Here is a 57,671-nt window from a genome sequence, read left to right as displayed (position 1 = left end):
GGTGCCGTGCGACGGCTCGGTGCGGAACCCGCCGCCGGACTTGCGCCCCAGCCGGCCGTCGGCGACCAGCCTGCTCAGCGTGGGTGCCGGGCGGAACAGCGGGTCGCCGGTCCGCTCGTACAGTGCGGCGAGTGTGTCACGGGCGGTGTCCAGGCCGATCAGGTCGAGTTGGGCGAACGGCCCGCGCGGCAGCCCGCAGCCGAGGGCCATGGCGAGGTCCACCGACTCGCATGACGCGTAGCCCTCCTCCACCATCCGCACGGCGGCGTTGAGGTACCCCAGCTGCAGCGCCCCGGACACCAGCCCCGGCCGGTCCTCCAGCGCGACCGCGGTGAAGCCGAGCGCGTCGGTCAGTTCCCGCACCACGCCCCGCACCTCGGGCGGCGCGTCACCCGGCACCACGATCTCCACCGTGGCCGACCCCGGTTCGGGCAGGTGCAGGCCGACCAGCCGGGACGGCCGGCCGCAGCCGGCGGCGAGGTCGGCGACCCGCAGCGCGGTCGTGGTCGTGACGAGCACCGCGCCGGGCCGGCTCACCTCGTGTGCCCGGCGCAGCACCGCCCGCTTGACGTCGAGCCGCTCCGGGACGGCCTCGACGACGACGTCGGCCTCCTCGGCCGCCACGACCGGCGCGCCGGCGCGGCGGGCGGCGTCCGTCATCGCCGTGCCGATCGTGCCGTCGCCGATCACCGCGATGCTCAGCATGTGCCGCCCTCCCATCGCACCAGCGCCGCGCCGAAGGTCATCCCGCCGCCGAACCCGGTCAGCAGCAGCAGGTCTCCGTCGGTGAACGTGCCGCCGCGGCGGGCGTCGTCGAGCGCGAGCGGGACCGACGCCGAACCGGTGTTGCCGTGCTCGCCGACGGTCAGATGGGTACGTGCGCGAGGCAGGTTCAGCTTCATCAGGACCTCCTGCAGCATGACCCCGTTGGCTTGGTGCGGGATGAAGTGCTCGACGTCCCGCGGCGCGACGCCGTGCGCGCCGAGCACGTCGCGCACGAACGCGGGCAGCTCGTCCAGGACGAAGTCCCGCACCGCCCGCCCCTGCATCCGGAAGAAGTGCCGGCCGTCGGCGACGGTGGACGGTGAGGCCGGCAACCGGCTGCCGCCGGCCTCGACCCGGATCAGGTCGCCGAGTTCGCCGCGGCTTGACATCCGGGCGCCGACGAGGCCGCGACCGGGCCGCACCGGACCCAGCACGACGGCACCCGCGCCGTCGCCGAACAGCGCGGCGGTCCGCCGGTCGGACGGGTCGACAACGCGGGAGTACGTGTCGGCGCCGATCACCATCCCGTACCGCGGCGCCCCGGGCGGCTCCAGCGCCAGCAGCCGGGCCACGCTCACGAGCGCGACGACAAAGCCGCTGCACGCCGCGTTCGTGTCGAACGCGCCGGCCCTGGTCGCGCCGATGCGGTGCTGCACCAGGCCGGCGGTCGCCGGTTGGGAGTGGTCCGGCGTCGAGGTGGCGACCACCACGTAGCCGAGGTCGTCCGGGGCGAGCCCGCAGCTGTCCAGCGCGGACCGGGCCGCGCGGATCGCCAGGTCGGACGTGGCCTCGTGCGGTGCGGCACGGCGCCGCTGCCGGATGCCCGTCTTGCGCACGATCCACTCCGGCGTCGTGCCGCAGCGTTCGGCGACCGCCTCGTTGGACACCACCTCGGCGGGCAGATAGCCGCCGGTGCCGACGATCCCGATGGCCGGTATGCCGTGGTCGCGCACGCTCGTCTCCCGGTCTCCTCGGTGATCGGCCCTCCGCCGGCCAGCGTCGACCGACCCCCTAAACGACTCCTAAAGGTGGCTCGAACCGGTTTAGGGGTGGTTTAGCCCGGCCCCGAACGATGTGGTCGACGCTGCGGCCGCTGGGCGCCGGAGCCCAATCCGCAGGAGCCGATCGTGGACGACCTCGTCGATGCCATCCATGTCGCAACGGCGACCCCCGAGGACATCGCCGGGCTGGCGGTCCCGGAGTCGTACGTGGGTGCCGTCGTCCTCGCCGACGAGGTCGGCATGTTCGACGGAGTCCCGATCGCCGACCGCGACCCGCGCCGGTCGCTGCACCTGCGCGAGGTCGCGACGCCGCAGCCGGGCCCGGGCGAGGCGCTTGTCGCCGTGATGGCCAGCTCGGTCAACTACAACACCGTGTGGAGCTCCATCTTCGCGCCCCTCGACACGTTCGGCTTCCTGCGCCGGTACGCGGCGCGCGGCGGCACCGCGGCCCGTCACGACCTGCCCTACCATGTGCTCGGTTCGGACCTCGCCGGTGTCGTACTGCGGGCCGGCCCGGGTGTCGGCCGCTGGCAGCCCGGCGACCGGGTGGTCGCGCACTGCCTGTCCGTGGAGCTGGAGTCGCCGGACGGCCACAGCGACACGATGCTCGATCCGGAACAGCGGATCTGGGGTTACGAGACGAACTTCGGCGGCCTGGCCCACCTCGCCCTGGTGAAGAGCAACCAGCTGATGCCCAAGCCGGCGCACCTCACGTGGGAGGAGGCGACCGCGTCCGGGCTGGTCAACTCGACGGCCTACCGGCAGCTGGTGAGCCGCAACGGGGCGCAGATCAAGCAGGGCGACAACGTGCTGATCTGGGGCGCGGCCGGCGGCCTCGGCTCGTACGCCGTGCAGCTGACCCGCAACGCCGGCGCAATACCCATCTGCGTGGTCTCCAGCCCGCGCAAGGCCGAGCTGGTCCGCGCCATGGGCGCCGAGCTGGTGATCGACCGCTCCGCCGAGGGCTACGCGTTCTGGCGCGGGGACACCCCCGACCCGAAGGAATGGCGCCGCTTCGGCGCCCACATCCGCGACCTGACCGGGGGTGAGGATCCGGACGTCGTCCTGGAGCATCCGGGCCAGGAGACGTTCGGCGCGAGCGTGTACGTGGCCCGCCGTGGCGGCACCGTGGTCACGTGCGCGTCCACGACCGGGTACGAGCACCGCTACGACAACCGCTATCTGTGGATGCACCTCAAGCGGATCATCGGCAGCCACTTCGCCAACTACCGGGAGGCGTGGGAGGCCAACCGCCTGATCACCAAGGCGATGGTCCACCCCACGCTGTCGGCGGTCTACCCGCTGGGCGAGGTCGGCACGGCCGTGCGCGCCGTGCACGCCAACCGGCACACCGGCAAGGTCGGCGTGCTGTGTCTGGCCCCGTCCGAAGGGCTCGGCGTCACCGATCCGGCGCTGCGGGCCCGGCACGAGGCGGCGATCAACCGCTTCCGGACCGCCGCCTGAGCGGCCCTCAGGACGCCGGGGCCAGCGTGGCGCAGATCGTGGCCGCCACCTCGGCGGCCTGGTCCGCCAGGTAGAAGTGGCCGCCCCGCAGGACGTGCAGGGCGAAGGCCCCGCTCGTTGAGGAGGCCCAGTCCCGCGCCTCGGACACGGACGTGCGCGGGTCGGTGTCGCCGACCAGCGCGGTGATCGGGCAGTCGACCAGGGCGCCCGGGCGGTGCCGGTACGTCTCGATCGCGATGTAGTCGTTGCGCAGCCCGGGCAGGATCATGTCGATGAACTCCGGGTCGCGCAGCAGCACCGAGGCGGTGCCGTCGAGGCGTTCGACCTCGGCCAGCAGGGACGCGTCGTCGGCCTTGTGGATCGCCTCCGGCCGGTAGCGGGTGGGTGCCCGGCGGCCCGATGCGAACAGGTGGGTGACCGCGCCCGGGCCGAGCCGCAGCGTCACCTCGAAGGCGAGCACCGCGCCCATGCTGTGCCCGAAGAATGCCAGCGGCCGGTCGGCCACCTCGCGCACCGCGGCTGCGATCCGGTCGGCGAGCACGTCGATGCGCGGCACGTTCGGCTCGGCCCGGCGGTCCTGCCGCCCCGGATACTGCACGACGAGGGCGTCCACAGTGGACTCCAGGCGCAGCGCCAGCGGCCGGTAGTACGCCGCCGACCCGCCGGCGTGCGGGAAGCAGACCAGCCGGGTTCCGGCGGCCGGCGGCCGGTACCGGCGGAACCACGTGTCGGCGGCCTGGGACAGGGCGGTCATCCGTCGAGATCTCCCTTCAGGGGGGAACGAGGCCGTCACTCGGCGATCTTCGTGCGGCCGGTCCACCGGTACACCACCGGGCCGGGCGGGTCCGCCGGGGCGTCCATGACCCGCTCGAAGTGTTCGTACCCGCCGTAGTTGGGGAGCTTGATCTTCAGCAGTTGATAAGGCGGGAACCCTGGCCGTTCACGGCCGGGAGGAACGCCGTTACGGACCAGGACGTTTCTGGTTCTCGATGTTCGATTGCTCGATGTACGATGCGGGCGGTGAAGCTGGTCGTGCAGGTCAAGCTCCTGCCGGCGCCCGAGCAGGCGGCGGCGCTGGACGCGACCCTTCGGGCCTGTAACGCCGCAGCGTCGACCGTGGCGGCAACGGCCCGGGAGATCGGCTGCTACCGCAACTACGACCTGCGGCGGCAGGCCTATCACAGGATCAAGACTGACTACGGGCTCGGCGCGCAGGCCGCCCAGCACGTCATCAAAAAGGTCACTGACGCCTACGCCGCGCTCGCGGCGAACCTGCGCGCGGGCAACTACGGCAAGCCCGGATCGAGGCGCCGGCACAAGGTTGAGGCCAACCCGATCATGTTCCGCTGGGATGCGGCGCAGCCGTACGACGCGAGGATGCTGTCGTGGCAGCACGACGTCGGCACCGTGTCCATCTGGACCGTGCACGGGCGACTCAAGCCGGTGGCGTTCACCGGGTCCGCCGACCAGTTGAAGGCCGTCGCGACGCATCCGATCGGGGAATCTGATCTGGTCCACCGCGACGGTATGTGGTTGCTGTACGCCACGGTCGAGGTCGACGAACCGCAGGTTTACGAACCGTCCGGGTTTCTCGGTGTCGACATGGGCATCGCGAACATCGCCTACGACTGCGACGGCACCCGGTATGCCGGAGCCGAACTCAATGGCTATCGGCGGCGCCAGCAGCGGCTGCGCAGCCGATTGCAGCACAAGGGCACCGCGTCGGCGAAGCGGCTGCTGGCCCGCCGCCGCAAGAAGGAAGCGCGGCACGCCGCGAACGTCAACCATGGCATCGCCAAGAGCATTGTGATCGAGGCTGCACGCACCGGTCGCGGGATTGCCGTCGAGAAGCTGACGGGGATCCGCGACCGGGTCCGGCTGCGCAAGCCCCAACGGGTCACGCTGCACTCGTGGTCGTTCCAGCAACTCGGCGCGTTCCTGGTCTACAAGGCGCGCCGGGCTGGTGTACCGCTGGTCGAGGTCGACCCTCGGTACACCTCCCAGACGTGCGCAGGTTGCGGATATCGGGACAAGCGGAACCGCCCTGACCAGGAAACCTTCCACTGCCGATCGTGCGGGGTCGTTGCCCACGCCGATCACAATGCGGCCCGCAACATCGCTGCACGCGGTGTCGTGGGCTGGGGCGCAGTCAACCGCCCACACGCGGCCTGACCTTACAGCCAGCGAGGGAAGTGACCCGCAAGCCCACCCATTCATGGGTAGGTAGTTGACTTGCCCGGGCGGGACCCGCTGGAGGCGGTTCTCCTGCGGGATGGTCGCCGGACCGCCGTCGAGCACCGCGTCGATCATCAGCTCGTCGTCCATCACTGACCTGCCAATCCCGGCAATGCCGTGGGAAGGTTCGCCGCATCTCGTCCGCGCGTTGGCGAAAGCCCGGCGCCGGACACCGCGAAACCCTAGGGCCGACGGCTGAAGACCTGCTAAAAGCCGGGGCACGGGGCGGACGCGGCACTCAGCCGGTGCGCTCGGCATTCAGCGACCGCGCCAGTTTGAGCCAGCGCTCGAGCGTCGTGGCGGCCGCTGCGCTGTCCACGGCGACGCGTGCCTGGTCGAGACCGGCCGCGAACGCGTCGCGGAAACCGGCGGCGGGGAGGTGGTGGATCGCCAGTGCCGCCGCGGCGTTGACGAGCACGGCGTCCCGGGCGGCGCCGGGCTCGCCCGCCAGCACGCGGTGCACGACCATGGCGTTGTGGGCGGCGTCGCCGCCGCGCAGCGCGCCGGGCGCACTGCGCGCGATGCCGAAGTCCGCCGGATCGACCGTCTCGCAGCGGACGCTGCCGCCGTCGGTGATCCACAGCGTGCTCGGCGCGGACGTGGTCACCTCGTCCAGGCCGTCGTGCCCGCGCGCGACGATGGCCAGGGTGCCACGCTCGGCCATCACCTGCGCCAGCACGCGGGCGATGCGCTCGTTCGCGCAGCCGATCAGGGCCGCGGCGGGATTGGCCGGATTGGTCAGCGGGGCGACGAAGTTGATCGCCGTCGGCACACCGAGCTTGCGGCGGACCGGGTTGGCGTGGCGCAGCCCCGGGTGGTAACGCGGGGCGAAGGTGAAGCTGATGTTCACCTCCCGCACGCAGCGGGCGACGTCCTCGACACCGAGATCCAGCGGCAGGCCGAGCGCCTCCAGCACGTCCGCCGCGCCGGCCTTGCTCGACACCGACCGGCCGCCGTGCTTGACCACCCGCGCTCCCGCACCGGCGACCACGATGGCCGCCATCGTGCTCACGTTCACGGTATGGGCGCCGTCGCCGCCGGTGCCGACGATGTCGGTGATGTCGTCGAGGTCGACCGGCACCCGCACCGCGCGCTCCATCAGCGCGTCGAGCAGCCCGCGCAGCTCGGCGGGCTCCTCGCCCTTGGCGCGCAGAGCGATCAGAAACCCGGCGAGCTCGGCCGGGTCGGCGGACTCGTCCATGACCTCGCGCATCACCCAGCGCGTATCGTCCGAGGTGAGATGCTGCCCGTGCAGGAGCATCGTGAGCAGCCGCGGCCAGGAGCGCTCAGCAGCGTCAGACACGGGTGTCCTCCCAGCGGCGCGATCGACGGCCGTGATGGTAGCACGCGCCCCCGCCACAGCCCGTCGCTCGTACCGGCCCGACGCCGGGGGCGCACTGCCGGTTTCAGCACAGGCATAGCGACGCTTTAGCGGCCGGGCCGACCGTGTCCCCGTACGACGCGGCACTGCGCCGCCGCCGTCATGGCCCGGATGGGGAGGACGCCCGTGTCCGACATCGACCCGAACGAGACCCGCGCAGGGCTGGACGAGGCGAAGGCGTTCGGCGCCATCGGCATCAGCGCCCAGGGGCTCGCGATCGCCACCGCCGTGCTGCGGGGGGCGATCGAACCCGCCGACGTGCCGGGCACCGACGTGCTCGGCCGGTGCATCGTGCTCGACGGCCTCCGCGAGGTCGTGGAGAAGATGCAGCTGCACGTGGACGGCGGGCTACCGCAGCAGGGCACCGTAGCCGAGTACGTCGATGCGCTGTTCGACCGGGACGACAACCGCGTCGGAACCATCACCGGCACCGCCGTCCTGCTCGCCGACCCCCCGATGACCCACCTGTGGCAGCTGCACCGCAACGTCGCCGAGTTCGACGACGGCACGATCGAGGCGGTCGGCATCCTCGGCCCGTCCCTCGCGCAGGGGGCGACCGGCGTCCTGAGCGTCACCGGGCTCAGCGGCCGCTACGCGGGCCGGCACGGGCACCGGACGCTCGCCTTGATCGACGGCGACGGCGACACGCCGCACTACGCGGTCACCTACGTCCTGTGCTGACCATCGCACCAGGGTCCGGGCCGCGCCGGAGGGTTGCCGCATGAACGAGCCCGCCGTCTACGTCGTCGCCGTCGGCACCGACCTGCCGGGGCCGCCGATCTCCAACGCCGACCTCGGCAAACGGTTCGGCGGCACCGGTGTGTGGGAGCAGTGGGCGCAGACCTACATCGGCACCCACCACCGGCACCTGGCCCGCGACCTGGACACCGGAGAGGTGCGGTACACCCTCGCCGACATGTGCTCGGCGGCGGCCGGGCGGGCCCTGGCCGCGGCCGGCGTCACGCCCGGCGAGGTGGACCTCGTGGTCCTCGGTACGTCGTCCCCGGACCTGCTGATGCCCGCGACGGTCAACGTCGTCGCCGATCGCGTCGGCATCGACGGCGTGCCGACCTATCAGCTGCAGTCGGGGTGTACCGGCGCCGTGCAGGCCCTCGACGTGGCGCACAAGATGCTGCTGTCCGGCCGGTACCGCACCGCGCTCGTGCTCGGGGCGGACAGCTGCGCCAAGCATCTGGACGTGCACACCGACCCGAGCAAGCTGCGCCCCGCCGAACAGGTCAACGGGATGCTGTTCGGCGACGGCGCCGGCGCCGCCGTGCTGCGCACCGAGCCGGCGCCGGGCGCCGCGCACCTGCGCCACGTCGAGCTGCGGCTGGTCGGCGCGGGCCGCGAGCCCGGCCAGGTGGTGGCCTGGTTCGGCGCGGGCGACGGGCCGCCGACCGCGCCCGTCGTCGAGGACTACAAGGCGATCGAGGACCAGGTGCCCGCGATGGCCGCCGGCACAGTACGCCGGATGGTCGACGCGCTGGACTGGGCCGACGGCGACGTCGACTACCTGCTTCCCCCGCAGCTGTCCGGCCGGATGACCGCCCGGATCGTCGAGGCCATGGCGGTCGCGGGCGCGCAGGAGATCAGCTGCGTGGCGGAGCTGGGCAACACCGGCAACGCCGTGCCGTTCTTCCAGCTGGAACGGCTGCTGCCGCGCATGGCTCCCGGCGACCGCGCAGTCGGGGTCGCCATCGAATCGAGCAAGTGGATCGAGGCGGGCTTCGCGCTGGAGGCGGTCTGAACCGGACGCCGCCGACCAGCTCGGATCATCCGTGTCGACGATGAGGACAGGTGCCGCATGAACAGCCTCGAGGACTTTCTCGCCCTGATCGAGCACGAACTGGGCGTATCCATCGACGCGGACCAGGCCCACCGCGGCCTGGACGAGGTCGACAACTGGGATTCGATGTACCTGCTGACCGTGCTCAGCATGCTGGAGCGGCGGACCGGCCGGCCGGTGTCGCTGCCGGCCATGATGAACGCACACACCCTCGCCGACATCTACCGGCTGGCAGTGGCGGCATGACGATCAGCCCCGTCACCCGGGCGCGCCGGCACACGCTGTTCTTCCTGCGGGAGATCCGGGCGTTCGCGCCAGTGTTCCTCGACACCGACATCGACATGACCGCGGTGCGGGCCCACCGGTCCGCCGCTCGCACGGCCGGCGAGCACTTCTCGGTCGTGGCCTACATCCTCCAGGTCGCCGGCCGGGTGCTGGCCGCGCACCCCGAGGCCAACGCCGCGGTGCACGGCCGGAAGATGGCGCGCTACCCCGAGGTCAGCGGCAAGCTGACGCTCGACAAGGAGCTCGACGGCAGGCGTGTGGTCCTCGCCTGCGTCCTGCGCGACCTCGACACCGCGACCCTGCCGCGCATCCAGCAGCAGATCGATCATCACCGCCGCGGCGACCCGCACGACATGCCGGAGTTCGCCGCGGTGCGCCGGCTGCACCGCGCGCCCTGGCCGCTGGCGGCCGCGGTGTTCCGCCTGGGGTTCCGGCCGCTGCGCCGCCGCGCCGCGCTGTTCGGCACCTTCGCGGTCACGTCCCTCGGCCACCGCCCGGTCGACGGTTTCTACTCCGTCGGCGGCACGGCCATCACGCTGGGCGTCGGGCAGATCGCCGACCGGCCGGTGGCCGTGGACGGCCGGGTCGCCGTGGCGCCGGTCATGCGACTGAGCCTCACGTTCGATCACCGGGTCATCGACGGAGCCGAGGCCGCGGACATCCTCGCCGAGATCAAGCACGGGCTGGAGACCTACGCCCCGGACCGGTCCCCGGCGCAGCGGTTGGAGACGCGATGAACAAACTCGCCGAACTCAAGCACCACATCGTCGTGCACGCGCGCGGCCAGCAGATCGCGGGCCTCGACACGCTGCTGGCCCGCATCGACGCGGAGTCCGGGGACGGGCCCGGATCGTGGCCGTACGAGTGGGGCCGGCGCGCCGAGGAACTCGCCGACCGGGGCCGGCTCGTGGACGCCGCGCGGCACTTCGCCATCGCGCGCTTCCCCTACGTCGACGGGCCGCAACGGCAGCATGCGCAGGACCGGTGCGTGGCCACCTTCGAGCGCTGGCGCGCCGAGCACGACATCGAACGGCTGGACCTGCCGCTGTCCGCCGGCCGGGTGCGCTGCTGGGCGACCGGGCTCTCCGCGGCCCGCCCCCGCCCGGTACTGCTGATGATGGGCGGCATCGTCACGATCAAGGAACAGTGGGGACCCACCCTGCCGTTCTTCGGCAAGGCCGGGTTCGCCACGGTGGTCACCGAGATGCCGGGAACCGGCGAGAACGAGCAGACCTACGGCCCGCGGAGCTGGCGGATGATCCCCGAGCTGCTCGACCGGATCGCCGACCGTGCCGACGTCGACCGTACCTACGTCACGGCACTGAGCTTCGCCGGGCACATGGCGCTGCGCGCCGCCGCGGACGACCCTCGCGTGGCGGGCGTCGTCACCGCGGGAGCCCCGGTCCGAGCGTTCTTCCACGACCGCACCTGGCTCGCGGGCCTGCCCGACATCACCACGGACACCCTCGCCCACCTCACCCGCACCACCTGGGACGACCTGGTCGACGGCTTCGCCGGGTGGGCGCTGAGCGACGAGCAGCTGACCGCCGTACGCGTCCCCGTCGCCTACGTCGTCAGCCGCCGCGACGAGATCATCCCGCCGGCCGAGATCGCCGACCTGCGCCGGCACCTGCGCGACCTGGATTCCATCGAGAACGACGACACCCACGGGTCGCCCAACCACGCCACCAGCTCGCGACTGTGGACCGTCGCCGCCGTACTGCGGATGCGCGGGGACCGCGACCTGCGCCGCGCGGTGGTGTCCGCGCTCGCCGGTACCGCCCGGATCGGCGCCCGGCTGCGCCGGCGGTCCGGTTGACCGCGGGCCCGGCACCCTCGACCACCACCAGCCCCACCGAGAGGCAGAGATGAACCCCGTCGGGCCCGCGATCGCCGTCATCGGCATTTCCTGCCGGTTGCCCGCAGCAGCCGACCCGGCGGCCTTCTGGCGCCTGCTCCACGACGGCACGAGCGCGATCACCCGCGTGCCCGCCGACCGGTGGGACGGGCGGGCCGCCTTCGACCAGGGCGGCTTCCTGCCCCGCGTCGACGAGTTCGATGCCGGCTTTTTCGGCATCTCGCCGCGCGAGGCCCGCGCCATGGACCCCCAGCAGCGCCTCATGCTGGAACTGGCCTGGGAAGCCGTCGAAGACGCCCGGATCGTCCCGGACACCCTGCGCGGCGGCCGGACCGGCGTCTTCGTCGCCGCCATCTGGGACGACTACGCGAAACTGCTCGCCCGCCGCGCCGCGCAGGACATCGGCCGGTACGACGTCACCGGCACCCACCGCAGCATCATCGCCAACCGGGTGTCCTACGCGCTCGGCCTGCACGGCCCGAGCCTCGCCGTCGACGCGGGCCAGTCCTCCGGCCTCGTCGCCGTTCACCTGGCCTGCGCCAGCCTGCGTAGCGGCGAGTCGACGACCGCCATCGTGGGCGGCGTCAACCTCATGATCGTCCCGGAGAGCACGATCGGCTCGGAGCGCTTCGGCGCGCTCTCGCCCACCGGCCGCTGCCACACCTTCGACGCCCGCGCCGATGGGTACGTGCGCGGCGAAGGCGGCGCGGCCGTCATGCTCAAGCCCCTCGCGGACGCCGTCCGCGACGGCGACCCCGTCCACTGCGTGATCCGGGGCAGCGCGGTCAACAACGACGGCGCCACCGACGGGCTCACCGTCCCGAGCGCTGACGCCCAGGAGCGCGTGCTGCGCGACGCCTACCGCGACGCCGGCGTGGACCCCGCCACCGTCCAGTACGTGGAGCTGCACGGCACCGGCACCCGGGTCGGCGACCCGATCGAGGCCGCCGCGCTCGCCGCCGCGCTGCGCACCGATCGGCGGGCCGAGCCGCTGCGCGTCGGGTCGGTGAAGACGAACATCGGCCACCTCGAGGCCGCGGCCGGCCTCGCCGGCCTGACCAAGGTCGCGCTGAGCATCCGCAACCGCATGCTCCCGCCGAGCCTGAACTTCACCACCCCCAACCCCGACATCCCGGTCGACGAGCTCGGCCTGCGCGTCCAGACCCGGCTCGAACCGTGGCCGGACACCGACGGGCCACTGGTCGCGGGCGTCAGCTCCTTCGGCATGGGCGGTACGAACTGCCACGTCGTCGTCACCGAGCCGCCCGCCCGGCCCGCCGGCGCCGCGACCGGCGCCGGCGCCGCGCCGACCGCCTGGCTGCTGTCCGCCCGGGACGACGAGGCGCTGCGCCGCCAGGCGGGCAAGCTGCTCGACCCCACGGCCGACGATCCGGACCCGGCAGCCGTCGCGCTGTCACTCGCCACCACCCGGACGGCCTTCGACCGGCGCGCCGTGGTCATCGCCGCCGACGGCTCACCGGCAGCGCTTCGGTCCGGGCTGGCGGCGCTGGCCCGAGGCGGCACCGCGGCGAACGTCGTGCGCGGCGCCGCCGCACCGGGGCGCCTCGGCTTCCTGTTCGGCGGTCAGGGCGGCCAGCGGGCGCGGATGGGCCGGCAGTTGCGCGCGGCCTACCCGGCGTTCGCCGAGCCCTTCGACGCCGTCGTCGCCGAGTTCGACCGGCTCCTGCCCAGACCACTCAGCGACGTGCTGAGCGCGCCGGAGACGTCACCGGACGCCGCGCTGCTCGACCGGACCGGCTTCACCCAGCCCGCGCTGCTGGCCGTCGAGATCGCGCTCTTCCGCCTGTACGAAAGCGTCGGCGTCACCCCCGACGTCCTGCTCGGCCATTCGATCGGCGAACTCGCCGCCGCCCATGTCGCCGGCGTGCTGTCCCTCCCCGACGTCTGCACGCTCGTGGCCGCGCGCGCGTCGCTGATGCAGTCACTGCCCGCCGGCGGCGCGATGGCCGCCATCGAGGCCGCCGAGGATGAGGTCAGGGCCCTCCTGCCCGGCACGGGCCGGCTCGACGTCGCCGCCGTCAACGCCCCGTCCTCGACCGTCGTCGCCGGCGACGAGGACGCCGTCACCGCCTTCGCCGAACTATGGTCCCGGCAGGGCCGACGCGTCAAGCGGCTCCGTGTCAGCCACGCCTTCCACTGCGCGCACATGGACCCGATCCTCGACGACTTCCGCGCCGTCGCCGCCGGGCTCCACTACGCGCCGCCCGCCATCCCGATCATCTCCAACGTCACCGGCGCCTTCGCCTCCGCCGCCGACATCACCACCCCCGACTACTGGGTGCGGCACGCCCGCGCGGCCGTCCGCTTCGCCGACGGTGTCCGGACCATGCACCACGCCGGGGTCGGCACGGTGATCGAACTCAGCCCGGACGGCGCCCTCACGGCGATGGCCCGCGACCAGCTGCCCGGATGCTTCCCCGCCATGCGCGCGCAGACCCCCGAGGTGTACTCGTGGCTGCTCGCCACCGCCTCCGCGCACACCCGCGGCGTCCCGGTCGACTGGCCCGCCGTCCTCGCCGTGCCCGACGGCACCCGGCCCCGGCAACTGCCGACCTACGCCTTCAACCGGCGCCGGTACTGGATCGACGACCCCGACCCGGTGCCCGCCGCAGTCGAGCAGACTGTTGATATCTCGGATATCTCGGACATCGTCGCCGAGGAGATCGCCGGCGTCCTCGGCCACGCCGACACCACCGCCGTCGTGCCCGACCGGACGTTCAAGGAACTCGGCTTCGACTCCCTCGCCTCGGTCGAACTGCGCGACCGGATCCGGCAACGGACCGGCCGGCCCGTGCCGCCCGGCCTGGTGTACGACTACCCGACACCCGCAGCGCTCGCAGCATTCCTGCGCGCCGGCGCCACTGGCGGGACCACCGCCCCCGTCCCGGACCGTAACGCCGACGAGCCGATCGCCATCGTCGCCATGGCCGGCCGCTACCCCGGCGGCGCACGCTCCTCCGCCGACCTGTGGCAACTCGTCGTCGACGAGGTCGACGCCATCACGCCGTTCCCCGACGACCGCGGCTGGCGGGTTGATCCGGCCGCCGGCTACGTCCGCCCGGGCGGCTTCCTCCACGACGCCGGCGACTTCGACGCCGGGTTCTTCGGCATCGGCCCCCGCGAGGCCACCGCCATGGACCCGCAGCAGCGCCTGGTACTCGAGACGTCGTGGGAAGCCCTGGAGGTGGCGGGCATCGATCCGTCCGCGCTCCGCGGCACCCCCACCGGCGTCTTCGTCGGCGCGACATCCCTCGACTACGGCCCGCGGCTGCACGAGGCGACCGGCGGGTACGAGGGCTACGTCCTGACGGGCAGCACTACCAGCGTCACCTCCGGCCGGATCGCGTACACCCTGGGCCTTTCGGGCCCCGCGATCACCGTGGACACCGCCTGCTCGTCGTCCCTGGTCGCGGTCCACCTCGCCGCGCAGTCACTGCGCAACGGCGAATGCCGCATGGCCCTCGCCGGCGGCGTGACGGTCATGGCCACGGCCGGCATGTTCATCGAGTTCGCCCACCAGGGCGGCCTGTCCGCCGACGGCCGGTGCAAGTCGTTCGCCGACCGGGCCGACGGCACCGGCTGGAGCGAAGGCGTCGGCATGCTCGTGCTGGAGCGGTTGTCCGACGCCCGGCGCAACGGTCGCCGGGTCCTGGCGGTCATCGCCGGTTCGGCCGTCAACCAGGACGGCGCCAGCAACGGCCTCACCGCACCGAACGGCCCGGCGCAGGCGCGGGTCATCCGGCAGGCGCTCGCCAACGCACGACTGACACCGGCCGACGTCGACGCGGTCGAGGCGCACGGCACCGGCACCACCCTCGGCGATCCCATCGAGGCGCAGGCGCTGCTGGACACCTACGGCCAGGACCGTGCCGGTGATGAGCCGTTGTGGCTCGGGTCCATCAAGTCGAACATCGGCCACACCCAAGCCGCCGCAGGCGTCGCCGGCGTCATCAAGATGGTCCACGCCCTGAACGCCGGCATCCTGCCCAAGACGCTTCACGCCGACACTCCGACCAGCCACGTCGACTGGTCCGGCGGCCGCATGGCGCTGCTCACCGAGCCGATCGCCTGGCCGGATCACGGGCGGCCGCGGCGGGCGGCGGTGTCGTCGTTCGGGATCAGCGGTACCAACGCCCACCTCATCCTCGAACAGGCACCTGCTGCAGCGGATGCTCCCGCTACCGCCGAGTCCGGTCTGCCGCTGCTGCTGTCCGCCAAGACCGAGGCAGCCCTGGCAGCCTCTGCCGGACAGCTCGTCGAGCATCTCCACGAGGACCTGGCCGCGGTCGCGTACACCCTGGCCACGGGCCGGGCGCTCATGTCGCATCGGGCGGTGGTTCTCCCTGGCCATGATGCTGCGGCGGCGTTGCGGGCGCTGGCCGATGGTGGTGTGCATCCCGGCCTGGTGCGTGGGATGGCGGGCCAGGGCGGGCTGGCGTTCCTGTTTACCGGGCAGGGTTCTCAGTATTCGGGTATGGGTGCTGGTCTCTACGAGCGCTGGCCGGTCTTCGCCTCGACGCTGGACGACGTGTGCGCGGTGTTCGACCCGCTGCTGGAACACCCGCTGCGGGAGGTGATGTTGGGCGCTCACACGGACCTGCTGGGCCAGACCCGCTACACGCAGCCGGCCCTGTTCGCCTATCAGGTCGCGCTCTACCGGCTGCTGCAGGACTTCGGCCTGACCCCCGACTATCTGACCGGGCACTCCATCGGTGAGGTCACCGCCGCGCACATCGCCGGGGTGTTCGGGCTGGCCGACGCGGCGCGGCTGGTGGCGGCTCGGGGTGCGTTGATGCAGCAGCTGCCGCCGGGGGCGATGCTCGCCGTCACCGCCGACACCATTGACGCGTATCTGGAGGGCGTTGAGGTCGCCGCGCACAACAGCCCGACCGCGCATGTCTTGGCCGGTGAACCGGATGCGATTGCCGCCTTGGCCGAACGGCTCGCCGCCGACGGTGTACGGGCCCGCCGGCTGCATGTGGACCGGGCGTTCCACACCAGCCACACCGATGCCATCCTCGACCAGTTCCGCGAGGTCGCCGTCGGCATCGACTACCAGCCGCCGTCCATCCCGGTGGTGGCCACCCTCACCGGCGAACTGACCGATCCTGATTACTGGGTCCGGCATATCCGCCACACGGTGGAATACGCTGCCGCCACCGAACGCCTGCACACACTCGGCGTCACCCGGTTCCTCGAGGTGGGCCCGGACGCGGTGCTGGCGACATTGACCGCAGACGCACTCACCATCCCCACCCAGCACCGCGACCGCGACCAGGCCACCGCATTCATCACCGCCCTGGCCACCGCGCATGTGCACGGCCTGCCGGTGCGGTGGCCGCTGCCTGACCCGGCGCCGACGCCGGTGGTGTTGCCGACGTATCCGTTCCAGCGGCAGCGGTACTGGCTCGACGCCACGACCAGGCTCAGCGAACCCACCGACCTCGGCCTGACGAACGCGGACCATCCGGTGCTCGCCGCAGTGGTCGACCTGCCCGACAGCGACACGGTCCTGTTCACCGGCACGCTGTCGCTCGACGCTCAGCCGTGGATCGCCGACCACACCGTGCAGGACACCGTCCTGCTGCCCGGGACGGCGTTCGTGGAGCTGGCGCTGCATGCCGGGCACCACGTCGGCCACCTCCACCTGCACGAGCTCACGCTGCAGACGCCCTTGACGCTGCACGGTGACGAGATCCGCTCCCTGCACGTCGAGGCCGGCCCACCGGACAGCGACGGACACCGGCCGATCACCATCCGGTCCCGGATCGGCGAGCAGGACTGGACCCGCCACGCCACCGGCACCCTGGCCACCACGCCCGGCACCGAGCCGGTGGACAGCGGCATCACCTGGCCACCGGATGGCGCGCCGGTGCGGGTCGAGGACCTCTACACCGGCCTGGACCGCGGTCCGGTGTTCCAGGGCGTGACCGCCGCGTGGCGGACCGGCGATCGCGTGTATGCCGAGGTCGCATTGCCGGAAGAGGCTGACACCGCCGACTGGGGCATCCATCCCGCATTGCTGGACGCCGCGCTGCACGCGGCGGCGCTGCTCACCGGCGGGCAGGAGCTGCGGCTGCCGTTCACGTGGTCGGGCGTCACGTTGCACGCCACCGGTGCCCGGCACCTCCGCGTCCGGCTCGAGCGCACCGGCCATGGTGCCGTCACCTTCACCGCGACCGACCCGGCGGGCAACCTCGTCGCCACGGCCCGTACGGTGACAACGCGTGTCCTGCCGGCCGACGAGCTCGCGGCCCTCTCGGGCGCCGACGTCCGCGGCTCGCTGTTCTCGATCGGCTGGGTCACCGTGGACCCGGTTCCGGAGCCGGCTGAGCCTACCGAGGTGCTCAGGGTCAGGGGCGGCGGCGACGTTGTGGCCGGCACCCACCGCCTGGTCGAGGAGACTTTGCGGGCGGTGCAGGCGTGGCTGGCCGACGAACGCCACGCCGCTTCCCGGCTCGTCGTGCTCACGCGGCGTGCGGTGGCCGTGGTGCCCGGCGAGGATGTCACCGATCTGGCCGGGGCGGCGGTGTGGGGTTTGCTGCGTTCGGCGCAGTCAGAGCATCCGGGCCGGTTCATGCTGCTCGACGCCGACACCGACGATGTTGCCACGGCGGTCGGCAGCGATGAGCCGCAGCTGGCGATGCGGGACGGTCGACTCCTGGCCCCCCGTCTCGCCCGAACCACCACTGCCCAGGTTCTTCCGCTGGACCTCGACGCCGACGGCACGGTGCTGATCACCGGCGGGACCGGCACCCTCGGTGCCCTCCTCGCCGAACACCTCACGACCACCGGCCGCGCCAAACACCTGCTCCTGGTCAGCCGCCGCGGCCCCGACGCCCCCGGCACCGACGACCTCGTCGCCCGTCTGCGACAGCTGGGCGCGGCGGTAACGGTGGTCGCCTGCGACACCGCCGATGCGACCGCTGTCAACGACCTCATCGCCGGCATCCCCGCCGACCGTCCGCTGACCGCGGTGTTCCACACCGCAGGCGTCCTCGCCGACGCCACCCTCGAAGGCCTCACGGCCGACCAGGTCCACACCGTCCTGCGCCCGAAGGTCGACGCGGCCTGGAACCTCCACCGGGCCACCGCACACCTGGATCTGGCCGCGTTCGTCCTCTACTCCTCCGTCACGGGCGTGCTCGGCAGCCCGGGGCAGGGCAACTACGCCGCCGCGAACACCTTCCTCGACGCCCTCGCCCAGCACCGCCACGCCCACGGCCTGCCCGCCACCGCGCTGGCATGGGGGTACTGGGCGCATACCAGCGGCATGACCGCCACCCTGAACCAGACCGACTGGGCCCGCATCGCCCGCAGCGGTCTGGTGCCGCTGCCGCCCGGCCACGCCCTGCAGCTGCTGGACGCCGTGCTGCGTACCGCCCACCCGACCACGGTGGTCACAGCAGTGAACCGCGCCGCCCTGCGCGCCCGCGCCGGCGAACCCGCCCTACCGGCACCGCTGCGCGGACTCGCCGGTCCGCCGCGGCGACGGGCCGCCACCGGCCAGAACACCACCACCACCGCGGCGGTCGACCGCCTCGCGCACCTCAGCCGGGACGAGCGCGTGCAGCTGCTGTTCGACGTGGTGCTCACCGAAACGGCGGTCGTGCTCGGCCGGACCGCGACGTCCGAAATTGATCACCACCTGGCGTTCAAGGAGCTGGGCATCGGCTCGCTGGGCTCCGTCGAGCTGCGGAACCGGCTGAACGCGCGGCTCGGCCTCCGCCTGCCGACGACGGTCATCTACGACTACCCGGCACCCGACGCGCTGGTGTCCCGCATCGACGCGGAGGTGTCCGGCCGCGATCCGGCGCGTCGTACCACCGCCCCCGCCACCGCGGGGACCGGCGAGCCGATCGCGATCGTGGGCATGTCCTGCCGCTACCCAGGCGCCGGCAGCCCGGAAGCGTTGTGGCGACTGGTGGAGTCCGGCACGGACGCGATCACCACGATGCCCACTGATCGGGGCTGGAACCTCTCCGCCCTCCACGATCCCGACTCGCGCCGCCCCGGCACCTCCTACACCCGGTACGGCGGCTTCCTGCACGACGCGGCCGAGTTCGACGCCGACTTCTTCGGCATCAGCCCGCGCGAAGCCCTCGCCATGGACCCGCAGCAGCGGCTGCTGCTCGAAGCGGGCTGGCGTGCGCTGGAAGACGCGGGCATCGACCCCACCACGCTCAAGACCAGCCCGACGGGCGTGTTCACGGGCGTCGCCGGCCAGGAGTACACCCACCGAGTGAGCCACGAACCGCACGAAGTCGCCGGGCACCTCATCACGGGTGGTGCCCTGAGCGTCGCCTCGGGCCGTGTGGCGTACGTGCTGGGCCTCGAGGGCCCCGCCATCACCGTCGACACCGCCTGCTCATCCTCGCTGGTCGCCACCCATCTGGCGATCCAGTCGCTGCGCACCGGGGAATGCTCGCTGGCATTGGCCGGCGGTGCGACGGTCATGTCGACCCCCACCATCTTCATCGAGTTCTCCACCCAGGGCGGCCTGTCCGCCGATGGCCGCTGCAAGCCCTTCGCCGACCAGGCCGACGGCACCGGCTGGAGCGAGGGTGTGGGCATGCTGGTGCTGGAGCGGTTGTCCGACGCCGAGCGCAACGGCCATCGGGTCCTGGCGGTCATCGCGGGTTCGGCGGTCAACCAGGACGGTGCCAGCAACGGCCTCACCGCACCGAACGGCCCGTCGCAGGAGCGGGTGATCCGGCAGGCGCTCGCCAACGCACGGCTGACACCCGCGGACGTGGACGCGGTCGAGGCGCACGGCACCGGCACGACCCTCGGCGATCCGATCGAGGCGCAGGCGCTGCTGTCCACCTACGGCCAAGACCGCACCAATGGTCAACCGTTGTGGCTGGGGTCGATCAAGTCGAACATCGGCCACGCCCAGGCGGCGGCCGGTGTCGCCGGTGTGATCAAAATGGTCCAGGCGTTGAACTCCGGCGTGTTGCCCCAGACGCTGCACGTGGACGCCCCGTCGTCGCATGTGGACTGGGACTCCGGGCAGGTGTCTCTGCTGACCGAGCCCGTTGCTTGGCCCGACCACGGACGGCCCCGGCGAGCGGCGGTGTCCTCGTTCGGCATCAGCGGCACCAACGCGCATCTCATCCTCGAACAAGCACCCCGAACGACACCCGCTGCCAGCGACACAACCGACCTGCCCCTACTCCTCTCCGCCAAGACCGAAGCAGCCTTGGCAGCCTCCGCCGGACAACTCACCGGGCACCTCCACGAAAACCTCGCCGCCGTCGCCCACACCCTCGCCACCGGCCGTGCGCTCATGCCACACCGAGCCGTCATCCTCCCCGGCCACGACCCCGACCAGGCATTGCGGGCGCTCGCCACCGGCAGCACCCATCCGGGCCTGGTTCGAGGCATCGCCAGCGCCGGGCACAAAACCGTATTCGTCTTCCCCGGCCAAGGCGGCCAGTGGGCCGGGATGGGCCGTGCCCTCGCCGCCACCCACCCCGTCTTCGCACAACATCTCGACGCCTGCGCTGAAGCGTTCCGGCCCTGGGTCGACTGGGATTTGCACGAGCTCCTCCACCGTGAGGACACCGACTGGCTCACCGAGGTCGATCTGGTCCAGCCCGCGCTCTTCGCGGTGATGACCGGGCTGGCCGCCCTCTGGCGACACCACGGCATCACACCTGACGCGGTCATCGGCCACTCCCAAGGGGAAATCGCCGCCGCCCACACCGCCGGCGCCCTCACCCTCCACGACGCCGCCCACATCATCACCCGCCGCTCCCAAACCCTGCGCACCCTCATCGGCCACGGCGACATGGCCGCCATCGAACTCCCCCCAAACCAGCTCCACCACCACCCCGACGTGCACATCGCCGCCTACAACGGACCCACCAGCACCGTCATCGCCGGCGACCCGCACGCGGTCGCCCAGGTCGTCGAACACTGCCGCGACAACGGGATCCGCGCCCGTGTGCTGCCGGTGCACTACGCCTCCCACACCCCCCACATCGACACCATCAAAGACCAGGTCCTCACCGATCTGGCCGGCATCACACCCCAGCCGGCCACGGTCGCGATCTACTCCACGCTGACCGGTGACCGGATCGATCCACTCGAACTCACCGCCGGCTACTGGTACGACAACCTCCGACAACCCGTGCAATTCCAGCAAGCCGCCGAGGCCCTGCTCCGCGACGGGCACCACACCTACATCGAGACCAGCCCACATCCCACGCTGATCCCCAGCTTGGAACAGGTCTTCGACACCGCCAGCTCCATACCCGTCGCCATCGCCACCCAACACCGCGACCAACACACCACATTCACCACCGCCCTGGCCGCAGCACACGTCCACGGACTCCCCGTCCAATGGCCGCTGCTCGACCCGGCCCCGCAGCCAGTGTCACTGCCGACATACCCGTTCCAACGCCGGCACTACTGGCTCAACGACGCGCACACCGTCAGCGAACCCGCCGACCTCGGCCAGACCTCCGGCGAACACCCACTCCTGGCCGCCGCGATCGACTCGCCCGACAGCGGCATCGCGCTGTTCACCGGCCGGCTGTCCCTCGACACCCAGCCGTGGATCGCCGACCACGCCGTCCAGGGCACGGTGCTCCTGCCCGGCACCGCCTTCGTCGAACTGGCGCTGCACGCCGGACATCACACCGGCCACCCGCACCTGCACGAGCTGACGCTCGAAGCTCCGCTGGTGTTGAGCGGTGGCGAGTGGTGTTCGGTGCATGTCGAGGTCGGCGCCGCCGGTGACGACGGGCTTCGGCCGGTGGTGGTCCGGTCCCGGGCGGGTGAGCGGGACTGGACGCGTCACGCCACCGGCAGCCTGGCCGTGGCGCCGGCTGCCGTGCCGCCGGGGGAGTGGCTTCCCACGGGTGCCTCGCCGGTGGCGGTCGACGGCCTGTACGGCGAGCTTGCCGCCTCGGGACTGGACTACGGTCCGGCGTTCCGGGGCGTGACCGGCGCGTGGCGGGCAGGCGGGCGAATCCATGCCGAGGTCGCGTTGCCGGAGGAACTCGGCACCGCGGGCTGGGGCATCCACCCGGCCTTGCTCGATGCGGCGTTCCACGCGGCGGCGTTGCTTCCGGGGGCGGGCGACGAGCCCGGGGTACGGCTGCCATTCACGTGGTCGGGCATCACTCTGCACGCCACCGGCGCCCGGCAGTTGCGTGTTGTGGTGGAGTACACGGGCCCGGACACGATCAGGGTCAGCGGTACCGATCCGAGCGGCGGACCGGTCATCAGCGTCGAAGGGTTGACGACGCGGGCGCTGCCGCCGGGGCATCTGGAGCGTCTGGCCGGCTCGGCCGGGCATGACTCGCTGTTCCAGCTGCACTGGACCACTGTTCCCGCGCCCGTGTCCACGTCCTCGCCGAGCCCGATGGAGGTGCTCCGGGTCAGGGGCGGCGGCGAGGTCGTGTCCGGCACCCACCGGCTGGTCGAGGAGACCCTGCGGAAGGTGCAGGACTGGCTGTCCGACGACCGCCACGCCGATTCCCGGCTGGTCATCCACACCCGCGGCGCGGTCGCCGTGGCCCCCGGTGAGGACGTCACCGACCTGGCCGCCACCGCCGTATGGGGCCTGATCCGCTCCGCCCAATCGGAGCACCCGGGCCGGTTCGTGCTGGTCGACGCCGACACCGACGACGTTGCCGCGGCGGTCGGCAGCGGCGAGCCGCAGCTGGCGGTGCGGGACGGCCAACTGCTGGCACCCCGTCTCGCCCGGACCACCACCGGCCAGACACCCCCGCTGGACCTCGATGCCGACGGTACGGTGCTGATCACCGGCGGTACCGGCACCCTCGGCGCCCTGCTGGCCGAGCACCTGGCAACCAGCGGCCGCGCGAAGCACCTGCTCCTGGTCAGCCGGCGGGGTTCCGACGCCCCCGGCGCGGACGACCTGGCCACCCGCCTGCGGCAACTCGGCGCGACGGCGACCGTGGCGGCCTGCGACACCGCCGACCCGGACGCCGTCACCGCTCTCATCGCCGGCATCCCCGCCGACCGCCCGCTCACCGCGGTCTTCCACACCGCCGGCGCGCTCGACGACGCGACCCTGGAAGGGCTGACGCCGCAGCGGCTGCACACCGTACTGCGGCCAAAAGTCGACGCGGCGTGGCACCTCCATCAGGCCACCGCGCACCTGGATCTGGCCGCATTCGTCCTCTACTCTTCCGCTGCCGGTGTGCTCGGCAACCCGGGCCAGGGAAACTACGCGGCGGCGAACACCTTCCTGGACGCCATCGCCCAGCACCGTCACGCCCACGGGCTGCCCGCCACGGCGGTGGCGTGGGGCTACTGGGAAAGCGCCAGCGGCATGACCGCCCACCTCGCCGACGCCGACCGCGCCCGCCTCGTCCGAAGTGGCCTGGTGCCGCTTTCCACCGAACGGGCACTGCCGCTCCTGGACGCCGCGCTGGCCAGCGGCAGCCCGGCCCTGATCGCCACCGCCTTCGACCGGAGCGTCCTGCGCGCCCGTACGGGTGATCCGGCCTTCCCGGCGGTCCTGCGCGACCTCGTACCGACCGCGACCCGCCGCACCGCGAGCACCGCAGGAGCCGCCGAAAGGCACCCGGGCCGGTTCACCGCCGCTGAGCTGCGCCGGCTCGTCGCCACGCACGCGGCCGGCGTGCTGGGGCATCAGGACGTGAGCGGCATCGATCCCGGCCGTGCCCTGCGGGAACTGGGGTTCGACTCGCTGACCGCGGTCGAGTTGCGCAACCGGCTGAATGCCGCCACAGGTCTACGGTTGTCGGCCACGGTGGTGTTCGATCATCCCAGCGTCAACGCCCTGAGCGACCATCTGGCGCAGCAGCTGGTACCCGCCGCGGCCGGGCCTCGTAGGGCGGCGCCGGTCGTGGCCGCGATGGACGAGCCGATCGCGATCGTCGGGATGGCCTGCCGCTACCCGGGTGCCGACTCGCCGGACGAGCTGTGGCAGCTGGTGCGGTCCGGCACGGACGCGATCACCGGTATGCCCACGGATCGGGGCTGGAACCTGGCGGCCCTCTACGATCCCGATCCTGACCACCCGGGCACGTCCTACACCCGGCATGGTGGGTTCCTGCACGCCGCCGCCGAGTTCGACGCGGACTTCTTCGGCATCAGCCCCCGCGAAGCGGCCGCCACGGATCCTCAGCAACGACTGCTGCTGGAGACCGCCTGGCAGGCCTTGGAAGCTGCCGGGATCGACCCCACGAGCCTCAAGGCTAGCGCGACGGGGGTGTTCACGGGGGTGATGTACGACGACTACGCCACCCGCCTCCATCGCGTCCCCGCCGGCTACGAGGGGTACCTGACGAACGGCAGCGCCGGCAGCGTGGCGTCGGGGCGGTTGGCCTACACGCTGGGTCTGGAGGGCCCGGCGATCTCGGTGGATACGGCGTGTTCGTCGTCGTTGGTCGCGACGCACCTGGCGATGCAGTCGCTGCGCAACGGTGAATGCACCCTCGCTCTCGCCGGTGGCGTGACCGTGCTGGCGACACCGGGCGTCTTCGTTGAGTTCTCTCGCCAGCGGGGGTTGTCCGCCGACGGGCGGTGCAAGTCGTTCGCTGATCAGGCCGACGGGACGGGCTGGAGCGAGGGCGTCGGCATGCTGGTGCTGGAGCGGTTGTCCGACGCCGAGCGGAATGGACATCGGATCCTGGCGGTCATCGCGGGTTCGGCGGTGAACCAGGACGGTGCCAGCAACGGACTCACCGCGCCCAACGGGCCGTCGCAGGAGCGGGTGATTCGGCAGGCGCTCGCGAGTGCGCGGCTGACGCCGGCTGACGTTGATGCGGTGGAGGCGCACGGCACCGGTACCACCTTGGGCGACCCGATCGAGGCGCAGGCGTTGCTGGCGACCTACGGTCAAGAGCGCCCCGACGGTCAGCCGTTGTGGCTGGGGTCGATCAAGTCGAACATCGGCCATTCGCAGGCGGCCGCGGGTATCGCTGGCGTGATCAAGATGGTCCAGGCCATGAATGCCGGTGTGTTGCCTCAGACGCTGCATGTGGATTCCCCGTCGTCGCATGTGGACTGGGAGTCGGGGCAGGTGTCCCTGTTGACCGAGCCGGTCGAGTGGCCGGATCATGGGCGGCCGCGGCGGGCGGCGGTGTCGTCGTTCGGTATCAGCGGTACCAACGCTCATCTGATTCTTGAGCAGGCGCCTTCCGTAGCGGATGCTCCTGTCACGATCGAGATCGGTCTACCTTTGCTGCTGTCGGCCAGGACCGAGGCGGCTCTGGCAGCTTCCGCCGGGCAGCTCGTCGAGCACGTTCACGAGAACCTGGCTGGGGTCGCGTACACCCTGGTCACGGGTCGCGCGCTCATGTCGCATCGGGCGGTGATCCTGCCCGGTCACGATGCTGCGGCGGCGTTGCGGGCGTTGGCCGATGGTGGTGTGCATCCGGGTGTGGTTCGTGGGGTGGCGGGTCAGGGTGGGTTGGCGTTTCTGTTCACGGGGCAGGGTTCCCAGCATCCGGGTATGGGTGTCGGCCTCTATGAGCAGTGGCCGGGTTTCGCCTCGGCGCTGGACGAGGTGTGCGCAGCGTTCGACCCGCTGCTGGCACATCCGCTGCGGGAGGTCATGTTCGGCGACCACACCGACTTGCTCAGTCAGACCCGCTATACGCAGCCGGCGCTGTTCGCGTTCCAGGTGTCCTTGTATCGGCTGCTGCGGGACTTCGGTCTGTCTCCGGACTATCTGGCTGGGCACTCCATCGGTGAGGTCACCGCCGCTCATGTCGCCGGGGTGTTTGGGCTGTCCGATGCGGCGCGGTTGGTGGTGGCCCGGGGTGCGTTGCTGCAGCAGCTCCCTGCGGGGGCGATGCTGGCGGTCACCATCGACCGTGATGCTCTGTCTGCCTATCTTCGTGACGGCGTTGAGGTGGCCGCGCACAACAGCCCCACCGCCCATGTCCTGGCCGGCGACCCGGACACGATTGCCGCCTTGGCCGAGGAACTGGACCGCGACGGTGTACGGGCCCGGCGGTTGCATGTGGATCGGGCGTTCCACACCAGCCACACCGACGCGATCCTCGACCAGTTCCGCGAGGTTGCCGCCGGCATCGACTACCAGCCGCCGAGCATCCCGGTCGTGTCCACCCTCACCGGGGACCTGACCGACCCCGAGTATTGGGTCCGGCATATCCGCCACACTGTCGAATACGCCGCGGCAACCGAACGACTGCATGAACTGGGCGTCACCCGGTTCCTCGAGGTCGGCCCGGACGCGGTGCTGGCGACATTGACCGCAGACACCCTCGACGACGTGGTCACGATCCCGACCCAGCGCCGCGATCAGGACCAGGTCGCCGCTTTCACAGCCGCCCTGGCTGCCGCGCACGTGCATGGCTTGCCGGTGCGGTGGCCGCTGCCTGACCCGGCGCCAGCGCCGGTGGTGTTGCCGACGTATCCGTTCCAGCGCCAGCGGTACTGGCTCGACGCCGGGACCATCCTCAGCGAACCCGCCGACCTCGGCCAGGCCCCCGGCGACCACCCACTCCTCGCCGCCGCCATCGACCTGCCCGACACCGACACGATCCTCTTCACCGGCCGTATCTCGCTGGACACCCAGCCATGGATCACCGACCACACCATCCACGGCACCGCCCTGCTGCCCGGCACCGCATTCGTCGAACTGGCCCTGCATACCGGGCACCACGTCGGCCACCCGCACCTGCACGAACTCACACTGCAGACACCGCTGTCCCTGACCGGCGATGAGTCCCGCTCCCTGCACGTCGAGGTCGGCCCACCGGACGACGGACACCGCTCCATCACCATCCGTTCGCGCGGCGGCGAGCAAGACTGGGTTCGCCACGCCATCGGTACCCTGGCCGCCACGCTCGGCACCGAGCCGGCGGGCAGCGGGATGACGTGGCCACCGGAGGCCGTGCCGATCGAGCTGCCGGACTTCTACACCGATCTGGCGGCTTCCGGCCTGCAGTACGGTCCGGTGTTCCAGGGCGTGACCGGTGCCTGGCGCGCGGATGGTTCTGTCTACGCCGAGATCACGCTGCCCGAGCAGGTCGACGTTACCGGTTGGGGCGTGCATCCGGCGCTGTTGGATGCCGCGCTGCACCCTGCCGCGCTGCTTGCGGGCGCCGACGGCGGAGTGCGGTTGCCGTTCGCCTGGTCGGGCATCGCGCTGCACGCTGCGGGTGCGCGGCATCTCCGGGTTCTGGTGGAGAGTACGGGATCGGATACGGTCCGGGTCACGGCTGCGGATCAGACCGGGTCACTCGTGGCGACGATTGATGCACTCACCGTACGGGCGCTGCCGGCTGGGCACCTCAATGCGCCGGCCCGCGATATGCTGTTCCACACCACCTGGACCACCATTCCCACACCGACGTTCGCTCCCGGCCCGATCCTGGGACGGGCCGAACTTGCCAGTGCCGGGGACGCGCCGGAGGCGGTGGTGCTCACCGTCCGGGGTGGTGGTGACGTCGTGGCCGACACTCACCGCCTGGTCGGGGAGACGTTGCGGGCGGTGCAGGCGTGGCTGGCCGACGAGCGGTGCACCGGCTCGCGGTTGGTGGTGCTGACGCGGGGTGCGGTGGCCGCGGTGCCGGGCGAGGATGTCACGGATCTGGCCGGGGCGGCGGTGTGGGGTTTGCTGCGTTCGGCGCAGTCGGAGCACCCGGGCCGGTTCGTACTGGTCGACGCCGACACCGAGGACCACGTCGCGGCGGCGTCGTCCAGCGGTGAGCCACAGCTGGCGGTGCGGGACGGTCGGCTGCTGGTGCCCCGTCTGGCCCGGACCATCACCGATCAGGCACCCCCGTTGGACCTCGATGCCGGCGGCACTGTGCTGATCAGCGGGAGCACCGGTGCACTCGGCGGACTGTTGGCCGAGCACCTCGCTGCCACGGGCCGGACGAAGCACCTGCTGCTCACCAGCCGACGTGGCCCCGACGCTCCCGGCGCGGATGACCTGGTCAATCGCCTGCGGCAACTGGGCGCTGCGGCAACGGTGGTCGCCTGCGACACCACCGACCCGGACGCGGTCAACGAACTCATCGCCGGCATCCCCGCTGGCCGTCCGCTGACGGCGGTGTTCCACACCGCGGGTGTCCTCGCCGACGCGACGCTGCAGGGCTTGACGTCCGAGCAACTGCACACCGTGCTGCGTCCCAAGGTTGACGCGGCCTGGAACCTCCACCACGCCACCAAACACCTCGACCTGGCCGCGTTCGTCCTCTACTCGTCCGTCTCCGGCACCCTCGGCAGTCCCGGACAGGGCAACTACGCGGCGGCGAACATGTTCCTGGACGCCCTGGCCCAGCACCGCCGTGCGCACGGCCTGCCTGCGACCGCGTTGGCCTGGGGGTATTGGGGGCACACCAGCGGTATGACCGCGCACCTCAATGACGCCGACCGTGCTCGGATCGCCCGCAGCGGCCTGGTTCCCCTGGCCACCGACCACGCTCTGCGGCTGTTGGAGACGGCGATCGTCGCCGCGGAGCCGGCGGTTGTGGCCGCGACGTTGGATACCGGCGCGCTGCGGGCCGGCGTGCACGATCCAGCGTTCCCGGTACTTCTGCGCGGGCTGGTCCCGGCGGGTTCGCATCGTCCGGGGCGGGGTGGTCGGATCGATCTAGCGGGCCTGGATGAGGCCGGTCGGTATCGGGTGCTGGCCAAGCTGGTGCAGGACACTGTCGCGGCTGTGCTGGGTCATCAGGATGCTGCTGGGATCGATGTGCAGCGGGTGTTCAAGGACCTCGGGTTCGACTCGTTGACCGCGGTAGAGTTGCGGAACCGGCTCAACACCGCCACAGGGCTGCGGCTGTCAGCGACCGCGGTGTTCGACCACCCCAGCGTCCATGCGCTGAGCGTGCATCTGGCGCAGCAGCTGGTGCCTGCCATTGCCGAGCCTCGCAAGGCGGCGCCGGTTGCAGCGGCGATGGACGAGCCGATCGCAATCGTCGGCATGGCCTGCCGCTATCCCGGCGCCGACAGCCCGGAGGAACTGTGGCAGCTGGTGCAGTCCGGCACCGATGCGATCACCGGCATGCCCACCGACCGCGGCTGGAACCTGGCGGCCCTCTACAACCCCGATCCCGACCACCCCGGCACGTCCTACACCCGGCACGGCGGTTTCCTGCACGCCGCCGCCGAATTCGACGCCGACTTCTTCGGCATCAGCCCCCGCGAAGCCGCCGCCACCGACCCCCAGCAACGACTCCTCCTCGAAACCACCTGGCAGGCCCTGGAAACCGCCGGGATCGACCCCACCAGTCTCAAAACCAGCGCGACCGGGGTGTTCACCGGCGTCATGTACGACGACTACGCCACCCGGCTACATCACATCCCCGCCGGCTATGAGGGCTATCTGGGCAACGGCAGCGCCGGCAGCGTGGCGTCGGGGCGACTGGCCTACACCCTGGGTCTGGAAGGCCCAGCCATCACCATCGACACCGCCTGCTCGTCATCGCTGGTCGCCACCCACCTGGCGATGCAGTCGCTCCGCAACGGCGAATGCACTTTGGCTCTCGCCGGCGGCGTCACCGTCCTGGCCACACCCGGCATCTTCGTCGAATTCTCCCGCCAGCGGGGCCTGTCCGCCGACGGCCGCTGCAAGTCGTTCGCCGATCAGGCCGACGGCACCGGCTGGAGCGAGGGCGTCGGTATGCTCGTCCTGGAACGGTTGTCCGACGCCGAACGCAACGGCCACCGCGTCCTGGCGGTCATCGCCGGCTCGGCGGTCAACCAGGACGGCGCCAGCAACGGACTCACCGCACCGAACGGGCCGTCGCAGGAACGAGTCATCCGGCAGGCGCTCGCCAATGCGCGGCTGACGCCGGCCGACGTGGACGCGGTGGAGGCGCATGGCACTGGCACCACTCTGGGCGATCCGATCGAAGCCCAAGCGCTCCTCGCCACCTACGGTCAAGAACGCGCCGACGGTCAGCCGTTGTGGCTGGGGTCGATCAAGTCGAACATCGGTCATTCGCAGGCGGCGGCCGGTGTCGCGGGCATCATCAAAATGGTCCAGGCCATGAACGCCGGGCTGCTGCCCAAGACGCTGCACGTCGACACACCCTCCAGCCACGTCGACTGGGACTCCGGTCACGTCGCCCTGCTGACCGAACCGACCGCCTGGCCCGACCACGGCCGACCCCGGAGAGCGGCGGTGTCCTCGTTCGGGATCAGCGGCACCAACGCCCACCTCATCCTCGAACAAGCACCCCCGCCAGCTGAACAAACCCAACCGACAACCACCGACCTGCCCCTGCTGCTGTCCGCCAAGACCGAGACAGCCCTGGCCGCCTCCGCCGGACAGCTCGCTGAGCACCTCCACGAAAACCTGGCCGCGGTCGCGCACACCCTCGCCACCGGCCGCGCACTCATGCCGCACCGGGCCGTCATCCTCCCCGGCCACGACCCGGCCACGGCACTGCGCGCCCTAGCAGGCGGCGACCCCCACCCCAGCGTAGTCCGCGGCACCGCAGGGCACGGCACCACCGCATTCCTGTTCACCGGACAAGGCGCCCAACACCCCGGCATGGGAGCCGGCCTCTACGACCACTACCCGGTCGTCGCCACCACCCTCGACGACGTCTGCGCCGCGTTCGACCCACTGCTGGAACACCCGCTGCGGGAGGTCATGTTCGGCGCCCACACCGACCTGCTCGGCCAGACCCGCTACACCCAACCGGCCCTGTTCGCCTACCAGGTCGCCCTCTACCGGCTGCTGCAAGACTTCGGCCTGACCCCCGACCACCTCACCGGCCACTCCATCGGCGAGGTCACCGCCGCCTACATCGCCGGGGTGTTCGGCCTGGCCGACGCGGTACGGTTGGTGGCGGCCCGCGGTGCGCTGATGCAGCAGCTACCGCCCGGGGCGATGCTGTCCGTCACCGCCGATATCGACACCCTCGACAGGTATTTGAAGGGTGTTGAGGTCGCCGCGCACAACAGCCCCACCGCCCACGTCCTGGCCGGCGACCCGGACGTGATCGCCGCCCTGGCCGAACAACTGGACCGCGATGGTGTACGCGCCCGCCGGCTGCACGTCGACCGGGCATTCCACACCAGCCACACCGACGCCATCCTCGACCAGTTCCGTGAGGTCGCCGCCGGCATCGACTACCAGCCTCCGACCATCCCGGTCGCGTCCACCCTGCCCGGGGAGCTGACCGATCCCGACTACTGGGTTCGGCACATCCGCCACGCCGTCGAATACACTGCCGCCACCGAACGACTGCACCAACTGGGTGTCACCCGGTATGTCGAGGTCGGCCCGGACGCGGTGCTGACGACACTCACCGCCGACACCGTCGGCGATGTGGTCACCATTCCCACCCAGCGCCGCGATCAGGACCAGACCGCCGCATTCATCACCGCCCTGGCCACCGCACACGTCCACGGCCTGCCGGTACGGTGGCCGCTGCCCGACCCGGCACCAGCACCGGTGGTCCTGCCGACGTACCCATTCCAGCGGCAGCGGTACTGGCTCGACGCCGCCGCCACGCTCAGCGAACCCGCCGACCTCGGCCTGGCCAGCGCGAACCACCCACTCCTCGCCGCCGCGATCGACCTGCCCGACAACGGATCGGTGCTGTTCACCGGCACGCTGTCGCTGGGCACGCAGCCGTGGATCGCCGACCACGCGGTGCAGGACACCGTGCTGCTGCCCGGCGCGGCGTTCGTCGAGCTCGCGTTGCACGCCGGGCAGCACACCGGCCACCCGCACCTGCACCTGCTCACCATCGAAACGCCGCTGCCCCTCACCGGCAAGGAGTCCCGCGCCCTGCATGTCGAGGTCGGCCCGCCAGACGACGGCCACCGCTCGATCACCATCCGCTCCCGGATCAGCGACCAGGACTGGACCCGTCACGCCACCGGAACCTTGGCCACGACGCCCGGCACCGAGCCGGCAGATGACGGGATGACCTGGCCGCCGGATGGGACGCCGGTGGAGTTGTACGCAGACCTCGCCGCGACGGGCATGCAGTACGGTCCGGTGTTCCAGGGTGTGACGGCCGCATGGCGGGTCGATGACCGGGCGTTCGCCGAGGTGGTGATCCCCGAGGAGGTCGACGTCTCCGGCTGGGGTATCCATCCCGCGTTGCTGGATGCGGCGTTGCATTCGGCGGTGTTGCTGATCGGTGGGCAGGGGGTGCGGCTGCCGTTCGCCTGGTCTGGTATCAGCCTGTTCGCCACTGGTGCCCGGCAGTTGCGGGTCGTGGTTGAACGCACGGGCTCGGACACGGTTCGGGTGACCGCGACTGATCCTGCTGGGGGGCGGGTGGTCGCGATCGACGCGTTGACGGTGCGGGCTTTGCCGGGCGGTCGGCCGGATGTGGTTGGGCGTGGTTCGCTGTTCCAGACCGGCTGGACCACGGTTGCCGCACCCACGCCCGGTCCGAGCGTCGAGACGGTCGTGCTTCCGGTCCGGGGCAGCGGCGACGTCGTGACCGGCACCCACGACGTCGTCGCGGAGACGCTGCGGAAGGTGCAGGCGTGGCTGGCCGACACGGATTCCCGTCTGGTGGTGCTGACCCGGGGTGCGGTCGCCGCGGTGCCGGGTGATGACGTCACCGATCTGGCCGGTGCGGCGGTGTGGGGTTTGTTGCGCTCGGCGCAGTCCGAGCACCCCGGCCGGTTCATGCTGCTCGACACCGACGACTCCGACGACATCGCCGCCGCGGTCGCCAGCGGTGAGCCGCAGGCGGCGTTGCGGAACGGCACCATGTGGGTGCCGCGGCTACGGCCGCTGCACACCGTGCACCGCCTCCAGCTCCCCACCGAACACTGGCGCGTGGACGTCGGCACACCCGGCACCGTGGAGGGACTGACCGTCGTCGACAATCCTCGGCCCGCAGCGTTGGAGCCGGGTCAGGTGCGGGTCGCGATCCGAGCCACTGGCGTCAACTTCCGCGACGTGCTCATGACCCTCGGCATGTACCCCGGCGCGGCCGTGATCGGCGCCGAAGCGGCCGGTGTCGTCACCGAGGTCGGGGCCGACGTCACCAGCGTGGCGGTCGGGGACCGGGTCATGGGCCTGTTCTTCGGTGCTCTCGCCGACCATGCCGTCACCGACGCCCGCCTCCTCACCCAGATCCCGGCCGGCTGGACCTACCCGCAGGCCGCAACCGTCCCGGTCGTGTTCCTCACCGCCTACTACGCCCTGGTCGACCTCGCCCAACTGCAGTCCGGCCAACGGATCCTGATACACGCCGGGGCGGGTGGTGTGGGGATGGCCGCTATCCAGCTGGCCACCCATTTCGGCGCCGACATCTATGCCACCGCCAGCCCCGGCAAATGGCCGACCCTGCACCGGCTCGGCATCCAACCCACCCACATCGCCTCGTCCCGCACCCTCGACTACCGGGACCAGTTCCACGACGTGGACGTGGTGCTCAACGCCCTCACCGGCGAGCACATCGCCGCGTCCCTCAACCTTCTCAGTCCGGGCGGCCACTTCCTGGAGATGGGCAAAACCGACCTCCGCGACCCGGCCGACCATCCTGGTGTGCGTTACCGGCCCTTCGACCTGTTCGACGCCGGACCCGACCGCATCCAGCAGATGCTCACCGACCTCCTCGACTTGTTCGACCGCAACGTTCTACAGCCGCTGCCCTACACCGCCTGGCCTGTCCAGGACACCCCCACCGCCTACCGGCACCTCGCCCAAGGCCACAACATCGGCAAAATCGTCCTCACCCACCCCACCCCCATCAACCCCGACGGGACCGTCCTCATCACGGGCGGCACCGGCACCCTCGGCGCGCTCCTCGCCGAACACCTCGCCGAATCCGGCCGCACACGACACCTGCTCCTCACCAGCCGACGCGGCGCCGACGCCCCCGGCGCGGACGACCTCATCGGCCGCCTCCAACAACACGGCGCGACAGCAACCATCGTCGCCTGCGACACCGCCGACCCAGCCGCTGTCGACAACCTGATCAAGTCGATCCCCGCCGACCGGCCACTCACCGCCGTCTTCCACACCGCAGGCGTCCTCCACGACGCCACACTCGAAAGCCTCACCCCCGACCACATCCACACCGTGCTGCGCCCGAAGGTCGACGCCGCCTGGAACCTCCACCACGCCACCCAACACCTCGACCTCGCCGCATTCGTCCTCTACTCCTCCGTCGCCGGCACCCTCGGCAGCCCCGGACAAGCCAACTACGCCGCCGCGAACACCTTCCTCGACGCCCTCGCCCAACACCGCCGCGCCCGCGGCCTGCCCGCCACGGCGGTGGCGTGGGGGTACTGGGAACACACCAGCGGCATGACCGCACACCTCAGCGACGCCGATCGCCTTCGGATCACCCGCACCGGCCTGACACCCATGCCCACCGGACACGCCCTCCAACTCCTCGACACCGCCCTGCACACCGCACACCCCGCCCTCACCGCCGCCACCCTCAACACCAACACCCTCCACAGTGACGACCCAGCCACCCCCGCCATCCTGCGCGACCTCGCACCGGCCGTCACCCGCCGCGTCGCCGCGACGAACACCGCCAACGCCACCGCGACCCTGACCGGCCAGCTGGCCAGGCTCGGCGCCGAGGAGCAGACCCGGCTCCTGCACCAGTTCGTCGCCGCCCATACCGCGGCCGTCCTGGGGCATGCGTCCGCTGCGCACGTACCGATGGATCTGGGTTTCATGGACATGGGTTTCGATTCGCTCACGGCGGTCGAGCTGCGTAACCGGCTGCACACGGCCACGGGTCTGCGGATGCCGCCGACGCTGGTGTTCGACCACCCGACGCCGATCGTGCTGGCCGAGTTCCTCAAGGGGCAGCTGGCGCCGGTGCGGGTGGATCCGGTCGATGCGGCACTCGCCGACATGGACCGGCTGATCGGCGCGGCGGAGCTCGACGGGGTCCGGCGTCGTGACGTCGCCGCGCGGCTGCGGAGCCTGCTCGACCGGATCGCGGGCGACGGCGTGGAGACGGAGGCCGCCGAGCTGCTCGAGGTGAGCGACGACGAGTTGTTCGACATCATCGACAACGCGCTGTAACAGGGAACCGGCCACGACCCGCATGAGGGTCGTGGCCGGTGTGCTGTACGGCGGCTACACGAGGTGTTCGAGAGTGCGGATGATGTCCGCGGGCGTCGGCTGGGCCGCCACCTCGTCCCGCAGCCGGTCGGCGGCGGCCCTGATGCCCTCGTCGGAGACGGCGGTGGCGACCGCATCCCGCACCGCGTCGAAGTCGCCGACCGCGGCGGCGTCGAGGTGGATACCGGCGCCGCTGCCGGCGATGGCCTGGGCGTTGAAGTGCTGGTCGGCGACCTGCGGGGAGATGACCTGCGGGACGCCGTAGTAGAGGGAGGTGAGCATCGTGCTGCCGCCGCCCTGGTACACGATGGCGGCGCACGTCGGCAGCAGGATGCTCAGCGGCACGTCGTGCACGATCCGCACGTTGTCCGGCACGTCCTCGACGAGGGCGGCGTCGGAGGAGCGGAGGGTCAGCACGACCTCGACGTCGAGCTTGCCCACCGGGCCGAGGAGGTCCGGGATGCGGAAGCTCTTCGCGCCGCCGACGACGCCGGTCGAGGTGCCCCACGTGATGCACACCCGGGGGCGTTCGGCGGGCTTGAGCATCCAGTCCGGCACGGTCCCGGGCCCGTTGTACGGCACGCAGCGCACGGGGAGCACGTCGGCGCCGCCCGGGATCCGGATGCTGGGCGGGCACGGGTCGATGGTGCGCAGCGCGGCCTCGGCGGCCAGTTCGACGCCGTAGCGGGCGTAGAACGCGCGGAAGCCTTCGTCGCCGTCGGGGGAGGGCAGGCCGAGCAGCCGCATCTTCCTGGCGACGTCGAGCCCGAACAGGTGGTGGACGATCGGCACGCCGAGGACGCCGGCGACGAGTGGGGCCGCGTGCACGAGCGGGTCGCTGACGATGAGGTCCGGGCGCCAGGACCGGGTGAAGGCGATGAGGTCCTCGGCGGCGTCCTGCGCGGTGGCGAGGAACCGGGCGTTGCGCAGATGGAACAGTTCGTGCATGCGCTCGGGCGGCAGTTCGGAGAGGCTCGACTGCTGGTTGTGCATGAAGCGGGCGGCGTGCGAGACGAAGTCCTGGCGCCCGCCGGCCCGAACCGCACTCATCCCGGACTGCGTGATGGCCTCGGTGAGTGATGGCTGGGCAGCGACGCGGACCTCGTGCCCAGCGGCGCGGGCCGCCCAGGCGAGCGTCGCCATGCCGTAGTAGTGGGTGGGCCAGTTGAACGGTGTGAACAGTACCCTCATCCGGGTCTCCTGATCGTCGATGTTCCGCCGGGCGGTTCAGGTGCCCGGCTCAGCGGGGCACGGCCTTCGCGACCCGGACCACCTCGTCGACCAGCGCCGCCTGGCGGATGCTGCCGGCGCGCCAGTGCGGGGGTGCCGAGCCGAGCCGCACGGCGGCGGCGAATGCGGTCAGCACGTTGGCGAACTGGTCGTCCGCGGGCAGGGTGATGGTCTGGGCGGCGCCTCCGGTTTCGATGTGGACCACCGGGCGCAGGTGTGGTGGCGGCGTGAACGCCCGGTCGAGCCGGAGCCGGCCGGTGCTGCCCCGGAACTCGTAGCCGCAGATGTACGAGTGCTCCATGCCGAACGTCAGCTGCGCCGCGACGCCGTGCTCGGTGCTCAGCAGGACCGAGCCGCCGGTCACCACACCCGTGCCGGCGTTCTCGCGCAGCACGGCGCCCAGGACGGTGAGCGGTTCGGGCAGGAAGTGTACGGCGGCCCGGATGGGGTAGCCGCCGATGTCCAGCAGTGCGCCTCCGCCGGTACGGGGGTCGTGGCGGATGTCGCCGGGCGGCTTCGGCGGGATGGTGAACGTACAGCAGAACTCCCGGACGTCGCCGATCACGCCTCGGGACAGCAGGTCCCGCACGTGTTCGTGCTGGGCATGGTGGAGGAACATGTAGTTCTCCATCAGCACGAGCCGGCGCTGCTCGGCCAGCCGGAAGAGTTCCGCGGCGTCCGCGGCCGTGGTGGTGAGCGGCTTCTCGGCGAGCACGTGCTTGCCGGCCCGCAGCGCCTTCTCGACCCACTCCCGGTGCAGCAGTGGGGGCAGCGGCACGTACACGGCGTCGACGTCCTCGCGGGTCAGCAGCGCGTCGTAGCCGTGCACGGGACTGCCGCCGAACTCGGCGCAGTATCGCCGGGCCTTGCCGGCGTCGCGGCTGGCGATCGCGGTGACCGCGAGGCCGCCGACGGTCGTGGCGGCGGGCAGTGTGCGGCGCCGGGCGATGTCGGCGCAGCCGAGGACGCCGAGGCGGACGGCACGGTCCGTCGTCATCGCCCTACCCGAAGGTCTTCGAGTTGTCCCGCGGCGCCAGGTCGGCCAGGCCGACCATGCAGCTGATCAGGCAGCGTGCGTAGACGTTGACCAGGTTGCCGAAGCGCACGAACCGGCTCAGCTGCTCGATGGTGAGCCAGCAGTAGTCGTCCGGGACGTCGAGGTCGAAGTCCTCGCCCACGTCGAGCACCATGTAGCGGTTCTCGGTGTGGTAGAACCGGCCGCCCTCCTCGGAGTGCACGACGTCGACGAGGACGTCGTCGCCGGTGGCGTTCTGCAGCACGTCGAGGAACATCGGCCGGCGCGCGTAGGGCAGGTGGGAGTAGTTGGCCGGGTTGCAGGCCACCGACGGCCCGATCTCGACGATGTCGTGCGTTCCCGCCTCGGTGCGGGCGTGGGCCAGCATGTGGAACACGCCGTCGACGGTGCGGCCGATGAATCCGACGAGGCCGCGGTCGATCGGGGCGAGCATCGGCTGCGACCAGCTCGTCACCTCGCGGCTGGTGGCGGTCACGTCCACGGCGATCACCGAGAAGAAGCGGCCCGCGTCGTGGACGAGCCGGCCGTCGGCCCAGTGCCAGTTCGGGACCTCGTCGAGCGGGATCAGCTCCTGGTGCAGCCGGAAGCGGGACTTGGCCTCGCAGAACCAGCTGAGGACCTGCTGGAAGCGGTACCTGGCGGGGCCGGCGAACCGGCTGCGCAGCGAGATCGGGCCGGGCAGCGCGTACGGCAGCCCGGACAGCACGGTGCGCGAGTCCATGTTCACCAGGTTGGGCACCTTGAGCAGCTCGATCACCAGGTCGACGTTCAGCCAGCAGAAGTGGTCGTGGACCACGAGGTTCTCGTCGACCTCGATGATCATGTTGCGGTTGCGTTTCTTGTAGAACCACGAGCCTTGCTCGGACTGCAGCGCGTCGAAGACGATGCGGCCGGTGCGCGGCGCGACGAAGTAGTCGAGGTACGGCACGGTGCTGCCGCCGTGGACCCGGGTGTAGTTGCTCCGCGTGGCCTGAACGGTCGGCGAGAGCTGCATGACGTTGATGTTGCCCGGCTCCATCTTGGCCTGCATGAGGCAGTAGACGGTCTGGTCGACCACCTTGATCAGCAGGCCCAGGATGCCGATCTCGGCCTGCACGATGATCGGCTGCCGCCAGGAGCTGGTGTCGCGGTGGTCGGTGTCGACGCGCAGACCCTGGATGGAGAAGAACTTGCCGCTGTCGTGCACGATGTTGCCGGTGCCGGGCTCCGTCCGCCACGCCGTGGCCGCCTGGACGGGGATCCGTTCGACCCGGTAGCGGTCGCGGGCGTGCTGTTCGGTGAACCAGGCGTAGAACTCGGCGACGTCGTCGAACATGGCTGTCGGTCCTCCACGACGTGTCGTGCCGTTCACCGGCGCTCGTCGTACCACTGATGCGGCGTGTTCCAGTCCCACCGCTCGATCGTGTAGAGCCAGAACTCGTCGGGCAGACAGACGTAGGGGACGTACATCGCGAAGGCGGTCCTGCCGCACTGCGCCAGGAGATCCACCGTGTATCCCCAGGCCGCGCGCAGGAGCCCCCGGCGGGTCGGCGCGTGGTCCGAGCCGCCGAGCTGCTGCGGCGCCAGGTCGTCCATCAGGATCTAGATCCTTCGCCCGCTGAACGCGAACTTGCCGAACATGCCGGTCTTCGCGCTGCCGGTCATCGTGTCGCCGGTGACGACGCCGCCGAACGACAGCGTCACGGGGGCCCGCTGCAGCTTGACCTTCCACTGCACCCGGTCGTCGGTCACCGCGCCGTCGAAGATCTCGCTCTCCATCTTGTACGCGTTGTTGATGAGCGTGCCGGTCAGCACGCCGTTGTCGGCGACCACCCGCAACGACACGTCCTGCTTGCCCATCGGGCTGTCGACGATCAGGTTCCACGTACCGCTGACATCCATCGGTGCTCCAATCTGTCCGCGTCGGCAACGATTCCGGCGATCGCTAAAGCGTTCATAAGTCGGCGCTAACGGCCGCGGCGCCGGCCCACATCGCGCGCATCGACTCGACGAGGGTGTACTGCGGCCGCCAGCCCAGCCGGTCGCGGGCCCGGGTGATGTCGAAGCGCGTCCAGCTCCCGCCGAGGCTCTCGACCCGCTCCTCGTGCTCCACCACGGCTTCCGGGCGCAGCCCCGTCGCCGCAACCAGCGCACGGACGATCGTCCGCAGGCTTGTGGCCTCGCCGCTGCCGATGTTGACGAGCGGGTCGGCCGCTGGGAACCGTACGGCCAGGACGACGGCCCGGGCCACGTCGCGCACGTCGACGTAGTCGCGGCGGTCGCCGGCCACCGTGATGTCGATCCGCTCGTGCGGCGCCAGGGCCGCCAGCCGCCGCACGAGGGAGCCCAGGAACCCGACCGGCGACGGGTTCGGGCCGTAGGTGTTGGCCACGCGCAGCACCGCGCCGCGCACCTCCCCGTCACGGATCGCGGTCAGCACGCGTCGCGAGGCGGCGAGTTTGGCGGTGGCGTAGGTCGACTCGGGCCGCTCCGAGGTGTCCTCGACGATGGACAGCCCTTCGGGGACCGGGCCGTACTCGTGGATGGTGCCCAGGTGGACCAGGCGCGGCACCGGGTCGAGCGCGCGCAGGCACTCGAGCAGGCGGTCGACCGGCTCGACGTTCCCGGCGTGCGCCTCGGCGGGGCTGCGGCCCCAGCCGGCGACGGCGTTGACCACGACGTCGACGCGCTCGCCGGCGAGGATGCCACCGAGCGCCGGGTCGGTGACGTCGACCGCGACGAACGTGTCCGCCGCGGTCCCGGCCGGCGTCCGCCGGGCCACGCCGAGGACGTGGTGCCCGGCCTCCTTCGCCGCCGCCGTGATCTGCCCGCCGAGGCAGCCGGTGGCGCCCAGCACCGCCACCCGCAGCGGCCCGGCCGGGCCGGTCACCGGGCGCCTCCGGCCTGTGCCTCGCGCTCGGCGGCCAGGCACGCCTCGTAGCCGGGCAGGAGGCCGCGCCGCCGCGCCTCGAGGAGCCCGACGGCGGCGACGTCGCGCTCGGACCGTACGAACGCCATGTCCCGCGGCCACGGAAGCCCCAGCTCGGCGTCCATCGCGTCGAGGGTCTGCTCGCGCTCGGCGACGTAGCCGGTGGAGACCAGGTACGACATGATCGTGTCGTCCTCCAGGGCGAGGAAGGCGTGGCCGACGCCGACCGGCAGGTACACCGAGCGCCACGTGTCCGGGTCGAGCTCCACCGAGTCCCAGACGCCGAACGTGGGCGAGCCGACGCGCAGGTCGATCACCGCGTCGATCGCGCGGCCGCGGCTGCAGCAGACGTACTTCGCCTGGCCGGGCGGGACCGAGGTGAAGTGGATGCCGCGCAGGACGCCTTTCGCGGAGCGGTTGAAGTTCGTCTGCGCCACGGTGAGCCGGTGCCCGACCGCGTCGGTGAACTCGTCGCCGAGCAGGGGGGAGACGAACGCGCCCCGCTGGTCGCCGTGGACGACCGGCGTGAACTCCCAGCTTCCGGTGACGGCGAGGGGTCGGACCTTCATGACGGCTGCCCTCCGCTGTCGCGTACGGCCGGGACCGGTCGGGTCCGGCTCACCGGACCGCGGCCACGTTGAAGAACCGCATGTTCTGCGGCATCAGGGGGTGCAGCTCGCTGGTGACCAGGAACCCCTGGTCCCGCAGCAGCGTCTCGATGTCGGCCAGCCGGGAGCCCGCGGTGTCCTGCACCTCCAGCTCCACGGCGCGTACCTTCGGCCAGTCCGCGTCGTCGATGCCCAGCAGGACGTCGAGCTCGGTGCCCTCCACGTCGATCTTCAGCAGGTCGACGGTGTCGACGTCGGGGTGGTGCTCGGCGAGCACCCTGGAGAGCCGCTCCACCCGGACGACCAGCTCGGTCGGGGTGTAGAGCTGCTCGGTGCTCTCCCGGCCGATGCGGGCGGCCATCAGGTCCTTCGCCATCGCCTTGTCCTGCGGGGTGAACGTCGAGTTCCCCGGTAGGTTCGGGTAGTAGGTGAACGTGGCCTCGCCGGTCCGGCTGCCCAGCCCGCACTCGTGGACCGTCACGTCGGTCACGTCGTGCAGCTCGACGTTGAGCCGCATTGCCTCCAGGTTCTCCGGCGCCGGTTCGAACGCGAGGACCCGTGCCTTGGGCCGGACCTGCTTGGTGTACAGCGAGAACAGCCCCACGTTCGCGCCGACGTCCACCACGACCGGGGCGTCGGGCAGCCCGGCGAGACTGTAGGTCTCGTGCCGGAAGATCTCCTGGTAGATGAACCGGGCGTCGCGTTCGCTCGGCGAGTAGAACACGAATCCGTCGGTCATCTCGATGCGCTGCGGGCTCATGGGCCGGGACCTTTCCGGTCTGTGCAACGATATTGATCGATATGTTTGGATCAGTCCAGTCGACCAGGGGCGGCTGAAGAGTGCCTAAAGCCCGGCACCGAACCAGGTCGTGAGCGCGGCCCGCAGCCCGTCGGCGCCGCCGCCGGCCGCGTCCGCGGACTCCGCCCAGGCGATCCGGCCGTCCGGGCGCAGCAGGATCAGCGACGCGTCGATCCACGGGCTGGGCTTGACCGTCACCACGTCGACCCGGTCCAGCCACTCGGCGGAGCGGGTCGTGGTGCCGCCGTCGTCGCGGAACTCGACGACAACGCCGCGCCCCGGCTGCAGCAGCTGCGCCAGCGACGTCTCCCCGGCGGCGCCGACCAGGGGCACGCTGGAGATCCTGCGGCCCACCAGCGGGTGCAGCGGCTCGGCGACACTCTCGTACTCCAACGGGTAGCGCACGTCCAGCCCGTACACCAGGTTGACCAGGAACTCGTTGACCTGGTCGAGCTCGATGAGCTCGGTCATGAGCCGCCGCAGCGGGGCGAGACGGTCCAGCGGGTGCAGCAGCCGGAACTGGGCGAGCGTGCTCTGGCAGGCCCGTTCGCCGACCGGCCACCGCTCGGTGTGGTAGCTGTCGAGCAGGTGCTCGGGCGCCTCGCCGTGCACCGCCGCGGCCAGCTTCCAGCCGAGGTTCACCGCGTCCTCGATGCCGGTGCTCATGGACTGGCCGCCGAGCGGGAAGTGCACGTGTGCCGCGTCGCCGGCCAGGAACACGTTGCGCCGGCGGTAGCGCTCCGCCTGCCGCGTCGAGGAGTCCCAGCGCCGCAGCCAGCGCGGCTTGACCTCGCCGAGGTCGATGCCGCTGAGCCGGTGCGCGCACGTACGCAGCTCGTCCACGCTCACCGGCGCGGCCGGGTCCTCGGGTTCGACGTCGAACTCGGCGGTCATGATGCGCAGCGCGCCCGCGACGACGGGCGCGGCGGTCAGCAGCCCGCCGACGAACTCCCGGGCGCCGAGGAACGTCAGCAACTCGCTGTCCTCGGCCACCTCCACGTCGCCGACGATGCCACGGAACGGCAGGTCCTCCCCGTGGAAGCCGATGTCCGCCAGGCGGCGCACCGTGCTGCCCGGGCCGTCGCACCCGACGAGGAAGCGGCCGTCGAGGGTGTGCTCCGCCCCGGCCGCGCGGACCCGCACCGGGACGACGTCGTCGTCCTGGGCGAAGCCGACGACCTCGTGGCCCCACCGGATCTCGGCACCGAGCCCGGCCGCCTCCCGGGCCAGCACCCGCTCCAGGTCGGACTGGGCGACGATGTAGTTGTACTGGCGCAGGTCCGGCACCCGCGACGGCTCCAGCCAGAGCTGGGCGAAATGCGCCGCGGGAAAGTCGAAGCCGTGCTCGCCCACGGACTCCATCAGGCCGCGCTGCTGCAGCAGGTCGACGACGGTCGCGTTGATCGCCATCCCCGGCCGCGCGGGCGTCGGCTCCGGCAACTGCTCGACCACGGTCACCGGCACATCACGCAACGCCAGTTCGTAGGCCAGCATCAGCCCGGTGACGCCGGCGCCTGCGATGATGACGGGATTGGGCATCGGTACTCCTCGGTTCGGGGTGTCGGCTCAAGCGGGCAGGGCCGCGGCGAGGTGCCGGGCCAGCGCGCGGGGCGTCGGGTGTTCGAAGACGGCGGCGGGTGCCAGGTCGATCCCCCGCTCGCGCAGGGCGGTGCACAGCTCCAGGACGGCGAAGGACGTGAAACCGAGATCGAGGAAGCTGGCCGTCTCGTCCATCGGTTCGCCCGACTCGTAGCCCAGCGCCAGCGGCGCCTGGCTGCACACGAGGTCGAGCAGCAGCGCCTCGCGCTGCTGCGGGGACGCGGCCGCCAGCCGAGACCGCAGCTCATCGACCGCCGCACCCGCGGCGACCGGCGGACCGGACCGGAGCAGCGCCGTCAGCCGCGCCTCGTCCACGTCGGCGACGAGCACCGACCCGCCCCCGGACCGGACGTGCCCGAGCACGGCTTCGGCCAGCCGGTGGCTCGGCGGACGCCACCCGCCGTCCTCTGCGGACGGGGCCGGATCGCCCCAGCCGACCGCCAGGGTGGGCCGCCCGCCCGCGTGCCGGCGCTGCGCCCAGGCGTGGATGTACGCGGCGGCCTCGGCGCCGGGGCCGCCGGACAGGCCCGCCGCCCCGGCGAACGGCGAGAACACGACGAACGACTCCGGGTGGTGGGCGGCGGTGGCCTCGTCGAGGGCGGCGAGCTCGCCGGCGATGCCGTCGGCCCGCGCGGCCGTGACCGCACCGACGTGGATCACCGCGTTGAGCCGGGTCCCGGCCGGCAGGGCGGCCAGCGCCGCGGCGGCCGTCGCGTCGCCCGGCCCCGCGATCACCTCGGCACCCGTCTCGCTCAGCTCCGCGATCAGCTTCTCCCGCTCGGGCGTGTCCGCCCCGACCAGCACCAGGCGATCCGCGCCGTGCCCGGCCAGCCACCGCGCCAGCGACGCGCCCAGTGCCGAGTCCGCCCCGGCGAGCAGCACCGCCCCGGACGGCGCCCATTCGGCGGGCCCGGCGGCGGGGCCAGCCGCGGCACGAGCACCTCCCGGCCGCGGACGGCGAGCCGATCGGCGCCGGCGGCGGCCAGTCGCAGCGCCGCGGCGAGCTGCGGGGCGCCGGCCGCGTCGAACCCGTCCGGCACGTCGACCAGCGCGCTGCCCGGCTCGCCCGGCGCCCGCGTCAGGGCGCCCCACACGCGGGCCCGCTCCGGGTCGACGTTGCCGCGCGCCGCCGCGACCGCCCGGCTGGTCACCGTGACGAGCGGGACGCCGACGCCGGCCCGCTCCAGCCGGCCGGGCAGCGCGGCGAGCCGGTCCAGACCGAGCCCGGCCCCACCGGCGAGCCAGACGACAACACCGGCCACCGGCCCGTCCGCCCGGGCCTGCGCCTCGCGCACCAGCCGCACCACGTCCCCGGCGTCGGCGCCGGGGGCGACCGGCAGCGTGACAGCCGACGGCAGGGCACCGGCCACGGCGTCGCCCGGACCGCCGGGCGCCGGCTCGGGGACCACGACCAGCCACACGCCGTCGCCGCGGGCCGGCGCCGTCGCCGGCACCCACTCCACCCGGTGGACGCACCGCCGCCGCCGGTGCCAGGCCGAGACCGCCGGCAGCAGCGCCCCCAGCGCCGAGCGCTCCCCGGCGGACACGTCGAGCAGGCTCGCCAGCCCGTCGAGGTCCCCGTGGTCCACCGCCGCCCAGAACGCGGCCTCGTCACCGCGCGCTCCCGACGGGGGCCGCCGCGGCCCGGACGCGGTCGCGTCCGGCCAGTACGGCACCCGCTCGAACGGGTAGGTCGGCAGGTCGGCCGTGCCCGCCGCCGGCAGCAGCGGCGACCAGTCGACGCGCCGGTCCCGGCTCGACGTGTGCAGCTGCGCCAGCGCGGTCAGCACCGTCCGGACCGGCGGCTTCCGGCGCACGCCGAGCGGGACCATGACCGGCCGGGCGTCCGGCGCGACTGCCCGCAGCGTTTCGGCGGTGAGCGTGGTCAGCACGGCGTCCGGGCCGAGCTCGACGTAGCGGGTCACACCCAGCCGGTGCAGGCACTCGGCCGCGGCCGCGAACCGCACGGTGTGCCGGATGTGGCGGGCCCAGTAGCCCGGCTCGGTCAGCTCGTCGGCGGGGGCGCCGGTGAGCGTCGACACGACCGGGATCCGCGGGCTGCGGTACGTGACAGCCTCCGCCGTCCGCCGGAAACTGTCCAGGATCGCGTCGGTGTGGCCGGTGTGGAAGGCCCGGTCGACGTGCAGCCGCCGGGCCCGAACACCGTCGGCGGCGAGCCGCTCGGCCAGGGCGGCGATCACGTCCGGATCGCCGGCCAGGACATGCGCGGTCGGACTGTTGTGCGCGGCGACCTCAACGCCGTCGCGCAGATAGATGCCGAGGGTGTCGATGTCCGTGGTGACGGCGAGCATCGCCCCCGGCGGCAGCTGCTGCATCAACGCGCCCCGAGCCGCCACCAGGCGCGCGGCGTCCTCGAGGGAGAACACTCCGGCGACGTGGGCCGCGGCCAGCTCGCCGACGGAGTGCCCCACGAGGTGGTCCGCGGTGACGCCGAACGCCTCGACCAGCCGGTGGAGCGCGATTTCGTACGCGAACAGGGCGGGCTGGGTATAGCTGGTCCGGTCCAGCAGGTCGGTGTGCGTACCGAACATCACCTCCCGCAGCGGGTGCTCCAGCAGCGGGTCGAACACCGCACACACCTCGTCCAGCGCGGCGGCGAAGACCGGGAACGACCGGACGAGTTCGGCGCCCATCCCCGCGTGCTGGGCGCCCTGCCCGGTGAACAGGAACGCGGTGCGGCCCCCGGCGGCAGTGCCCACGAGGAGGTTGCTCGCCGGTTCGCCCCGCGCGAGGAACCCCAGCCGGTGCATGATCTCCTCACGGCCGGAACCGATGATCGCGGCCCGGTGGGGCAGCAGGGCCCGGCCGGTGGCGAGGGTGTGCGCCACCGCCCGCAGGTCCGACTCGGGGTGCGTGCGCAGGTGCCCGGCCAGCCGGTCCGCCACCGCCGCCAGGGCCGCCGGGGTCTTCGCCGACAGCAGCACCGGCAGGTCGACCGGCGCCGGATCACCGGGCACCGCGGCGTCGACCTCCTCCGGTGCCTGCTCGACGACGATGTGGGCGTTGGTGCCGCTGATCCCGAACGACGACACCGCCGCCCGGCGCGGCCGGCCCCCGGTGGCCGGCCAGGCGCGGGACTCGGTCAGCAGTGCCACCTGACCCGCGGCCCAGTCGACGCGGCTGGACGGGGTGCCGGCGTGCAGGGTCCTGGGCAGCACACCCGCCCGCAGCGCCTGCACCGTCTTGATCACCCCGGCGACGCCCGCGGCGGCCTGGGTGTGGCCGATGTTCGACTTGATCGACCCCAGCCACAACGGCTGCTCGCCGGCGCGGTGCCGGCCGTACGTCGCCAGCAGTGCCTGGGCCTCGATCGGGTCGCCCAGCGCGGTACCCGTGCCGTGGGCCTCGACCGCGTCGACGTCCGCCGGTGTCAGCCCGGCACCGGCCAGCGCCTGACGGATCACCCGCTCCTGGGACGGCCCGTTGGGTGCGGTCAGGCCGTTGCTGGCGCCGTCCTGGTTCACCGCCGAACCCGTGATCACGGCCAGCACGCGATGGCCGTTGCGGCGGGCGTCGCACAGCCGCTCCAGCACCAGCACCCCGACGCCTTCACTCCAGCCCGTACCGTCGGCCTGCTCGGCGAACGACCGGCAGCGCCCGTCGGGGGAGAGGCCGCGCTGCCGGGCGAACTCGATGAACACCCCCGGCGTGGCCATGACGGTCGCGCCACCGGCGAGGGCGAGCGTGCACTCACCGGCGCGCAGCGACTGCATCGCCAGGTGCACCGCCACCAGCGACGACGAGCACGCGGTGTCCACCGTGATCGCGGGGCCCGAAAGGCCGAGGGTGTAGGCGAGCCGGCCCGACGCGACACTGCCCGCGCTGCCGATCCCGGCCAGGCCCTCCACGCCCGGCACCCCGAGGTACTGCAGCAGCGCGGCGTAGTCGTCGTACATGACCCCGACGAACACGCCGGTCGCCGACCCGCGCAGCCGCTGCGGGTCGATGGCGGCACGTTCGAGCGCCTCCCAGCCCGCCTCCAGCAACAGCCGCTGCTGAGGGTCGATCGACAGCGCCTCCTTGGGCCCGATGCCGAAGAACCGCGCGTCGAACCGGTGCGCGTCGTGCAGGAACCCGCCACCGCGGGCGTAGGTCTTCCCCGGCCGGTCCGGGTCCGGGTCGTACAACTCCGCCACGTCCCAGCCCCGGTCCAGCGGGAACCCGGAGATCGCGTCGGTGCCCGCGGCGACGAGCTCCCACAGGTCCTCCGGGGAAGCCACGCCGCCGGGGTACCGGCAGCTCATCCCGACGATCGCGATCGGCTCCCGGCCGGCGGCCTCGACCGCGGCCAGCCGCCGCCGGGTCTGGTCGAGGTCCCTCGTGACCCACCGCAGGTAGTCGACGAGCTTCTGTTCGTTGGTCATGCTTCCCCATCGCTCTCGTCAGTCCGTGGATCAGGCCCGGCCCAGGTCGTTGTCGATGAACTTGAAGATGTCCTCGGCGGTGGCGAACGCGTAGCGGTCCTCCGCCGCGTCCGCCGCCGGCTCCTCGAGCTTCGCCAGCAGCGACCGCAGCCGGCCGCTGATCGCCGCCCGGGTTTCGCCGTCACACGAAGCGGTCAGCGTCGCGGCCTCCCAGCGGGCCAGGTCGCGCAGCAGCGCCGGCACGGCCTCACCGGCGTCCGGCGTGAGCTGCCGTTCGATGTGATGCACCAGATCCAGTACCGTCGGATGGTCGAAGACGCTCGTGGCGGACAACCGCAGCCCGGTGGCGGCGTTGAGCCGGTTCCGCAGTTCGACCGCCGTCAGCGAGTCGAAGCCGAGATCCTTGAACGCCTGCTGCGGGCCGATGCCGCCGGCGTCCCGGTGGCCCAGGACCGCGGCGACGGTCGTGTGCACCAGATCGTTGAGCGCCGCGTGCCGCTCGGCCCCGTCCAGCCCGTCCAGGTCGACGGTCCTCGTGGCGGCGCGGCCCCGGGACGGAGTGGGCACCAGGCCGAGCAGGAGCGGCGGCAGCACCCCCGCCTGCGCCGGCGGGCGCAGCGCCATCGGGTCCAGGGCCGCGGCCAGCAGCGCCGGCTGCCCGGTGCCGAGCGCCGTGTCGAGGAGCCGCAGCGCGTGCTCGGTGGGCATGGGAGTCAGGCCGTTGCGCGCGATGCGGGCCCGCTCGGCTTGGTTCAGGGTGCTGGTCATGCCGCTGGTGTGCGCCCAGTGCCCCCAGGCGACGGAGGTGGCGGGCTGGTTGTGGGCGTGGCGGTGGTGGGCGAGGGCGTCGAGGAAGGTGTTGGCAGCGGCGTAGTTGGCTTGTCCGGGGCTGCCGAGGGTGCCGGCGACGGAGGAGTAGAGGACGAACGCGGCGAGGTTGAGATGTGCGGTGGCGTGGTGGAGGTTCCAGGCGGCGTCGACCTTGGGGCGTAGCACGGTGTGGAGTTGTTGCGGGGTGAGGGTGTGCACGGTGGCGTCGGCGAGGACGCCGGCGGTGTGGAATACGGCGGTGAGTGGGTGTTCGGCGGGGATGGACGTGATCAGGTCGTTGACCGCTGCCGGGTCGGCGGTGTCGCACGCGGCGATGGTGGCCGAGGCGCCGTGCTGGTGTAGGCGGGTGATGAGGTCGTCCGTGCCGGGGGCGTCGGGGCCGCTTCGGCTGGCCAGAAGCAGGTGTTTGGCGCGGCCGGTGGTGGCGAGGTGTTCGGCGAGGAGGGCGCCGAGGGTGCCGGTGCCGCCGGTGATGAGGACTGTGCCGTCGGGGTCGAGGCCCGTTGGGGCGGCCTGGCCGGGGTGGGTGCGGGTCAGGCGGGGTGCGAGAAGTTGCCCGTCGCGGACGGCCAGCTGCGGTTCACCGGCGGCGACCGCGGTGGGGATGTCGTCGGTGTCGGTGTCGAGCAGGACGAACCGGCCGGGGTGCTCCGACTGCGCGGAGTGGATCAGGCCCCACACGGCAGCGGCGGCCAGATCGGTGACGTCCTCACCAGGGGCCACTGCGACCGCGCCGCGGGTGTGGACCACCAGCCGGGAATCGGCGTGCCGGTCGTCGGACAGCCAGTCCTGCACCCTCCGCAGGGTCTCCTCGGCCAGCCGGTGCGTGCTGGTCACGACGTCACCGCCGCCGCTGACCCTGAGCACCTCGGTAGGCTCAGCCGGCTCCGGCACCGGGCCCACGGTGACCCAGTCGATCGAGAACAGCGAGTTGCGCAGCGCGCCGGAGCCGAGCGTCTCGAGGTGACCGGCGGGCATGGCACGCGTGGTCAGGGCTCCCACGGTGACGACCGGACGGCCCGTGGGATCCAGCGCGGCGACAGCGATCGCGTCCGGCCCCGCGCCACGGATCTGGACGCGCAGCTGCCGGGCGGCGGTGGCGTGCAGCGTCACCCCCGTCCAGGCGAACGGCAACCGCACCTCTTCTCCGCCGGCGAGCAGCACCGCCGCGTGCAGCGCGGCGTCCAGCAGCGCGGGATGGATGCCCCAGTCCGCGATCTCGGCCTCCTCGGGCAGGGAGACCTCGGCGTAGACGACGTCGCCGTCGCGCCAGGCGCCGGTCATGCCCTGGAAGACCGGCCCGTAGTCGATGCCGGCAAGGGACATGTCGGCGTAGTAGCGCTCGACCGGGATCGGTGTGGCGCCCATCGGCGGCCACACGGCCGGCGCGTCGGCCGGGGTGCCGGTCGCAGCCGCGGTGAGGGTGCCGGTGGCGTGGCGGGTCCAGTCCTGGTCGCCGGCTCGGGAGCGGATGGTGACCGGCCGGTGCTCATCGTCGCCCGGAGGGCCGACCTCGACGTGCAGGGAGCGGGTCTCGTCGCCGGTCAGCGCCAGCGGTGTCTCGATGGTGAGGTCGTGCAGGTGTGGGTGGCCGGTGTGGTGTCCGGCATGCAGGGCGAGTTCGACGAATGCGGTGCCGGGTAGCAGCACGGTGTCATGGACGGTGTGGTCGGCGACCCATGGTTGGGTGTCGAGGGATAGCCGGCCGGTGAACAGCACGATGCCGCTGTCGGGCGATTCGATCGCGGCGGCGAGGAGTGGGTGTTCGCCGGAGGTCTGGCCGAGGTCGGCGGGTTCGCCGGTGTTGTGCCCGGCTCGGAGCCAGTAGTGCTGGTGCTGGAACGGATACGTGGGCAGTGCCACCGGCGTCGGCGCAGGGTCGGGCAGTGGCCAGTTGATGGGGAGTCCATGGACGTGTGCGGTGGCGAGGGCGGTGGTGAATGCGTCGTGGTTGCGGTGTTGGCTGGGGATGGCGATGGGTGTTGGGGTGTGGGTGTCGAAGACCTGTTCCAGGCTCGGGATGAGGGTGGGGTGGGGACTCGTTTCGATGTAGGTGTGATGCCCGTCGCGGAGGAGGGCTTGGGTGGCTTGGTGGAATTGGACGGGGTGTCGGAGGTTGTTGTACCAGTAGTCGGCGGTGAGTTCGGCGGGGTCGATTCGGTCGCCGGTCAGGGTGGAGTAGATGGCGACCGTGGTTGGTTGAGGGCTGATGCCGGCAAGGTCGGTGAGGATCTGGGCCTTGATGGTGTCGATGTGTGGGGTGTGGGAGGCGTAGCCAACGGGCAGAACCCGGGCTCTGATGCCGTTGTCCCGGCAGTGTTCGACGACCTCGGCGACGGCGTCGGGGTTGCCGGCGATGACGGTGCTGGTGGGTCCGTTGTAGGCGGCGATGTGCACGTCGGGGTGTTGGTGGAGCTGGTTTGGGGGGAGTTCGATGGCGGCCATGTCGCCGTGGCCGATGAGGGTGCGCAGGGTTTGGGAGCGGCGGGTGATGATGTGGGCGGCGTCGTGGAGGGTGAGGACGCCGGCGGTGTGGGCGGCGGCGATTTCGCCTTGGGAGTGGCCGATGACGGCGTGGGGTGTGATGCCGTGGTGTTGCCAGAGGGCGGCGAGGCCGGTCATCACCGCGAAGAGGGCGGGTTGGACCAAGTCGACCTGGGTCAGCCAGTCAGTGTCCTCACGGTGGAGGAGCTCGTGCAGATCCCAGTCGACCCAGGGCCGGAAGGCTTCGGTGCAGGCGTCGAGGTGTTGTGCGAAGACGGGGTGGGTGGCGGCGAGGGTGCGGCCCATGCCGGCCCATTGGCCGCCTTGGCCGGGGAAGACGAATACGGCTTTGTGCCCGGTGCGGGCGGTGCCGTGGACGAGGCCGGGGTGGGTGGCGCCGGTGGCGAGTGCCTGCAATGCCTGGTTGGGGTCGTGGCCGGGGAGGATGACGGCTCGGTGTGGCATGAGCGCACGGCCGGTGGCGAGGGTGTGGGCGACGGCGGCGAGGTTTTCGGGGATGTGCCCGGCGAGTTGTCCGGCGGAGGCTGCCAGGGCTGTGTCGGTTTTGGCGGACAGCAGTAGCGGCAAATCGGTTGTGTCGCTGGCAGCGGGTGTCGTTCGGGGTGCTTGTTCGAGGATGAGGTGGACGTTGGTGCCGCTGATGCCGAACGAGGACACTGCAGCCCGCCGCGGCCGGCCGTGGTCGGGCCAGGCAACCGGTTCGGTGAGCAGGGCGACCTGCCCGGAGTCCCAGTCGACGTGGCTGGTGGGCGTGTCGACGTGCAAGGTCTTGGGCAGGACGCCGGCGTTCAACGCCTGGACCATTTTGATCACACCGGCTGCACCAGCGGCGGCTTGGGTGTGGCCGATGTTCGACTTGATCGACCCCAGCCACAGTGGCTGGCCGTCGGTGCGGTCTTGGCCGTAGGTGGCGAGGAGTGCTTGGGCTTCGATGGGGTCGCCGAGGGTGGTGCCGGTGCCGTGGGCTTCGACCGTGTCGATGTCGGCGGGGGTGAGGCCGGCGTTGGCGAGCGCCTGCCGGATGACCCGTTCCTGGGATGGGCCGTTGGGTGCGGTGAGGCCGTTGCTGGCACCGTCCTGGTTGACCGCCGAACCCGCGATGACCGCCAAGATACGGTGACCGTTGCGCTCGGCGTCGGACAACCGCTCCAGCACCACCAGGCCTACGCCCTCGGCGAGTGCGAAACCGTCCGCCGAGTCTGCGAACGCCTTGCATCGGCCGTCGGGGGCCAGGCCGCGTTGCCGGGAGAACTCGACGAAGAGACCGGCCGTGGCCATGACGGTCACGCCGCCGGCCAGCGCGAGGCTGCACTCGCCGTTGCGCAGCGACTGTGCCGCCAGGTGTACCGCGACCAGGGACGACGAACAGGCGGTGTCCACCGAGATCGCCGGGCCTTCCAAGCCCAGGAGGTAGGCCAGCCGGCCCGATGCCACACTGGGCGTGGCACCGGTGACCAGGTGCCCGGCCACGTCCCGGTAGGACGCGGCATTCGAGGGGGCGTAGTTCTGCGCCACCACGCCGGCGAACACGCCCGTGGGCGTCGCCCGCAGGGCCGTCGGATCGATGCCCGCGTTCTCCAGGGCCTGCCATGCGGTCTCCAGCAGCAGGCGTTGCTGCGGATCCATGGCGAGCGCCTCACGCGGGCTGATGCCGAAGAAGCCGGCGTCGAACTCGGCCGCGTCGTGCAGGAAGCCGCCGTGGCGGGTGTATGACGCCCCGTGCTTGGCCGGATCAGGGTCGTACAGTGCGGTCAGGTCCCAGCCGCGATCGGTCGGCATGGTGGTGATCGCGTCGGCTCCGGTGTCGAGCAGGCGCCACAGCTGTTCGGGGGAGTTCGCGCCGGGATACCGGCAGCCGACGCCCACGATCGCGATCGGATCACCGATGCGGTCGGCGGGCGGTGCCGCCATTTGGCGATGCCCGGACGATCCAGCCGTACCTTCGGCCTTGAGGAAGGCCACCAGCGCCCCGGGGGTCGGGTGGTCGAACACCAACGTGGCGGGCAGCCGCAGACCCGTGGCCGTGTTGAGCCGGTTGCGCAGCTCGACGGCGGTGAGCGAGTCGAACCCGAGGTCCTTGAACGCCTGCGCCGGGTTGACCGCCGACCCGTCGCGATGCCCCAGCACCGCGGCGACCTGGGAGTGGACGAGATCGGTCAGGTACGCGTCGCGGCCCGGCTCGTCGAGCTGCGCCAGCCGGTCGCGCCACTCGGCGCCGCTGACGGCCGCCGCGGCCGCCGCCCGGCGGACCGGCACCCGCACCAGCTGGGCGAGGATCGGCGGCAGCGCCCCTGGGCCGCGTGCCGCCGGATCGACGCCGGGTTGAGGCCCGCGGGCACGACGGCGGGCTGCGCGCCGGCGACCGCGGCGTCGAGGAGCGCCAATGCCCGCTCGGTCGCCAGCGGTCGCATCCCGGCCGCCATCCGCCGGGCGAAGCGGTCGTCGAGCCGGCCGGTGAGCCCGCTCGTCTGCGCCCACGACCCCCAGGCCAGGCCGGTCGCGGGCAGGCCGCGCGCCGTACGGTGGTGCGCCAGGGCGTCGAGGAACGCGTTGGCGGCGGCGTAGTTGGCCTGCCCCGCGTTGCCGAGCGTGCCGGCGGCGGACGAGAACAGCACGAAGGCGGTCAGCTTCAGGTGTGCGGTCGCCCGGTGCAGATGCCACGCCGCGTCGACCTTCGGCCGCAGCACCCGATGCAGCTGGTCAGGGGTGAGGGTCTGCACGGCGGCGTCGTCGAGGACACCGGCGGTGTGGATGACCGCCGTGAGGGGGTGTTCGCGGGGGACACCGGCGATCAGCTCCGCCACGGCCGCCGGGTCGGCCACGTCGTGGGCGGCGACGGTGACGGTCGCGCCGAGCCCGCGCAGCTCGTCGAGCAGTTCGGTGGTGCCGGGGGCCGCCTCGCCGGATCGGCTGGTGAGCAGCAGGTGCCGTGCCTGGCCGGTCCGCACGAGGTGGGTCGCGACCAGCCCGCCGAGCGTACCGGTGCCGCCGGTGATCAGGACCGTCCCGTCCGGGCCGGAAGGCTCCGCGCGCAGCGGCTCCGGCACCGTCAGCGCGAGCTTGCCGACGGTGTGGCCCTGCGCGAGTTCTCGCAGTGCGGAGGGGGCGAGCCGCACATCGCGCGCCCGCACCGCCAGCGGCCGCAGCGCGCCGACGGCGAAGAGCGCGCCCAGCTCGTCGAGGATCTCCCGGATCCGGTCCGGCCCCGCTTCGGTGAGGTCGAAGGCGCGATACCGTACGCCCGGATGCCGCCGGCCCACCGCGTCGTCGTCGCGGATGTCGGTCTTGCCCATCTCGATGAACCGGCCCGCCGGGGCGAGCAGCCGCAGCGAGGCGTCGACGACCTCACCCGCGAGCGCGTTGAGCACCACGTCCACGCCGCGGCCGCCGCTCACCCGGCGGAACCGCTCCTCGAACGTCGCGTCACGCGAGGAGGAGATCGCCTCGGCGGCGATGCCCTGGCCCCGCAGCACCGGCCACTTGTGCGGGCTCGCCGTGCCGTAGACCACGGCGTTCCAGTGCCGCGCAAGCTGGACCGCCGCCATGCCGACACCGCCCGCGGCGGAGTGGACCAGCAGTGTCTCGCCCGCGTCGAGGGCAGCGAGGTCCCGCAGGGCGTAGAAGGCGGTGACGAACGCGACCGGAGTGCTCGCCGCCTCCGCGTCGGACCAGCCCGCCGGGACCCGCGACAGCAGCCGCCGGTCGACGTCGCACAACTGCTGGATCGCCCCGGTGAACAGCCCCATCACCCGGTCGCCGACCGCGAGGTCGGTGACCCCCTCGCCCACGGCGGTGACGACACCGGCCGCTTCACTGCCGAGGTCGGCGCTGCCCGGGTACATCCCCAGCACGATCATGGTGTCGCGGAAGTTCAGCCCGGCCGCCCGGACGGCGACGCGCACCTGCCCCGGACCCGGCGCCGGCGCCGGGTCCTCGCCCGCCCGCAGCACCAGTGACGAGAACGACGAGCCGTCGCCCACGCCCAGCCGCCACGGTGCGGTTCCGGGCGGCGGGCTCAGCTCGTCGTCGGGCCGGTGCCGCACGAGCCGGGGCGCGAACAGCTCGCCCTGGCGGACGGCCAGCTGCGGCTCTCCGGCGGCGACCGCGCTGCCCAGCACCGCGCCGCTGACCTCGAGCCCGTCGCAGTCGACGACAACGAACCGGCCCGGATGCTCACTCTGGGCGCAGCGGATCAGGCCCCACACGGCGGCGCCGGGCAGATCGACGACGTCGTCACCCGTGCCGGCCGCCACGGCCCCGGTGGTCACCACGGCGAGCGTGCCGCGCTCCTCGCCCAGCCAGGCCTGCAGCAGTTCGAGCACGGCCTCGGCGGTGGCGTGCGCGGCGGCCGGCACGTCCGTGGTTCCGGCCGGGGGGATCGAGACGACGAGATCGGGTACCGGCTCGCCGCCGCGGAGCAGCCGCAGCGCCTCGGCCACGGTGCGGGCCTGTGGCGCCGCCGCGGTGCCGGTGGACACGCGCACCCAGTCGACGCGGAACAGGTCGTCGTACCGCGCGACCTCGACACCCAGCCGGCCCGGCGGGAGCGCACGCGCCGTCAGCGCGTCGATCGTCGCGACCGGCGACCCGGCCGGGTCGCTGACGACGACGGTGATGCGGTCGGGGCCGCTGTGCGACAGCTGGACACGGACCTGCCGGGCGCCGGTGGCGTGCAGGGTGACGCCGGTCCAGGCGAACGGGAGCCGTACGGCGGGATCGTCGCCGTCGCCGCGGAGCAGGGCCGAGGGGTGCAGGGCGGCGTCCAGGAGCGCCGGATGGATGCCCCACTCGGCGGCGTCGATGTCGTCCGGCAGGCGCACGTCGGCGTAGACGTGTGTGCTGTCGCGCCAGACCTTCGTCACGCCCTGGAAGGCCGGACCGTAGGCCAGGCCCGCGGCGGCCAGGTCGGTGTAGAAGTCGCCGACCGGGACAGCCGCCGCGCCGGTCGGCGGCCAGACGGCCGGCACGCCGGGGACGGCAGCGCGTGCCGCGGTCAGGGTGCCGGCGGCGTGGCGGATCCACACCTGGTCGCCGCCGCTGCGGATCGTGACGGGCCGGCCTCCGTCGTCGCCGGGCGGGCCCACCTCGACCTGCAGGGAGCGGGCCTCGCCGGTACCCAGGACCAGGGGCGTCTCGATGGTCAGCTCGTGGAGGTGTGGGTGGCCGGTGTGGTGTCCGGCGTGCAGGGCGAGTTCGACGAATGCGGTGCCGGGCAGGAGCACGGTGTCATGGACGGTGTGGTCGGCGATCCACGGCTGGGTGTCGCGGGAGATGCGGCCGGTGAACAGCACCGTGTCGCTGTCCGGCAGTTCGATGGCGGCGGCGAGGAGTGGGTGCTCGCCGGAGGCTTGGCCGAGGTCGGCGGGTTCGCCGGTGGTGTGTGCGGCTCGGAGCCAGTAGTGCTGCCGTTGGAAGGGATAGGTGGGGAGCGGGACTGGTGTCGGCGCGGGGTTGGGTAGCGGCCATTGCACGGGTAGTCCGTGGACGTGTGCGGTGGCGAGGGCGGTGGTGAAGGTGGTGTGTTGGTCGCGGTGTTGGGTGGCGATGGCGACCGGTGTGTGTTCCAGGTTTGGGATGAGGGTGGGGTGTGGGCTGGTTTCGATGTAGGTGTGGTGGCCGTCGCGGAGGAGGGCTTCGGTGGCTTGCTGGAATCGGACGGGGTGTCGGAGGTTGTCGTACCAGTAGTCGGCGGTGAGTTCGGTGGGGTCGATCCGGTCGCCGGTCAGGGTGGAGTAGATCGCGATGGTGGTGGGTTGGGGTGTGATGCCGGTGAGGTCGGTGAGGATCTGGTCTTTGACTGTGTCGATGTGTGGGGTGTGGGAGGCGTAGTGCACTGGCAGGATGCGGGCGCGGATGCTGTTGTCCCGGCAGTGTTCGACGACTTGGGCGACGGCGTGGGGGTTGCCGGCGATGACGGTGCTGGTGGGTCCGTTGTAGGCGGCGATGTGGATGTCGGGGTGGTGGTGGAGTTGGTGGGGTGGGAGTTCGATGGCGGCCATGTCGCCGTGGCCGATGAGGGTTTGGAGGGTTTGGCTGCGTTGGGTGATGATGTGGGCGGCGTCGTGGAGGGTGAGGGCGCCGGCGGTGTGGGCGGCGGCGATTTCGCCTTGGGAGTGGCCGATGACCGCATCCGGGGCGATGCCGTGGTATAGCCAGAGGGCGGCGAGGCCGGTCATGACGGCGAAGAGGGCGGGTTGGACGAGGTCGACTTGGGTGAGCCAGTCGGTGTCGTCGCGGTGGAGGAGTTCGTGGAGGTCCCAGTCGACCCAGGGCCGGAATGCTTCGGCGCAGGCGTCGAGATGCTGCGCGAAGACGGGATGGGTGGCGAGGGTGCGGCCCATGCCGGCCCATTGGCCGCCTTGGCCGGGGAAGACGAACACGGTCTTGTGCCCCGTAGCCGCTACGCCTCGGACCAGACCTGGATGGGGGGCGCCGGTGGCGAGGGCCTGCAACGCCTGGTCCGGGTTGTGGCCGGGGAGGATGACGGCTCGGTGTGGCAAGAGGGCGCGGCCGGTGGCGAGGGTGTGGGCGACGGCGGTCAGGTTCTTGGGGAGGTTGCCTGCGAGTTGTCCGGCTGAGACGGTCAGGGCTGTCTCGGTTTTGGCGGACAGGAGCAGGGGCAGGTCGGTTTCGGTGGCGGGGACATCCTCGGAGGGGGGTGCCTGCTCGAGAATCAGGTGGGCGTTGGTGCCGCTGATGCCGAACGAGGACACCGCGGCCCGGCGGGGCCGGCCGTGATCGGGCCACGCTACCGGGTCGGTGAGCAGGGATACGTGGCCGGAGTCCCAGTCCACGTGGGATGACGGGGCGGCCACGTGGAGGGTCCTGGGCAGCAGGCCGTGCTGCAGGGCGTACACCATCTTGATGACACCGGCGACGCCGGCCGCTGCCTGCGAATGGCCGATGTTCGACTTGATCGATCCCAGCCACAGCGGTTCGTTGCCGGTGCGGTGCTGGCCGTAGGTGGCCA

General features: G+C 72.1%; 23 protein-coding genes and 3 pseudogenes (2 of these 26 cut by a window edge). 8 read left to right on the top strand and 18 right to left on the bottom strand.

Translation table 11 applies throughout. The features are described 5' to 3' along the window. On the bottom strand, positions 1 to 705 hold the 5' end (the start) of the coding sequence (locus tag ACQPY0_RS33425) for a 3-hydroxyacyl-CoA dehydrogenase family protein (protein ID WP_432969528.1). Its footprint begins 885 nt before the window's first position; 705 of the gene's 1,590 nt are visible here — the first part of the coding sequence; the start codon lies at positions 703 to 705; its stop codon lies beyond the left edge, outside the window. Then, positions 699 to 1,718, bottom strand: coding sequence for a 3-oxoacyl-ACP synthase III family protein (locus ACQPY0_RS33420; RefSeq protein ID WP_432969525.1), 1,020 nt, complete (start codon positions 1,716 to 1,718; stop codon positions 699 to 701). Before ACQPY0_RS33420 ends, ACQPY0_RS33425 begins: the two co-directional genes overlap by 7 nt. Positions 1,719 to 1,892: 174 nt before the next feature. On the opposite strand from ACQPY0_RS33420, the gene ccrA reads away from it, so the two are divergent. After that, positions 1,893 to 3,230 (top strand): crotonyl-CoA carboxylase/reductase, encoded by a 1,338-nt coding sequence (gene ccrA, locus ACQPY0_RS33415; protein ID WP_432969522.1) that lies wholly within the window; start codon positions 1,893 to 1,895, stop codon positions 3,228 to 3,230. 7 nt (positions 3,231 to 3,237) lie between these two features. Here ccrA and ACQPY0_RS33410 read toward each other — a convergent pair whose 3' ends face one another. Together ACQPY0_RS33410 and ACQPY0_RS33405 are read right to left on the bottom strand one after the other, a co-directional pair. Beyond that, a complete protein-coding gene (locus ACQPY0_RS33410; RefSeq protein WP_432969519.1) occupies positions 3,238 to 3,984 on the bottom strand; it encodes a thioesterase II family protein in 747 nt (248 codons plus the stop codon). Positions 3,985 to 4,019: 35 nt separating this feature from the next. Then, positions 4,020 to 4,091, bottom strand: a complete 72-nt coding sequence (locus tag ACQPY0_RS33405; protein ID WP_432995478.1) for a hypothetical protein — start codon at positions 4,089 to 4,091, stop codon at positions 4,020 to 4,022. A gap of 159 nt (positions 4,092 to 4,250) precedes the next feature. Here ACQPY0_RS33405 and ACQPY0_RS33400 point away from each other — a divergent pair, with 159 nt between their 5' ends. Beyond that, entirely contained in the window at positions 4,251 to 5,402 is a 1,152-nt protein-coding gene (locus ACQPY0_RS33400; RefSeq protein ID WP_432969516.1) for an RNA-guided endonuclease InsQ/TnpB family protein, read from the top strand. 301 nt (positions 5,403 to 5,703) lie between these two features. Here the strand turns inward: ACQPY0_RS33400 and trpD are convergent, their stop codons facing one another. Next, a complete protein-coding gene (gene trpD, locus ACQPY0_RS33395; RefSeq protein WP_432995476.1) occupies positions 5,704 to 6,726 on the bottom strand; it encodes an anthranilate phosphoribosyltransferase in 1,023 nt (340 codons plus the stop codon). A 246-nt stretch (positions 6,727 to 6,972) separates the two neighbouring features. On the opposite strand from trpD, the gene ACQPY0_RS33390 reads away from it, so the two are divergent. Genes ACQPY0_RS33390 through ACQPY0_RS33365 form a run of 6 tightly spaced genes read left to right on the top strand, consistent with a single transcriptional unit; the run spans position 6,973 to position 34,761 of the window. Continuing rightward, positions 6,973 to 7,527 (top strand): allene oxide cyclase barrel-like domain-containing protein, encoded by a 555-nt coding sequence (locus ACQPY0_RS33390; RefSeq protein ID WP_432969513.1) that lies wholly within the window; start codon positions 6,973 to 6,975, stop codon positions 7,525 to 7,527. A 40-nt stretch (positions 7,528 to 7,567) separates the two neighbouring features. Continuing rightward, entirely contained in the window at positions 7,568 to 8,596 is a 1,029-nt protein-coding gene (locus ACQPY0_RS33385) for a 3-oxoacyl-ACP synthase III family protein (RefSeq protein WP_432969510.1), read from the top strand. Between the two features lie 57 nt (positions 8,597 to 8,653). After that, complete coding sequence (locus ACQPY0_RS33380) at positions 8,654 to 8,881, top strand: phosphopantetheine-binding protein (RefSeq protein ID WP_432969507.1); 228 nt, start codon at positions 8,654 to 8,656, stop codon at positions 8,879 to 8,881. Then, on the top strand, positions 8,878 to 9,657 hold the full coding sequence (locus tag ACQPY0_RS33375; protein WP_432969504.1) for a 2-oxo acid dehydrogenase subunit E2: 780 nt from the start codon (positions 8,878 to 8,880) through the stop codon (positions 9,655 to 9,657). Before ACQPY0_RS33380 ends, ACQPY0_RS33375 begins: the two co-directional genes overlap by 4 nt. Further along, complete coding sequence (locus ACQPY0_RS33370; RefSeq protein ID WP_432969501.1) at positions 9,654 to 10,739, top strand: alpha/beta fold hydrolase; 1,086 nt, start codon at positions 9,654 to 9,656, stop codon at positions 10,737 to 10,739. Before ACQPY0_RS33375 ends, ACQPY0_RS33370 begins: the two co-directional genes overlap by 4 nt. A gap of 49 nt (positions 10,740 to 10,788) precedes the next feature. After that, positions 10,789 to 34,761, top strand: a complete 23,973-nt coding sequence (locus tag ACQPY0_RS33365) for an SDR family NAD(P)-dependent oxidoreductase (RefSeq protein WP_432969498.1) — start codon at positions 10,789 to 10,791, stop codon at positions 34,759 to 34,761. A gap of 54 nt (positions 34,762 to 34,815) precedes the next feature. On the opposite strand, the gene ACQPY0_RS33360 is transcribed toward ACQPY0_RS33365, so the two are convergent. The 13 genes and pseudogenes from ACQPY0_RS33360 to ACQPY0_RS33300 all read right to left on the bottom strand — a co-directional run. Beyond that, complete coding sequence (locus ACQPY0_RS33360; RefSeq protein WP_432969495.1) at positions 34,816 to 35,991, bottom strand: nucleotide disphospho-sugar-binding domain-containing protein; 1,176 nt, start codon at positions 35,989 to 35,991, stop codon at positions 34,816 to 34,818. A gap of 49 nt (positions 35,992 to 36,040) precedes the next feature. Continuing rightward, positions 36,041 to 37,027 (bottom strand): Gfo/Idh/MocA family protein, encoded by a 987-nt coding sequence (locus ACQPY0_RS33355; protein ID WP_432969492.1) that lies wholly within the window; start codon positions 37,025 to 37,027, stop codon positions 36,041 to 36,043. 4 nt (positions 37,028 to 37,031) lie between these two features. Then, the gene (locus ACQPY0_RS33350) at positions 37,032 to 38,381 is read right to left on the bottom strand and encodes an NDP-hexose 2,3-dehydratase family protein (protein ID WP_432969489.1); all 1,350 of its coding nucleotides are present in this window, start codon (positions 38,379 to 38,381) and stop codon (positions 37,032 to 37,034) included. Positions 38,382 to 38,413: 32 nt separating this feature from the next. Continuing rightward, positions 38,414 to 38,641 carry a hypothetical protein gene (locus tag ACQPY0_RS33345; RefSeq protein ID WP_432969486.1) on the bottom strand — a complete coding sequence of 76 codons (228 nt, stop codon included), beginning with the start codon at positions 38,639 to 38,641 and terminating at the stop codon, positions 38,414 to 38,416. Positions 38,642 to 38,647: 6 nt separating this feature from the next. Beyond that, positions 38,648 to 38,947 (bottom strand): hypothetical protein, encoded by a 300-nt coding sequence (locus ACQPY0_RS33340; RefSeq protein WP_432969483.1) that lies wholly within the window; start codon positions 38,945 to 38,947, stop codon positions 38,648 to 38,650. Positions 38,948 to 38,999: 52 nt separating this feature from the next. Next, positions 39,000 to 39,935: an NAD-dependent epimerase/dehydratase family protein gene (locus tag ACQPY0_RS33335; RefSeq protein ID WP_432969480.1), complete on the bottom strand. Its 936-nt coding sequence runs from the start codon at positions 39,933 to 39,935 to the stop codon at positions 39,000 to 39,002. Continuing rightward, positions 39,932 to 40,543, bottom strand: coding sequence for a dTDP-4-dehydrorhamnose 3,5-epimerase family protein (locus ACQPY0_RS33330; RefSeq protein WP_432969477.1), 612 nt, complete (start codon positions 40,541 to 40,543; stop codon positions 39,932 to 39,934). Before ACQPY0_RS33330 ends, ACQPY0_RS33335 begins: the two co-directional genes overlap by 4 nt. Positions 40,544 to 40,592: 49 nt before the next feature. Further along, positions 40,593 to 41,342: an FkbM family methyltransferase gene (locus ACQPY0_RS33325; protein WP_432969474.1), complete on the bottom strand. Its 750-nt coding sequence runs from the start codon at positions 41,340 to 41,342 to the stop codon at positions 40,593 to 40,595. Between the two features lie 84 nt (positions 41,343 to 41,426). Beyond that, positions 41,427 to 42,920: an FAD-dependent monooxygenase gene (locus ACQPY0_RS33320; RefSeq protein ID WP_432969471.1), complete on the bottom strand. Its 1,494-nt coding sequence runs from the start codon at positions 42,918 to 42,920 to the stop codon at positions 41,427 to 41,429. Between the two features lie 27 nt (positions 42,921 to 42,947). Beyond that, complete coding sequence (locus ACQPY0_RS33315; RefSeq protein WP_432969468.1) at positions 42,948 to 43,862, bottom strand: beta-ketoacyl reductase; 915 nt, start codon at positions 43,860 to 43,862, stop codon at positions 42,948 to 42,950. 653 nt (positions 43,863 to 44,515) lie between these two features. Beyond that, positions 44,516 to 47,365 (bottom strand): annotated as a pseudogene (locus tag ACQPY0_RS33310) (type I polyketide synthase); the annotation flags it as partial. A gap of 30 nt (positions 47,366 to 47,395) precedes the next feature. Further along, positions 47,396 to 52,927, bottom strand: a pseudogene (locus ACQPY0_RS33305) (SDR family NAD(P)-dependent oxidoreductase); the annotation flags it as partial. Beyond that, positions 52,858 to 57,671: pseudogene (locus tag ACQPY0_RS33300) on the bottom strand (SDR family NAD(P)-dependent oxidoreductase) (its annotated part continues 973 nt past the right edge of the window); the annotation flags it as partial. The pseudogenes ACQPY0_RS33300 and ACQPY0_RS33305, both read right to left, overlap by 70 nt.

Source organism: Dactylosporangium sp. CA-233914, assembly GCF_050942935.1.
In the GTDB taxonomy this organism is placed as follows: domain Bacteria; phylum Actinomycetota; class Actinomycetes; order Mycobacteriales; family Micromonosporaceae; genus Dactylosporangium.
This window is presented reverse-complemented; position numbering and strand designations above follow the sequence as displayed.

What these genes read in the sequence shown, in the direction of transcription:
- ACQPY0_RS33330 (WP_432969477.1), bottom strand. Translation starts at nt 40,543, where the DNA reads ATGAAGGTCCGACCCCTCGCCGTCACCGGAAGCTGGGAGTTCACGCCG.
- ACQPY0_RS33380 (WP_432969507.1), top strand. Translation starts at nt 8,654, where the DNA reads ATGAACAGCCTCGAGGACTTTCTCGCCCTGATCGAGCACGAACTGGGC.
- trpD (WP_432995476.1), bottom strand. Translation starts at nt 6,726, where the DNA reads ATGCTCCTGCACGGGCAGCATCTCACCTCGGACGATACGCGCTGGGTG.
- ACQPY0_RS33325 (WP_432969474.1), bottom strand. Translation starts at nt 41,342, where the DNA reads ATGAGCCCGCAGCGCATCGAGATGACCGACGGATTCGTGTTCTACTCG.
- ACQPY0_RS33370 (WP_432969501.1), top strand. Translation starts at nt 9,654, where the DNA reads ATGAACAAACTCGCCGAACTCAAGCACCACATCGTCGTGCACGCGCGC.
- ACQPY0_RS33340 (WP_432969483.1), bottom strand. Translation starts at nt 38,947, where the DNA reads ATGGATGTCAGCGGTACGTGGAACCTGATCGTCGACAGCCCGATGGGC.
- ACQPY0_RS33365 (WP_432969498.1), top strand. Translation starts at nt 10,789, where the DNA reads ATGAACCCCGTCGGGCCCGCGATCGCCGTCATCGGCATTTCCTGCCGG.
- ACQPY0_RS33360 (WP_432969495.1), bottom strand. Translation starts at nt 35,991, where the DNA reads ATGAGGGTACTGTTCACACCGTTCAACTGGCCCACCCACTACTACGGC.
- ACQPY0_RS33375 (WP_432969504.1), top strand. Translation starts at nt 8,878, where the DNA reads ATGACGATCAGCCCCGTCACCCGGGCGCGCCGGCACACGCTGTTCTTC.
- ACQPY0_RS33410 (WP_432969519.1), bottom strand. Translation starts at nt 3,984, where the DNA reads ATGACCGCCCTGTCCCAGGCCGCCGACACGTGGTTCCGCCGGTACCGG.
- ACQPY0_RS33320 (WP_432969471.1), bottom strand. Translation starts at nt 42,920, where the DNA reads ATGCCCAATCCCGTCATCATCGCAGGCGCCGGCGTCACCGGGCTGATG.
- ACQPY0_RS33355 (WP_432969492.1), bottom strand. Translation starts at nt 37,027, where the DNA reads ATGACGACGGACCGTGCCGTCCGCCTCGGCGTCCTCGGCTGCGCCGAC.
- ACQPY0_RS33385 (WP_432969510.1), top strand. Translation starts at nt 7,568, where the DNA reads ATGAACGAGCCCGCCGTCTACGTCGTCGCCGTCGGCACCGACCTGCCG.
- ACQPY0_RS33350 (WP_432969489.1), bottom strand. Translation starts at nt 38,381, where the DNA reads ATGTTCGACGACGTCGCCGAGTTCTACGCCTGGTTCACCGAACAGCAC.
- ACQPY0_RS33345 (WP_432969486.1), bottom strand. Translation starts at nt 38,641, where the DNA reads ATGGACGACCTGGCGCCGCAGCAGCTCGGCGGCTCGGACCACGCGCCG.